Genomic DNA, 49,706 nt, shown 5'->3' with positions numbered 1-49,706 from the left:
CTGGATTGGATGCCGGCGCCTGCTTCGACCAGCACCTCATGTTTGGCGGCCACCAGTTTCTTGACTGTTTCCGGGGTTGCCGCAACGCGTGTTTCTCCGTCCCGCCTTTCGACGGGGATGCCTAGCCTCATTCAGAGCTCCTGTAGTTGTAAATTCTTACCGGAATCTTACACGGAAAATTTGAACATCAACAACTTTGCGCAAACCCTCTCTTTCGCGACGCCGACTCGCATCTTGGGCCCATCCCCTGAAGGCTTTGTCCAGCCACGGTAAAATGGTGGCTGTTGCAGGTTAGGAAAAATGTATGACTGAAGTATGGAAGCCCTCCGTCACTGTTGCTGCGATCATCGAGCGCGAGGGCCGTTTTTTGATGATTGAAGAGCAAGCCGGCGACGGCCTGCGCCTGAACCAGCCGGCCGGCCACCTCGACGCAGGCGAAGCGCTGACGCAGGCGGTGGTGCGCGAGGCGCTGGAAGAATCCGCGCACGATTTTGAACCAACCGCATTGATCGGCATGTATATGTCGCGCAATGTGTCGTCCTCGCGCGCCGGCGCCGACACCACTTACTTGCGTTTTGCGTTCGCCGGAAAACTGGGTGAAAAACATGATCGCCCGCTGGACACCGGCATCGTGCGCACGCTATGGATGACACGCGACGAAATCGCGGCATGCACCGAACGTCATCGCAGCCCGCTGGTCTTGCGCTGCATCGACGATTACCTCGGCGGCCAACGCGCGCCGCTGTCTTTACTGTATACCGACGCCAGCGTCACCGCGGCGGTCGAGGAAGCAAACGGAGCAATTGGAGTAACTGGAGTAACGAATGGCTAAGAAGAAAGTCGTCATCGGCATGTCAGGCGGCGTCGACTCGTCCGTGTCCGCGTGGCTGCTGAAAGAACAAGGCTACGAAGTCATCGGCCTGTTCATGAAGAATTGGGAAGACGATGACGATTCCGAATATTGCTCGACGCGCCAGGACTGGATCGATGCCGCCAGCGTGGCCGACGTGGTGGGCGTGGATATCGAGGCGGTCAATTTTGCCGCCGAATACAAGGACCGCGTGTTCGCCGAGTTCCTGCGCGAATACCAGGCCGGCCGCACCCCCAACCCGGACGTGCTGTGCAATGCCGAAATCAAGTTCAAGGCCTTTCTCGACCACGCCATGCTGCTGGGCGCCGATCTGATCGCCACCGGCCACTATGCGCGCGTACGCGAGAATCCGGTCGGCAAGTTCGAACTGATGAAGGCGGTCGATGCCAGCAAGGACCAGAGTTACTTCCTGCACCGCCTGAACCAGGCGCAGTTGTCGAAGACGCTGTTTCCGCTGGGCGAGATCCACAAGACCGAAGTGCGCAAGATCGCCGAACAGCTGAAGCTGCCGAACGCGACCAAGAAGGACTCGACCGGCATCTGCTTCATCGGCGAGCGGCCTTTCCGGGAATTTCTCAACCGCTACCTGTCCTACAAACCCGGCCCGATGAAAACGCCGGAAGGCGACATCGTCGGCGAACACGTCGGCCTGAGTTTTTACACGCTCGGCCAGCGCAAGGGCATCGGCCTGGGCGGCATCAAGGCGCATCAGAATGCCGACGGCAACAGCGACGCCTGGTACGTGGCGCGCAAGGACGTCGAAAACAATACGCTCTATATCGTGCAGGGCCATGACCACCCGTGGCTGCTGTCGTCCCGGCTCGGCGCCAGCCAGATCAGTTGGGTTGCGGGCGAAGCGCCGGACATGGCAGCACTGAGCGCCAAGACGCGCTATCGCCAGGCGGATGTGCCGTGCACATTCAACGACGACGGCGCGCGTTTCGACCTGCGCTTCAGCGATCCGCAATGGGCTGTCACGCCCGGTCAATCGGCGGTGTTGTATCAGGGCGACGTCTGCCTCGGCGGCGGGATCATCGAATCCGTGTAAAACGGCTCAAATCGCGTGCAAAACGCTCCGTCTGCCTTGCGCAGCGGAGCGTTTTTTCTTTTCCGACAACAAAAAATGTTCCCTCCATTTCCCGCGGGAAAGAAACTCGCAACAAAACATAAAAGAGCTTGCAATCTTGGATTAAATGACGAATAATCTAAATAAGAATTGTTCGCATTTAATAGGAGCTTATGATGAGCCAACTGATCGAGCACGGAACTGAACGTCGCAACAAGCCAGCCACTGCAGCAAATGGCTCCCCCATCACGCGCATCAAGAGCCAGGATTTGTTCCGGCAGATGCGCGAACTGGAGATCGACCATGGCGGGCGTATCTACAAATTGCGTCTGACGCAGTTGAACAAGCTGATTTTGACGGCGTAGATTTGACCGTGTAACCCGACAATAAAATCATCTCAAAATGTGTTGATTTGAACGATGGTACAAAACCAGCCAGCCAACGGTGATGCCACGGCGTTATACGTTAGCCAGCCAAGCTTGCCGATTAAGGAGAGTTTGATGGTTACCGACAAAATGGATTCTGCTTTCGTAGAACCGAATAGCGCGCCGGCACAGCCAGAGCTGCTGGTTTCAGCAGTGCTGCATTTGATGTCTCACTACACTGCCAGCAATCAGGAAACCAAAAGCTGCGTCAAATTGGCGTCAGTGATTGAACGACACCTGAAGGCACTGGCGGATTTGCCGAATCTGGCTCCGGTATTGCGGGCGACCTGCCAGCAACTGTCGGAACAATGGGCAACCGTAGTGGAACGCACGATGCCGCAACCCGAGAAATTTAACCTGTTTGCTCGCATCGTTTCAGGAGCGAGATCCATTTAAGAGCCTACATACCCAGGCGGCAAGGCGTACAATGATCGTATGTGTTTGTAACAACATTTCCGAAGGCAAGATTCATCAGGCAGTGAATGCAGGCATGACCTCCATGTCCGAGCTTCGCAAGGAGCTCGGTGTTGGCGCCGGTTGCGGCAAATGTCATACCTGCGCCAAACATGTCCTGCGCGAATGTCTGAGCAACTCCAATCAAACACGCAATACAGTGCAAGCCATGGTATTCCACGCGAATGCCATCGTTGCATAAAGATCATTTATGAACGCCTTATCGCCTACTATGAGTAGCAGCACGTCCAATCCTGTTGGCGCCGTCTGGCGCCAGGTCAGAAAAATCGGCCCGCTCGGCTTCATCATCCTGCTGCACATCGCATTCTTCTATGCCCTGCAAAGCGGCTTGATCCATCAGGTTGCCAGCGCCATCCCGAAAGAAGTCATCGCCACCTTCGTCACGCCTGAACGCGCGCCCGAACCGGCCCCGCCCAAGGCCCCTCCGGCACCACCGAAAGTCGTTCAGGTAGTAAAGAAATCCGTCACGCCGCCTCCACCGATTCCGGTCACGCAGGCGCCGGCTCCCACTGCCATCTCGGCACCACCGGCGCCGCCGCAACCGGCTGAACCATCGCCGCCTGCCGCAGCTGCGCCAGCCCCGGCATCGCCTCCAGGTCCGCCGCCGCCAAAACAGATTACGTCCGGCATCGAATACATCGAGGCCCCGCACGCCAACTATCCACCGGCGTCCCGACGCATGGGGGAAGAAGGCGTCGTGCAATTCCGTGTGCTGGTCAACACTGCCGGCCGTGCCGAAAAAGTCGATATCATCAAAGGCTCGGGTTCGTCCCGCCTCGACGATGAAGCGCGCCGCGCCGTCATGCGCGCCGTCTTCAAGCCGTATATCGAAGACGGCAAACCTATCGTCGTGTCGGCCACCGGTGCAATCACCTTCAAGCTGGATCGCTGATTGCAACGCCCCGGCGGAACATAGTTAAATAATTCATTCACTACAGTCATCAAAAGGAAGTCATCATGGAAGTTAGTCCGTACGGATTGGAAAGCCTGTGGGCGCAAGGGGATTTCGTCACCAAGGGCGTTGCAGTGTTGCTGGTCGCCATGTCGATCGCGTCCTGGTATGTGATCGTCACCAAAGCGCTGCAGTTGCTGCGCTTCCGCCGCGCCTCCGATGCTGCCGGCCACGCATTCTGGGACACCACCAGCCTGCCGGAAGGCGTCGCCACACTGGGCGCCGATAACCCTTTCGCCGAAGTCGCCAAAGCCGGCGTTACCTCGATGAGCCACCATACCGCCCACAAGGGCCATCTGCACGATCAGTTATCGGTCAGCGACTGGGTCACCCTGTCCCTGCGTCAAGCCATTGATGAAGCTTCCGGCAAACTGCAAACCGGCATGGCCATCCTGGCATCGGTTGGTTCGACCGCACCATTCGTCGGCCTGTTCGGCACCGTCTGGGGCATCTATCACGCGCTGGTTTCCATCGGCACTTCCGGCCAGGCCAGCATCGACAAGGTTGCCGGCCCTGTGGGCGAAGCGCTGATCATGACCGCGCTGGGTCTGGCAGTGGCGATTCCCGCCACCTTCGGCTACAACGCACTGGTTCGCGGCAACAAGACCACCATCGCCAAATTGAACAAGTTCGGCTTCGACCTGCACGCATTGTTTGTGACCGGCGCTCGCGCTGCGACTGAAGATGCCGAAACAGGCAGCTCCAAAAGCGCCAAGCTGACGGCCGTCGGGAGAGCGTAATGGCAATGGGTTCCCTGTCCGATTCGGACGACGATTTCAACCCGGAGATCAACACTACTCCGCTGGTTGACGTGATGCTGGTGCTGCTGATCATCTTTATCATCACCATTCCGGTCATGAACCATGCAGTCAAGATCGACCTGCCGCGCGCAACCAATCAGCCGGACGAAACCAAGCCGCAAAACATCAATCTGTCGATTGACGCGAACGGCAAAGTATTCTGGAATGACGAGCAGATCGACAGCAACCAATTGAACCTGCGCATTGCCGAAGCTGCCAAGAAGCAGCCTCAGCCGGAATTGCATCTGCGCGCCGAGCGTACGACGCAATACGAAAAGGTTGCGCAAGTCATGGCGGCGGCGCAATCGGGCGGCTTGTCCAAGATTGGCTTCGTCACCGATCCGCAAGCAAAGTAGCTCGCCTCTGACCTGGCGAAGCAGTGCCGCTCGCTGCGTTCCCAAAGCCTTCATTCTTCACGGAATGAAGGCTTTGTTGTTTGCACATCAGACCATCCAAGCCCGTGCTCAGCAGACCCTCCTCGGCCATTTCCAACACGGTCGCCAGCCATCTCGATGCTCTGCCCCTCAGAAATAAAGTAAGAATGATTCGCGCTAATTTATAGTGAAGTCTGGAATCGGCTGCGCTATGATCCGTCCGTTCACGCGGCTGGGCCATTACGCAGATCCCATCTGCTTCGCCCAGCCTGTCTTCCCCCACTATTCTCAGAGGTTCCTATGAAAGGCGATCCAGCGGTCCTTAAACTGCTCAATGCTCAATTGACTAACGAATTGACAGCGATCAATCAATATTTTTTGCACGCCCGCATGTACAAGCACTGGGGCTTTGAAAAGATTGCCAAGAAAGAGTACGCAGAATCCATCGGCGAAATGAAGCACGCAGACAAGCTGATCGACCGCATCCTGATGCTCGACGGCCTGCCTAATCTGCAAGCGCTGCACAAGCTGATGATCGGCGAGAACACTGCCGAGATGCTGCAATGCGACCTGAAGCTCGAAAAAGCCGCGCACAAAACCGTCAAGGAAGGCATCGCCACCTGCGAAACCCATGGCGATTATGTCTCGCGTGAACTGTTCCAGATGATTCTGGACGACACGGAAGAGCATATCGACTGGCTGGAAACCCAACTCGACATCATCGAAAAGATCGGCATCCAGAACTACCTGCAGACGCAGATCATCGAAGAGTGAGGGGTCCTTGCGGATTGCTCATGCAACGCCGCAGGCATAAAAAAAGCGCGACTTCTGTCGCGCTTTTTTATTTTGAACCTCGTTGCCGAAGTTCTGCCGCTTGCATTACTGCGGAAACGTATCCTTGAAAGACTGCCGCTCGGACAATTTGTCGAACAAACGGAGCAGTTCAGGATAATTTTCTTTCCATTGCGACTCGGGAAAACGGAAATTCAGCCATCCCAATGCACAGCCGACTGCAACGTCGGCCAGCGAATAATGATTGCCGACGCAATACGTTTTTTCACCCAGTCCCGAGGCCATCGACTTCAGCGATGCTTCAACCTTGCTCCATTGACGTTTGATCCACTCAGGACTTTGCTGTTTCGTCGGGCGTTTTTTTTCCAGACGAACCAGAATCGCGGCGTCCAGCATCCCGTCCGCAAGCGCCTCCCAACATTTAACTTCGGCACGCTCGCGTCCCCCGGTGGGCATCAGCTTGCCGACCGGCGTCAGGATGTCGAGGTATTCGGAGATCACGCGAGAATCGAACATGGCGCCGCCATCATCCATCATCAGACAGGGCACTTTTCCCAGCGGATTGAACTGCTGGATGGTCGTCGTCTCGCTCCATACGTCTTCCAGAACCAGCTCGTAATCGATCTTTTTCTCCGCCATGACAATGCGAACTTTGCGAGCGTAAGGACTTACCAGTGAGGCGATTAGTTTCATAGCAATTTTTGTAATAATCCGGCCCGATTATAGCATCGGGGATTTCCCATCAACGCCTAAACCACTACTTGCGACGACAAGCTGCAACGATCCCGATTCCCGAACGCCTGGAATGGTAAAATCGCGAGTTAAAGCAGAACCACGCCTGTTGCCGCCATATGCCGTGGATCGCGAATCCCTATTTTCAACACTGTTCACCGTTTCTCATCCAACATCCCGTTACCATCATGTCCCTCACCGCACTTTCCGCTCTCTCCCCTCTCGATGGCCGTTACGCCGCCAAAACCGACAAGCTGCGCCCCATCCTCTCCGAGGCCGGCTTCATGCATCATCGGGTGAAAGTGGAAATTGCCTGGTTGCAAGCCTTATCGGCGGCGGGATTTGCCGAGATCAAACCGTTCTCGGCGAACGCCAACGCCTTGCTCGACAAGCTGGCCGCGGATTTTACCGAAGCCGATGCCGCCCGCATCAAGGAAATCGAAGCCGTCACCAACCACGACGTCAAAGCCGTGGAATATTGGCTCAAGGAAAAGGTCAAGGACGTGCCGGAACTGGTCGCAGCGTCCGAATTCATCCACTTCGCCTGCACTTCGGAAGACATCAACAACACCTCCCACGGCATGATGCTCAAGGCCGCGCGCGACATGGTCGTGCTGCCCGCCCTGCAAGGCCTGGTCGCCAAGCTGACCGAACTGGCACATGAACATGCCGCCGTACCGATGATGTCGCGCACCCACGGCCAGCCCGCCAGCCCGACCACGCTGGGCAAGGAAATCGCCAACGTCGTCGCCCGACTGCAGCGCGCCCTCAAGCGCATTGCCGGCGTCGAAATCCTCGGCAAGATGAATGGCGCGGTCGGCAACTACAATGCCCACCTCTCCGCCTACCCGGAAACCGACTGGGCGGCGTTCTCCAAGAACGTCATCGAGCAGCGCCTGGGCCTGGTGTTCAACCCGTACACCATCCAGATCGAACCGCACGACTACATGGCCGAACTGTTCGACGCCGTGGCGCGCGCCAACACCATCCTGCTCGACCTCAACCGCGACGTCTGGGGCTACATCTCGCTGGGTTACTTCAAGCAGCGCACCAAGGCCGGCGAAATCGGCTCCTCGACCATGCCGCACAAGGTCAATCCGATCGACTTCGAAAACTCCGAAGGCAACCTGGGCATGGCCAACGCCGTCCTCAAGCATTTGTCGGAAAAGCTGCCGGTTTCGCGCTGGCAGCGGGATCTGACCGATTCGACCGTTCTGCGCAACATTGGCGTGGCCTTCGGTTATGCAGTGCTGGCCTACGACAGCTGCCTGCGCGGCCTGAACAAGCTGGAAGTCAATCCGGCCCGCCTGGCCGAAGATCTGGACAATACCTGGGAAGTACTGGCGGAGCCGGTGCAAACCGTGATGCGCCGTTACGGCATCGAGAATCCATACGAGCAACTGAAGGAACTGACGCGCGGCAAGGGCATTTCGAAAGACGCCTTGCGCGACTTCATTAATGGCTTGGCCATCCCGCAGGACGCCAAGGATTTGCTGTTGGCCATGACGCCGGCCAACTACATCGGCGAAGCAATCGCATTGGCCAAAAATATTTAAGCGTACGTGGGGATACGGCGGAACTCAAACCTGCCTGATCCCCTCAAATTGCGCGGCAACAGATCGATTGTCAACGTAAATGGATCAGTGAAATCAGTTTTACTGATCTATTGCGAATCTTGAAAAGCCTTTATGCTGCGGCATTGCATCAAAAATGCGAGCCGGCTCATTTAAACGTCGCTTCAAACGATCACAAAGGAACAAGCATGGTTGCTGTGCTGCACATCGATTTCTCTCGGGCTACCCGCGTCGCGATGACGATCGAGAGCCATCAACGCCGGCTGTTCTCCGAGTAAGCGCTCGCCTGCAGTCCAACTCTTCATACCTTCCACCAGCAACCGCCATGGAACGCTATACAAAACCCGCCATTTTGTTGCACTGGCTGATCGCCTTGCTGATCATTGCAGCCTTTTCGCTCGGGCTGACGATGGTCAACATTCCCGGCCTGACGCCAACCAAACTGAAATATTTTTCCTGGCATAAATGGCTGGGCGTCACCGTCCTCGCCCTGGCATGTCTGCGCCTGCTGTGGCGTTTGACGCATGCCGCGCCGGCATATCCGGCACAGATGCCGCGCTGGCAGCAAAGCGCGGCGCATGCACTGCACGGCTTGCTCTATATTCTGATTTTTGCGATTCCGATTTCGGGCTATTTCTATAGCCTTGCGGCAGGAGTCCCCGTAGTGTATCTGGGCCTTTACCCACTGCCGGTTTTCATTGATCCCAATCCGGAACTCAAACCTTTGCTCAAACTGGTGCACTACTGGCTGAACATGGCTTTGCTGGCCGCTTTCTGCTTGCATGTATTGGCTGCGCTGAAGCATCAGTTCATCGATCGCGACGGCGTACTTAAACGTATCCTGCCCTGACTCTCTTTTCAAGGAAACTTCATGACTCTGCGTTCCATATTGACCAGTGTTCTTGCCGGTGGTATCGCCGCCATCAGCCTGGTGTCTTCCGCCATCGCCGCACCGCTCAAGGTCGACACCGGTAAAAGCACCGTCAGTGCCGTCTTCAAGCAATTGAATGTCCCGGTCGAAGCCAAATTCAAGAAGTTCACTGCGCAAATCGATTTCGACAGTGCCAAGCCCGACGCAGCCAAGGCTGGCGTCGACATCGATATCGCCAGCTTCGACCTGGGCGATGCCGAGTACAACAAGGAAGTGCTGAAAAAGGAATGGTTCAACGCCGCGCAGTTTCCCAAAGCCAGTTTCGTTTCCAGCTCGATCAAGGCTGCCGCCGGCGCGCCGGCAGGCACCAAATATGACGTCGCCGGCAAGCTGACCATCAAGGGAAAAACCGCCGACGTACATTTTCCGTTGGCAGTGAAGAAAGACGGCGGCAGCCTGGTCTTTGACGGCGCCGTACCGATCAAGCGCCTGACCTTCAATATCGGCGAAGGCGAATGGAAAGACACCGGCATGGTCGCCGATGAGGTCACCATCAAGTTTCACGTTGTAACAGCACCGTAATTCACAATCAAACCATACCGCTCCAACACCCAACAGATCATACAAAGGACTATCTCATGAAATTGAAATTCGCCCTGATTTCCCTGCTCGTCGCCGGCGCTGCTTCGACCTCCGCCCTGGCAGCCGATACCTACACCGTCGACCCAAGCCACACTTACCCGAGTTTCGAAGCCGACCACATGGGCATCTCGGTCTGGCGCGGCAAGTTCACCAAGACCAGCGGCACCGTGACACTGGACCGTGCCGCCAAGACCGGCACCGTCGACATCACCATCGATACGTCCTCGATCGACTTCGGCCACGCCAAGCTGAACGATCACGTGAAAGGCCCCGATGTCTTCGACGTGCAGAAATTCCCGACAGCAACCTACAAGGGCACTTCCGTCAAATTCGACGGCGACAAGCCGGTGGCTGTCGATGGCGAGCTGACATTGCACGGCGTGACCAAGCCGGTGCAATTGAAGATCAACAAATTCACTTGCATTCAACATCCAATGCTCAAGCGTGAAGTCTGCGGCGCCGATGCCTCCGCAACTTTCAACCGTACCGATTTCGGCGTGAGCTACGCCGTGCCTCCTTTCGCACCGGAAGTGAAGCTGGCAATTCAGGTTGAAGCGATCAAGTCGAACTGATTCTTCCTCTCGCAAAAAGGCCGATGCATATCATATGCATCGGCCTTTTTTGTTCTGCATCATGGTTATGCCGCATGTTCTGCCGCATAATGGCTCGCGTTTGGAACCGGCCTCCAGCCTGAACTTGGCGACTACGCTTCGGGCCGCCGCCTGCAGACTTTTTAAAAACGCGCTAATCTAGCGCAGTCCCGATTAAGGATCAATGCAACATGTCGATAGCAGATCTTCGCAAGGATTACAGTCGCGCCAGTTTGTCTGAGCTTGACGTCGCCGCTGACCCTATTGTTCAATTTTCAACATGGTTTGATGAAGCCATCAAAGCGGAGATCCCCGAACCCAACGCGATGAGCGTTGCCACCGTCGGTGCCGACGGCAAGCCCTCCTCGCGTATCGTCCTGCTCAAGCAAGTCGATGCCGCCGGCTTTACCTGGTTCACCAACTATCACAGTCGCAAAGGGCGCGAGATCGCCCAGCATCCTTATGTCGCGCTTCTTTTCCATTGGGTCGAACTTGAGCGTCAAGTCCGCATCGAAGGAAAGATAGTGCAAGTTACCGCCAGTGAAAGCGACGCGTATTTTTCAAGTCGCCCCTTGCTCAGCCAATTAGGCGCCATCGCCTCCGAGCAAAGCCAGCCTGTCGACAAACGGGAGACCTTGGAAGCGCAGTTCGCCACTGCGGAGGAAAAATACGGCACGCAACCTGTGCGCCCGGAACATTGGGGCGGCTACCGCGTAGTGCCGGAAAAATTGGAATTTTGGCAAGGCCGGCGCTCGCGCCTGCATGACCGCGTCATCTATACGCGCGCTGCAGACGGCACCTGGAGCCGGCAACGCCTGCAACCCTGACCGGGACTCATGTCAGGGCTGCGCACAGCATCACATCACTTGCACGGAGGGAAATATCGTGTTTTGGGAAAAGAAGCTCGCAGCTTGGGTAGAGGAAATCCGTCACGCCACGGCATTGCCGTTGCGCCTTGAACTGTGGAACGGTCGACAGTTCGACTTCAGCGACAGCGCGCCGCAAGTTACCTTGCGCGTTCCTCATGTATCGGCCCTGACTTATCTGTTCCAGCCTTCGCTGTCCAATCTCGGCGAAGCCTACGTCGAAGGCAAGATTGACGTCGACGGTCCGGTGGCCAGCATTATCAGCGTCGCCAACACCTTGGCGGCCAAGACCTTGAAAGCGGAAGGCAAGCTGGCGCGCATCACCCGCTCCATCCGCCACAGCAAGGAAAAGGATGCGGAAGCAATCCGTTATCACTACGACGTCTCCAACGACTTCTACAGGCTATTCCTCGATGAGAACATGGTCTACTCCTGCGCCTATTTTGAAAACGGCGATGAAGACCTTGCCACGGCCCAGCTCAAGAAGATCGATCACATCCTCACCAAGATCCAGGTCCGTCCGGGCGATACGCTGCTCGATATCGGTTGCGGCTGGGGTGCGCTGGTGCTGCGTGCAGCGCAGAAATTCGGCGCCAAGTGCGTCGGCATTACGCTGTCGGAAAACCAGTATGCGCTGGCCAAGGAGCGTGTCGAGAAGGCCGGCCTGAGCGACCGCATCGAAATCCGTTTGCAGGACTACCGCGACGTCACGGGCACTTTCGACCGCATCACCAGCGTCGGCATGTTCGAGCACGTCGGCCTGAAAAATCTGCCGATGTACTTCTCACGCATCAATGCACTGCTCGCCGACGACGGTCTGGCGATGAATCACGGCATCACCACGACAGACATTGAGAACGGCGAATCGCCCTATGGCGGCGGCGAGTTCGTCGACAAGTATGTATTCCCCGCCGGCGAACTTCCGCACATCAGCCTGGTGCTGAAAGCCATGCAACAAGGCGGACTGGAAGCCTTCGACATCGAAAACCTGCGCAAGCACTACGCCAAGACCTGTGCCATCTGGGCAGACAATTTCGAAGCCAGGGCGGAAGAGATTCGCAAGATCACCGATGAGAAGCACTATCGCATCTGGCGCGTGTATCTCGCCGGCAGTTCGCACGGGTTCAATCAGGACTGGATTTCCCTGTATCAGGTCATCTGCGGAAAATCCAATCGCCACGCCGAGGTCCTGCCGCAATCGCGCCGCTACATCTACGACGCAACGGCTTGATCGGCTAACGTCGGGTTCCTAGTCGTCCTTGCTCTTCTCGGCAAAGACTTCGCGGAACTTGGCCAGCTTCGGCGCCACGACAAAGGCGCAGTAGCCTTGGAAGGGATGCTGCTGGAAGTAGTTCTGGTGATAGTCCTCAGCCTTGTAGTAGGTTCCCGCAGGACTGAGCTCAGTCACAATTGGCGCATCCCATACCAGGGCCATCTCGGCGATGATGTGTTTGGCCGTATCGCGCTGTACCGGCGAGTCATAGTAGATCACCGAACGGTATTGCGTACCGACGTCGTTGCCTTGCCGGTTCAGCGTAGTCGGATCGTGGATGGTAAAGAACACTTCCAGAATTTCCCTGAAACTGATCGTCGCAGGATCGAAGGTCAGCTTCACCACTTCGGCATGGCCGGTGTCGCCATTGCAAACCTGTTCATACGTCGGATTATTGACATGACCGCCGGTGTAACCGGACTCGACATGCTGTACGCCTTTCAACTGCTGATACACCGCCTCCAGGCACCAAAAGCATCCGCCGCCGAGAATTGCTGTTTCCGATGAAGTATTCACGATCACTCCCACGTCATTGATTCTAATGTCTGCGATCACAACGCATGATTGCATAGTTATATTTATACCATTGCTGCTGATTAATTTCCTAACTTCGCCTGATGGGAAAGACTACGCAAACTTAACTTAAAAGTACGTTTTTATGTGACTTTTAACTACTTGAAAGCACAATGCGAACCGAATCCGATTGTTCCGCCTAGGTCTGCAAATATTGCCCTTCTTAGGGGCCGGGTTACTACGCCGTATTTTTTGGGCATAATGTCGCATTGACCAGAATCGATTCCACAGGCTTCAGATGCACTCTCGCTCCCCGCGCGCCACGTCGCGCGCATTCGATGCCTCGCATTTCCGCAAAGCACTATCCCAATTTGCGACCGGCGTTACCGTTATCACCACGCGCCTGGCCGACGGGACCTTGCTCGGCCTGACCGCAAGCTCGTTCAATTCGGTATCGTTGAATCCGCCGCTGGTACTGTGGAGCTTGTCCGAACAAGCCAGCAGCATGCCGGTGTTCTCTGGCAATTCGCATTATGTCATCAACATTCTCGGCGCTGATCAAGCTGCCTTGGCGGAACAGTTCTCGCGAAAGTCTGTGGACCGCTTCGAGGGAGTCGACTACACCCTGTCGCGTACGGGGCAGCCCGTATTGACAGGTGTGTCAGCCTGGTTTGAGTGCCATAACCGCAGCCGCTACCCGGAAGGCGATCATGTGATTTTCGTCGGCGAGGTGGAGCATTGCGAAGTAACGCCTCAGGCGGCTCTGGTGTTTCATGACGGTCGTTTCATCAAGACCGAATCATGAGCGGCCGCAATCTGGCGAACAAATAAAAAAGCGCCACAAGGGCGCTTTTTTATTTTCAGAGGCACAAAGAATCAGAATTTGTAACCGACCGAAAGGAAGGTCACAATCGGATTCAAGGTCAGGCTGGTGGCCGACTTGACTTGTGTACCTGTTGGCAGCGTCGTGGTGATGTCGGCGTTCGTCTTCAAAGGAATATAGGCAACCGAAAAACCCATCGACCAGTTCTTGTCGAAGTTGTAGGTAGCGCCGACGTTAAATACAGGAGCCCACGAAGAGCTCAAATCTGCAGTCGATTTGGCCGATGAGCTCAAACCGCCGGTAAAACGCGACGACAGTGCAGCCTGGAATTGATCGCTCAATTTGACATCCGAGTACCAGACATAGGAGACACCCGCGCCGACGAATGGACGGAACTTGCTGTTGCCGTCACCGAAATACCATTTAGCGACGATCGCAGGACTCCATTGCTTGGCGTTGCCGACTTCACCGACGCTTGAGATTGTCCCAGTGCCCGTCAGTTTGAATGTCGGAGGAATGCCAACGTCGGTTGTCAGTGCAAAATTGTCTGTGAAGAAATGGGTGAATGCGATACCCAAGGTATCCGCATTGCTAACCGATGCTCCGCTACCTGCAATAGTGGTAGGAGTCGGACTTACGACACGCAGTTGCTCACTCGAATCCTGTGGCGCCAGATGGAACCAGCCAAGATTGACGATGTTGCTACCGGCAGTTTGCGCCATGGCAGGTGCAGCAAATGCGGCAGCGATGGACAGCGCAGCGATTTTAGGCAAAAGGGAAAATTGTTGCTTCATGTGTCGTCTCCAAATGTAAAGGGCTGCGCCCCGTTTATTGATTATTCCGACTCTGAGTCCGGAGTTGTTTGGCTACGTTGGACGTCGCCTGTTTTTGTTGAATGCACCGTCGAAGTCATGCGACTTCGTCTTTACACTCATAAGACAAAAAGAACGTGCGTGCTATTCTTTTGCGATACTATGCCAGCTTTAATCTGCTTTGTATAGACATGTATTTTTTTGGCAACTGGAAATAATTTTCACTATTGAACCAGCAGCACTATTGCAAAAAAAGCACGTCAGGTTGCAAGCAAGCGAGAGAGGATTCCGGTGGAATCGAAAGCGGCGCGACGCAAGCGATCATTGATGCCTTGCCATGCCGGCGTGGAGGGAGTTGCTTCTACCAGAATGACATCTGCATGCCGATGATCCATGTCGCGTAACGCCGCGTACAAGTCATGCGCATACTGATCCGCTTCTTGCGCCATGGCAATGGAAGCGTGTGTGGAAATGATTTCTACCGTACGATAAATCACGGCGACTTTGTACTGACGCCCGACCAGCTCTTTCACAGTCCCGGCGAGTTGTTCCGCTGAAACCTGTGCAACCGGCGTATGCGGTGCATAGTGCGCATCCAGCGTCCCCGACGCACGCGGCGCGGCGACATCGGGAGCGCTCGGCGCCTTGCCCAATACGGCGGCAATCTGATCAACGCTGATCTGCCCCGGCCGCAGTAATACCGCACCGTGCGTACTCGCACGCGACAAATCGACGATCGTCGATTCGATGCCGACCTCGCTCGGCCCGCCATCCAGTATGTAGTCCACAAGACTATCGTCATCGCTGCCGAACTCGTCGCGGACATGTTCCGCAGTCGTCGGACTGACATGGCCGAACTTGTTGGCCGACGGCCCCGCGATCCCGCCTTTGCCGCCTTTGAATTCACGCAGCAAAGCTTGTGCAACCGGATGCGACGGACAACGCACGCCGATGGAATCCTGACCGCCTGAAGCAGCCGCAGGAACATGCGCGGCACGCTTGAGAATCAGCGTCAGCGGACCCGGCCAGAACGCCTCGATCAACGCACGCGCTTCGGCCGGCACTTCGGCGGCCCAATAAGAAATGTCGGCTTCCGGCGCAACGTGAACGATGACGGGATGATTGGCAGGCCTGCCCTTGGCGGCATAGATATCGGCAATGGCCGCAGCGTTCTCGGCGTCGCCACCGAGGCCGTAGACGGTCTCGGTAGGAAACGCCACCAGCTTGCCCGCTTCGAGCTTGCGCGCAGCAAGCTTTACCGCATCCATGTCAATCCGCACAATCGCCATCATCGCCTCTGCCTTACCGGGCAATGCCGAGAATGCCGCATGCCGCCGCCAACTGCGCCTGCGCCTGCGCCATGGTGGGCGCGACAAAAGTTATGTGCCCCATCTTGCGGGCGCGACGGGCTTGCGCCTTGCCGTAGAGATGCAAATGCGCACCCGGCAGCGCCAGGATCTTGTCCCAGGCCGGTTCGCGCATATTGTCGCTGTCGCCTTCATACCAGACATCGCCGAGGATGTTCAACATGACAGCCGCAGAATGCTGGCGCACGTCGCCCAGCGGCAAACGCGCCATTGCGCGCGCCTGTTGTTCGAACTGGCTGGTGATGCAGGCATCAATGGTGTAGTGGCCGCTGTTGTGCGGACGCGGCGCCATTTCGTTGACGACCAGCGAACCGTCCTCCAGGACGAAAAATTCGATGCACAGCACGCCGACATAGTCGAGCTTCGCGATGATCACCAAGGCAGCGTCTTGCGCCTTCTTTGCAACGACGTCCGAGACATGATCCGACGGCACGGTCGTCGTGAACAGGATGCCGTCGCGATGGACGTTCTCGGCAATCGGATACACCACGGCAGCGCCATCGGCGCCGCGCGCCACCAGCACTGACACTTCATAGGCCAGCGGCAGCATTTTTTCCAGCAGACAGGCCACGCCCTTCATGTCGGCGAATGCCGCCTTGACATCGGCGATGCTGCGCACACGCACCTGGCCCTTGCCATCGTAACCCATGCGCACGGTCTTCAGAATCCCCGGCAGCAAATCAGCGGGAATCGCATCGATATCCGCTTCGGAAGCAATGATCTTGTGTGGTGCAGGCTGCACGCCGGAGCTGGCGCTGCAATCGACGAAGAAACGCTTTTCGGCAATGCGGTCCTGCGCAATCGATACACCGGCGGCCGACGGCGCGACATAGGTTTTTGCAGCCAATGCAGCGAGGCTGTCGGCCGAAACATTCTCGAACTCGGTGGTCACCGCACGGCACAACGAGGCCAGCTCGTCCAAACCCCTGGGATCGCTATAGGACGTGCGGATCAGACGATCGGCGACTTGTCCGGCCGGGCAATCTTCTTCCTGTTCCAGCACGGCGACCTTGAAACCCATCGCCTGCGCGGCGTGAGCAAACATGCGACCGAGCTGGCCGCCACCCATCACGCCCAACCAGGTAGCAGGTGTCGTGGTGGGAATCGCAACATCATTCAACGGGGACTGCTTCTGACTCATAACGGCAACTTCATATCCAGGGCGACTTGCGTTTGTTTGACGCGGAAAGCTTCCAGCTTCGCAGCCAGTGCGTCATCGGTGGTCGCCAGCATGGCGATGGCCGACAAGGCCGCGTTGGCCGCGCCGGCTTCACCGATGGCGTAGGTCGCGACCGGAATACCCTTCGGCATTTGCACGATGGACAGCAGCGAATCTTCGCCGCGCAGATACTTGGACGGCACCGGCACGCCCAGCACCGGCACGATGGTCTTCGCCGCAATCATGCCCGGCAGATGCGCCGCACCGCCGGCGCCGGCGATGATGGCGCGCAGGCCGCGCCCGCGTGCTTTCTCGGCATAGTCGAACATCTGGTCCGGCATGCGGTGCGCCGAAACGACTTGCGCCTCGTGCGGGATACCGAACTCTTTCAGAATCGCCACGGCATGCTGCATCACATCCCAGTCGGACGACGATCCCATGACCACGCCGACGATCGGCGTTTGTGCATTGGCTTGTGCGTTGTTCTGGCTCATGTCAGTCCTTCAGCGAATTGCCGGTCAGGCGTTCCAGCGCTTCACGGTATTTGGCGCCGGTCTTTTCGATCACATCGGTAGGCAGTGCCGGCGCAGGCGGCGTCTTCTTCCAGCCGTCGACGGTTTCCAGATAGTCGCGCACGAACTGCTTGTCGAACGACGGCGGCGAAATGCCGACCTTGTAGCTGTCAGCCGGCCAGAAGCGCGACGAGTCAGCGGTCAGCACTTCGTCCATCAGATGCAGCACGCCGTTGTCGTCCAGGCCGAATTCAAACTTGGTGTCGGCGATGATGATGCCGCGCGTGGCGGCGTAGTCGGCGGCGGTCTTGTACAGCTGGATGCTGATGTCGCGCATCTTGTTGGCCAGTTCGCTGCCGATACGCTTTTCCATGTCGGCGAAGCTGATGTTTTCATCGTGCTCGCCGAGGTCGGCCTTGGCTGCCGGGGTGAAAATAGGTTCGGCCAGTTTGGCGGCCTGTTGCAGACCTTCCGGCAGCGTGATGCCGCAGATCGAACCGGTAGCTTGATAATCTTTCCAGCCGGAGCCGATGATGTAACCGCGCACCACGGCTTCCACCAGAATCGGCTTGAGGCGCTTGGCGACGACGGCGCGACCACGCACCTGTTCGACTTCATTGGCGGCAACCACGGTTTCCGGAGCGATGCCGGTCAGATGATTCGGCACGATGTCGCCCAGCTTCTCGAACCAGAAATCCGACATCTGGTTCAACACTTTGCCCTTGCCTGGAATCGGCTCGTTCATGATGACGTCGAACGCGGACAGGCGGTCGGTGGTCACGATCAGCAATTTGTCGTCGCCGACGGCGTAGTTGTCGCGCACCTTGCCGTTGCCCAGCAGAGGAAGTGAAGTGATGGAAGTTTTGTAGAGGCTGGTCATGTTGATTCCGGTCATTCCGTGGGTTGAAGGTCAGGGATTCGGGGTTACCCTGGAACGGCGAAACCGCCGTTTTTCTGCCCACCTTTAAAGTCAAAAAACCGGGACTGCTGCTGCCAGTCCCGGTCGCTTGGTTCGCTCGCTGATCGCTTGCTGCTTACTGCACGATCTGGGAGAGCTCGCCCTTCTTGTATTTCTCTGCAATCTTTTCCAGCGGAATCGCCTTGATCTTGCCGGCCTGGCCTTCGCAGCCGAACGACAGGTAGCGCGCCTTGCACACCAGCTTGGCGGCTTCGCGGGCAGGCTTGAGGTAATCGCGCGGATCGAACTTGCCTGGGTTTTCCATCAGGTAGCGGCGAATCGCGCCGGTCATCGCCAGACGGATGTCGGTGTCGATGTTGATCTTGCGCACGCCGTGCTTGATGCCTTCCTGGATCTCTTCCACCGGCACGCCGTAGGTTTCCTTCATGTCGCCGCCGAACTCGCGGATTTCAGCCAGCAGTTCTTGCGGAACGGAGGACGAACCGTGCATCACAAGATGGGTGTTCGGAATGCGCGCGTGGATTTCCTTGATGCGGTCGATGGCGAGGATGTCGCCGGTAGGCTTGCGAGAGAACTTGTACGCGCCGTGCGAAGTGCCGATGGCGATGGCCAGCGCGTCGCATTGCGTTTGCTTGACGAAGTCGGCGGCCTGGCCGACGTCGGTCAGCAGCTGTTCGCGCGTCATCTTGCCGTCGGCGCCGTGGCCGTCTTCCTTGTCGCCCATCATGGTTTCGAGCGAACCGAGCACGCCCAGTTCAGCTTCGACCGTGACACCGATGGCGTGCGAAAACTCGACCACCTTGCGCGAGACTTCGACGTTGTATTCGTAGCTGGCGACCGACTTGCCGTCTTCCATCAGCGAACCGTCCATCATCACCGAAGTGAAGCCCGACTTGATCGCGGCCATGCAGACTGCCGGCGACTGGCCGTGGTCCTGGTGCATGACGACCGGGATGTGCGGATAAGCTTCGACCGCCGCTTCGATCAGGTGACGCAGGAACGCTTCGCCGGCGTACTTGCGGGCGCCCGCGGAGGCTTGCATGATGACTGGCGCGCCAACTTCGTCGGCAGCCTGCATGATCGCAGTGACTTGCTCCAGATTGTTGACGTTGAACGCTGGCAGACCGTAGCCGTTTTCGGCGGCGTGGTCCAGCAATTGACGCATGGATACGAGAGGCATGATAGAACTCCTGAACAATAAAAATCAGTACTCGCCGACCTTGAGAATCTTCAGGGCGTTGGTGCCGCCGACTTGTCCAATCGGCTCGCCCCAGGTCACGACGATCAAATCACCCTTTTGCACGACGCCTTGCTCCAACAGCAGGTCCTGCACGCCCTTCAACACCACTTCGGTATCGGTGGACTGCGCCAGTTCGAACGTACGCACATTGCGGAACAGCGCGGCCTTCTGGCGCGTGGCGACATTGGGGGTGATGGCAAAAATGGGAACATCGATGTTGTGGCGGCTCATCCACAACGCGGTGGAACCGGACTCGGTCAGCGCCGCAATCGCCTTCACGCGCAGGTGATGCGCGGTGAACAGCGCGCCATACGCGATCGACTGGTCGACGCGGGTGAATTGCAGATTCAGGAAGTCGGCGTCGAGCTTGCAGTCTTCGGACTTCTCTGCGGCCAGGCAGATGGCCGACATGGCTTCGACCGTTTCCACCGGATACTTGCCGGAAGCCGTTTCGGCCGATGTCATCACGGCATCGGTGCCGTCCAGCACGGCGTTGGCGACATCGGATACTTCCGCGCGCGTCGGCACGGCGTTGACGATCATCGATTCCATCATCTGCGTGGCGGTGATGGTCAGCTTGTTGGAGGCGCGCGCCATCTTGATCATGCGCTTTTGCAGGCCGGGAACGGCGGCGTTGCCGACTTCCACGGCGAGGTCGCCACGCGCCACCATGATGCCGTCGGAAGCGTCGAGGATTTCCTGCAGCAACGGGATCGCTTCGGCGCGCTCGATCTTGGCGATCATCAGCGGCTTGTGGCCGTACGGTTCGGCGGCAACGTTGCCGAGCTGGCGCGCCATTTCCATGTCGGTGGCGTTCTTGGGAAACGACACGGCGACGTAATCGGCCTGGAAGCTCATCGCCGTCTTGATGTCGTCCATGTCCTTGGCCGTCAGCGCCGGTGCCGACAAACCGCCGCCCTGGCGGTTGATGCCCTTGTTGTTGGACAGTTCGCCGCCGATCTTGACGACGGTGTGGATCTCATTGCCGAGCACGCGCTCGACCACCAGCACGATCAGGCCGTCGTTGAGCAGCAGCACGTCGTCGCCTCGAAGGTCGCGCGGCAACGCCTTGTAGTCGAGACCGACGCGCTCCTGGTTGCCCATGGTGCAGTCGGCGTCGAGGATGAACTTGTCGCCGTTTTCGAGATTGATCTTGCCGTTTTCAAACTTGCCGACGCGGATCTTCGGGCCTTGCAGGTCGGCCATGATCGCGACCTTGACGCCACAGGCATCGGCCACTTCGCGCACCAGCGTGGCGCGGTCGATATGGTCCTGCGCCTTGCCGTGAGAGAAGTTCAAGCGCACCACGTTGACGCCCGCCTTGATCATGCGCGTCAGGGTCTCCCTGTCGCTGGAAGCGGGGCCGATGGTGGCGACGATCTTGGTTGCTCTTTGCATGAAAATCTTTCTCTGACCGTGGTTGAAAAGCTCGTTGTCTCGTTATCTTTGGTGCACGCTGCGTCGTTTTAATGACGCTTATTGCGCGCGCTGCATCAGAATTTCTACTGCCGGCAGCGTCTTGCCTTCCAGGAATTCCAGGAAAGCTCCGCCGCCTGTCGAAATATAGCCCACCTTGTCAGTGATATCGTACTTGGCGATCGCCGCCAGCGTATCTCCGCCGCCGGCGATGGAGAAGCCATCGGAGTCCGCAATCGCCTGCGCCAGCGCCTTGGTGCCCTGGCCGAACTGATCGAACTCGAACACGCCCACCGGGCCGTTCCAGACGATGGTGCCGGCTTTGGCCAGTTGCGCCGCCAGAATGGCCGAGGTCTTGGGGCCGATGTCGAAAATCATGTCGTCGTCGGCTACATCCTTGGCGTCCTTGACGGTCGCCGCCGCAGTCGGCGAAAACTCCTTGCCGCACACCACGTCGACCGGAATCGGCACCGACGCGCCGCGCTTGGCCATCATCTCGATGATGGCCTTGGCTTCGTCGACCAGATCGGCCTCGACCAGCGACTTGCCGATCTTCAGGCCGGAAGCCAGCATGAAGGTGTTGGCGATGCCGCCGCCGACGATCAGGTTGTCGACCTTGTCGGCCAGTGCTTTCAGGATAGTCAATTTGCTGGAAACTTTGGAACCGGCGACGATGGCCACCAGCGGACGCGCGGGCTGGTTCAGGGCCTTGCCCAAGGCATCGAGTTCGGCCGCCAGCAGCGGACCGGCGCAAGCGACCGGTGCAAACTTGGCAATACCGTAAGTGGTGGCTTCCGCGCGGTGCGCGGTGCCGAAAGCATCATTGACGTAAATGTCGCACAGCTTGGCGATCTTTTGCGCCAGCTCGTCGCTGTTCTTCTTTTCGCCCTTGTTGAGGCGGCAATTTTCCAGCAGCACGACCTGGCCGGGTGCGACGTCGACGCCGTCGGTCCAGTTCGACACCAGCTTGACTTCCGCGCCCAGCAATTCCGACAGACGCTTGGCGACCGGCGCCAGCGAATCTTCCGGCTTGAATTCGCCTTCGACCGGACGCCCCAGATGCGAAGTCACCATCACCGCCGCACCGGCGTCGCGCGCCTGGCGAATCGCCGGCACCGAAGCGCGAATACGCGTATCTTCGGTGATATTGCCGGCATCGTCCTGCGGCACGTTCAGATCGGCGCGGATGAAAACGCGCTTGCCTTGCAACTGGTTGGCGGAGATGAGGTCGCTGAGTCGGTTGAATTTCATTTTTCGCGGAATCTAAGGTGGGGCAAAAAGGCGTTATTTTACTCTACCCGCCCTGCTCCCAGCATGGTTTTCGGAGAGGAATCGGGTAATCGCGGATTTGCGGCAACGGAAACCGCCACAACACGCGATCAGCGCACGATCAGCACCCGATCAAAGCCCGGATGACAGGCTACAGCGCCAGACGCAGCACTGTGAACAGTGTCATACCGGCAACAATCGTTCCCAGCAAATGCCGGGTCGCCAGGAAGAAGATGCCGCCGCCGATACCCGCCAGCAACTTGGGATTGGTCCAGTTGATATCGACCGCGCCGCCGGAGGTCATCAGGTCCGGCATCACGATCGCCGCCATCGCCGCCGCCGGCGCGTAGCCCAGGGCATGCTGCAGCTTGGGCGGGAGCTTGACGGCATGGCCGAACAGGAAAAAGCCGCTGCGGGTGATCAATGTCGACATCGTCAACAACACTATAGAAACCCAAACGTCGAAGGCGTTCATTCTTTTTCCTTAACGATAAATTTATCGGCCAGCATGGCGGCGGCCATGCCGATCACGACCGCCAGCAGCAAGCCCAGCCGGTACGGCAGATTGATTGCCACCACGGCAACAGCGCCGGACACGACGACACCGGCCAGCGCCGCGCGGTTGATGATCATCGGGATCATGATGGCGATGAGCGCCAGCGTGCCGGCGAAACCGATGTTCCAGCTTTCGGGGATCTGGCTGGCCAGCAGGATGCCGACGATGGCGCCAATCTGCCAGGCGAACCATCCCGGATAGCAGACCGCCTCGAAAAAACCGAGCTTGCCGGCCGGCTGGTGCACGGTATGCGCAGGAAAGCGCTGCGGAAAGAATCCCATCGAGATGTCGCCGTTGAAGTAGCCGTACCAGACCCGGCGATACCACGGCAGATGGGCGAAATGCGGCGCCACGGCGGCGGAGAAGATGACGAAACGCAGGTTGACGATCATCGCCGTCAGGAAGATCACGATCAGCGGCGTGTGCGCCGCCAGCAGCGGCAGGACGGCGAATTGGGCGGATCCGGCGTACACCGTGAGCGTCATGGCCAGCGATTGCCAGATCGTCATGCCCGACTTGACCATCGCCATGCCCGACACCACGCCCCAGGCCAGCACGGCCGGAATGGTCGACGCGCTGGCGCGCCAGCCCTCCTGAAACGCCTCTTTCTCGATATGGCGCGCCTGAGCCTTGGCCTGCACGTGCGCAAACTCTGCAGATCCCCTTACCGGGTCAGATCGACTGTCCCCGGCGTCTGTCTCCTTGTTCATTCTTACCTTGGTCGCTTTTGTTGGAACTTGCCACATAGCATTTTTACGTAGTCCGAACATTTTATAGATGAAACTTTTTACGCGCTTGTTCCGTTAAAATGTGGACTTTGCAGCTTTGACGCACCTTTACTATTCATCGGAGACTTTCACCATGTCCATGGCCGACCGCGACGGAAAAATCTGGAAAGACGGCGCACTGATCGATTGGCGCGACGCCACCATTCACGTACTGACCCACACGCTGCATTACGGCATGGGCGTATTCGAAGGCGTGCGCGCGTACAAAACGCCGCAGGGCACCGCGATTTTCCGCCTGAAAGAACATACCCAGCGCCTGTTCAACTCGGCCAAGATTTTTCAGATGGAAGTTCCGTTCGACCAGGCCACCATCCTCGAAGCGCAACGCCAGGTGGTGCGTGAAAACAAACTCGAATCCTGCTACATCCGTCCGCTGATCTGGATCGGCTCGGAGAAGCTCGGCGTGTCCGCCAAGGGCAACAAGATCCACGTCGCCATCGCCGCCTGGCCATGGGGCGCCTACCTCGGCGAAGACGGCATCACCAAGGGCATCCGCGTCAAGACATCATCCTTCAGCCGCCATCACGTCAACGTGTCGCTGGTGCGCGCCAAGGCGTCGGGCTATTACATCAATTCCATCCTTGCCAACCAGGAAGCGCTGGCCGACGGCTACGACGAAGCATTGCTGCTGGACACCGACGGCTATGTGTCGGAAGGCTCCGGCGAAAACGTCTTCATCGTCAAGAACGGCAAGGTGTACACCCCCGATCTGGCATCCTGCCTCGACGGCATCACGCGCGACGCCGTGTTGACGATGGCGCGCGACCTCGGCATCGAGGTCATCGAGAAACGCATCACGCGCGATGAAATGTATTGCTGCGACGAAGCCTTCTTCACCGGCACCGCCGCCGAAATCACGCCGATCCGCGAGCTCGACAACCGTACCATCGGCAACGGCGCGCGCGGCCCGATCACCGAAAAACTGCAAACCCTGTTCTTCGACGTGGTGTCGGGCAAGGCGCCGCAATATCAACACTGGCTGACGCTGGTCTGATATCGGATACACCTGAACGAATACACTGAACTACCGCATCGCATTTAAAGCACCCAGCAACGGAGAATCACATGAGCCAAGTTCAACAAACCCAGCCCGTACAACTCGACGGCAAAGACCTGCCGGCCCACTGTCCGAATCCGAACATGCCGCACTGGTCGTCGCACCCGCGCGTGTTCCTCGAGCTGGACGCGCACGGCGCCGCCAAGTGCCCGTATTGCGGCACGCAATACCAGTTGAAACCGGGCGCCGTCGTCAAGGCGCACTAAGCACGACGACACGCCATAGCGACACAGACAAAGAGGGCCACCAAGATTTGACTGGCCCTCTTTGCTTTTTCCTCCGGAGAAGACATGCCACGCGCCAAACTGATACAAGGTTCACCCGACGAAGTTGAAGCGGCCTACTACGACGCGCTCGCCAGGGCCGACCTGGAAGCCCTGATGGCATTGTGGGCCGAGGATGAAGAAATCGTCTGCGTCCATCCGGGCGCGGTGCGCCTGATCGGCCACGTGGCGATCCGCAATTCCTGGGAAGAAATCCTGGCGCGCGGCGGCCTGCATATCCAGCCGCGCCAACTGCATGCAGCGCACACGATGACCACGGCGGTACACAACGTCATCGAAGATATCCAGCATCCGGAAAACGCCCGCGCCGACGTGCACGTGATCGCCACCAACATTTACATGAAGACCGCGCAAGGCTGGCGCATCGTCACCCATCACGCTTCGGTGGCTCCCGGCCCTGCGCCGACGGAGCCGCTGACCGAAACGATGCTGCACTAGCTGTTGAATACCTCGCGGCAGGAAATTCGTCCGGCGCTGCCGCAACACGTTCCTGCCGCACTTCCGCACTTCTCTTGATATACGTAAAAAGTCAGATGCACTACTCCGCACCCCGCTGGCTTCCCGGCGGCAACCTGCAAACAATCTACCCCGCCACCTTCATCGCCAAACCGTCGGTGCGTTTCCGGCGCGAGCGCTGGGACACGCCTGACGCCGACTTCATCGACGTCGACTTCGTCGACGGCAAACCGGGCCAACCGCTGGCGGTACTGTTCCACGGACTGGAAGGCTCGTCGGACAGCCACTACAGCCGCGCCTTCATGGCCGCCGTCGCGGCGCGCGGATGGTCGGGCGTGGTGCCGCATTTCCGCGGCTGCTCGGGCGAGATCAACCTGGCGCCGCGCTTTTATCATTCCGGCGACAGCGGCGAACTCGACTGGATTTTGCGCCGCCTGGCTACACACCGCAGCGCCATCGGCGCGGAGAAATTCTATGCCGCCGGGGTATCCCTGGGCGCGAACGCCTTGCTGCGCTGGCTGGGCGAATCACAGCATCAGGCGGAATTCATCGACGCCGCTTGCGCCATCTCGGCGCCGCTCGACCTGGCCGGCGGCGGTGCGGCGCTGGCGCGCGGTTTCAATCGGATCTATTCGCACGTGTTCCTGCGCACCATGCGCACCAAGAGCCTGCTCAAACTCGATCAGTTTCCCGACCTGTTCAGCCGCGACGCGCTGATGCAGGCGCGCGACCTCTATACCTTCGACAATATCGTCACGGCGCCACTGCACGGCTACCGCAACACCGAGGACTACTGGGATCGCGCCAGCGCCAAACACATCCTGCACGACATCACCGTGCCGACGCTGGTATTGAACGCACAGAACGATCCCTTCCTGCCGGCGCAGTATTTACCCAAAAGCGCTGCCGCCTGCGTCAAACTGGAATATCCTGAAGAAGGCGGCCATGTCGGTTTCGCCACCGGCGCGCCGCCGGGCAATCTGGGTTGGCTGCCGCAGCGCATGCTGCATTTCTTCGAAGGCAAATAAGCGTATGGATGACATCGTCCGGCAGGCCATGGCCAAATGGCCCAACGTGCCGCACTGCTTCGGCTGGCTGATGCTGGACGCGCGCGGCAACTGGCGCATGCGCGATGAACGCGCGCAACATCTCGGGCTGCCGGGCGACAAGATCAATCATCAGACGCTGCTGGGCTTCATCAATCGCAATTACATGCACGACACCGACGGCCGCTGGTATTTCCAGAACGGTCCGCAGCGCGTCTATGTCGATCTGGAGATCACCCCCTACGTCGTCCGCACCGATCCGACGGCAGGCTTCCTCCTGCACACAGGCATGGCGCTGTCGACGCCGTCGCAGGCCTGGCTGACGCAAGAGGGACGCTTGCTGCTGGAGGCGGGAAAAGTTATTGCCGTGCTGGATGACAGAGACGCTGCCGGCGTGCTCGCCACGCTCGTACTGAATGGCGCCACGGCCAGCGACGAACAAATCATGGCATGGTTCGAGGGAGAGCACCGTGGCGCACTGAGCTTGCCGCACGCCGGACAGCCCCTGGTCTTGCAATGGACCTCGGCAGAGAATCTGGCAAAACAATTCGATTTCGTCGCGCAACCACGCGCTGCGCCGACAACTTGAACCGCTGACTGGTCGCTGGCTTCGCCTCGGCTATCCACGTCCTTTGGTCTCTTTCATTTCTTCTTTCCACCGCTCTTTGAGCTCGCGCTCACGCGCATCGATCATGGCCTGGTCATAGAAGGTCGCATCCGGCGCCGTGCGCGCAATACCCAATTGCTCAATCGCCGCCGGCAAACTGCCCGACAGGAAATAGGATTCCGCCAGCGCCATATGCTGCAGGGCCTGCTTGCCCTGCCCCGCGTACGCCTTGGCGAGCAGATCCTGCACCGCCACTTCGCTGCGGTAGAGCTGCGCCTGGTCGCGCAAATAAGCGACGGCCTGATCGTAGCGCCGGCTTTCAATCAGCGCGTCGGCATATTGCCGCGCCGCCATGCGCGAAATCGGAAACTGTTTGCGCAAGGCTTCGGCGATCTTGAGTGCCTGTTCGGGTTGTTTCTTGGCGATCTTGATATCGATCTCCAGGTTGCTGAACAAGATGCTCGGCACCATCGGCTGCGACGCGGCGCGTGCTTCTTGCAGCAGGCTTTCCGCCTTGTCGTAGGAACGCTGCAGGTAGGCCGCATACGCCAGCCCATACTTGGACACCATGATCTGCATCTTGGTGTTCTGGCGCAATTGCGACTCGAAATACGTTTGTGCGTCGCGCACGCCTTGCGCCGAATTGTCTTGCAGCAGCCGCACGCGCGCGCGGATCAGCTGGAAGTCGGGATTATCCGCGCGCTGCTTGTAACGTTGGTCGCGAATGCGTGCCTGGATGTCGGCGATACGCTCCGTCGTCAGCGGGTGCGTCAGCAAATAAGGCGGCAAGGTGTCACCGAAATTGCGCGAGGCGCTTTGCAAACGACCGAAAAACGCGACCATGCCGGAGGTATCAAAACCGCCGTCGCGCAGGATCTGCAGACCGACACGGTCGGCTTCGCGCTCGGCGTCGCGGCTGAAATTCAATTGCCGCTGCATCGCCACGCCGGTGCCGCCCATCATCGTCGCCATGGCGGCGTCGCCGCCGACCTTGGACACGCCCGCCAACGCACCGAGCACGATGGAGGCCAGCTGGATCATGGAGTTCTGCTTTTGCTGACCGATCATGCGCGCGATGTGACGCTGCGCCACGTGGCCGATTTCATGCGCCAGTACGGAAGCCAGCTCGGATTCGCTTTGCGCCGCCAGCAACAGGCCGGAATGCACGGCGATGAAACCGCCCGGCAAGGCGAACGCATTGAGCACCGGATCGCGCACGGCGAAAAAGAAGAAGTCGTAACCGGCCTCCCCTCGCACGTCGGGGCGCACCCCGACCAGATTCGAACCGAAGTTGTTCAGGTATTCAAGCAACGGACCGTCATCTAGATAATCGGGGTCATGCCGGATCTCCTTCATGATCTGCTCACCCAATTTGCGCTCCATCAGCGGCGACAAACCTTCGCGATCGGTATCGCCGAGCGTGGGCAAGGTTTGTGCGGTGCCGAGGTTGGGCGCAACGGCCAGAGGCAAGACTGCAAGCGACAAGGCCAGCGCCGCCAGCAAGGGGCGCAAACGTCGACGTCGAGGCGGCGGCGCTAGGGGGAGTTTTTTTCGATCGGGAACGACGGGCTGACGCATAGAGACAATGAAATAGTTACCTGCGATGCCTGCTATGATACTCGCAGTATTCACCGCTCCGACATTCTGCCGCCATGACTTCTTCCAAGACGATATCTTCCGATGCCGACCACAACCAGGGGCTGACCCATTTCGATCAGGGCGGCCAGGCGCATATGGTGGACGTCGGCGGCAAAGCGGAAACGCACCGGGTCGCCATCGCCAGCGGCACCATCCGCATGAAACCGGAAACGCTGGCCGTGATTCAGTCCGGCACGGCAAAAAAAGGCGACGTTCTCGGCATCGCCCGCATTGCCGCCATCATGGCCTCCAAGCGCACCAGCGACCTGATCCCGCTGTGCCATCCGCTGGCACTGACGCACGTCTCGGTCGAGTTTGACATCGACCAGGCGCAGTCCGGCATCCATTGCACCGTCCGCGTGGAAACGCAGGGCAAGACCGGCGTGGAAATGGAAGCGCTGACCGCCGTGCAAGTCGGTCTGCTGACGATTTACGACATGTCGAAGGCGATCGACCGAGGCATGGTCATGACGGATGTGCGCGTGCAGGAAAAACACGGCGGCAAATCGGGATCGTGGTCGCAGGCCTGAATCAAATGCCGCGGGCGTAAAAAAAGCGTGCTGCCCGCACGCTTTTTTATTTGCTGCATCGATGTCAGCCGCGGCAGTTTTCCGGCGCGTAGTTGGCCGGCAGGGTCGCCGCATTTGCAGGTGCGGGATTCGTCGCCGATGCGTTTGCAGGCGCCGCGCGGCATACCCAGTTGATGGCGCCGGGCGTTACCTGGGGCGTCAGTATCAACGTCGTTCCGTTGCCATCGCCGCCGATTTGCCCGAACTTAATCGTGATCACACCGCCACCGCTGCCGTTAGCCGCACTCGAAATGGTGATGCTGTCGACGTGAGACGTGGCTGTCGGGAAAGTGTAGCCGGTCTCCGCAGCGGTGAAATTGGTGCCGCCCTTGGCATTGATCGCTTCCGCCACCGCCATCTTGGCCGGCGCCGCGAGGTTCAGCCCTTCGACCACTTTGGCGCGGATCAGATAATCCCGGTACTGCGGAATCGCCACCATCGCCAGAACGCCGACAATGGCGATGACGATCATCAGTTCAATCAGGGTGAAACCGGTTTGTGTATAGCGTCCAGACCGTGTTGCTTGCATATTGTTTTCCTATTACAAAAAAATCGGGTTTTCGGGAGCGTCGCCTGGCTGTCTGTCCATCGCCGCGGTTTTCTCTCGGGCAACGCCATACTCCCCGCATGGATCATATTCGCCAACGGCAAATTTGTGAACATTTTTATAACCACGCGACCAAGGCGGGATAACGCTGACAGAGCAGCGTTCCTTGCCTGCCGACATCACGCTACCTGCTTGTGCGCCCTGCGCGCCAGCCAGCTGCCGACGATCACGACACCCACAGCACCGATCACGCCCGGCAGGCTCAAGTGCAATTGCAGGCCCGGCACCGTGAATTCATGATGCGGTAGATAAGTCTGCACCCAATCCTTGATCGCCACGTCCGAAATGATCATGCCCCCCGCGAGATAACCCAGCAAGGCCGCGCCCAATGTGATGATGAGCGGCACCTTTTCCATCAGCTTGAGCACCAGCGTGCTGCCCCACACGATAATGGGAATGCTGACCAGAATGCCGAAAATCACCAGCAGCAACTGATGCTCGCCGGCCTGTTCTGCGGCGCTGGCAATGGCGATCACATTGTCGAGGCTCATCACCAGATCGGCGACGATGATGGTCTTGATCGCCGCGAGCAGTTTATCGCTGCCGCTGATGTCGCCATGTTCGTCATTGTCGCTGAGCAGCTTGGTGCCGATCCAGAACAACAGAATGCCGCCGACCAGCTTGATGAACGGCATCTGCAGCAAAGTCACCGCAAAGGCGATCAGCACGATGCGAATGGCGATGGCGCCGAAGGTGCCCCACAGGATGCCGCGCAAACGCAGGTTGTCGGGCAGATTGCGGCATGCCAGGGCGATCACGATGGCGTTGTCGCCACCGAGCAAAATATCGATCAGGATGATCTGGCCGACTGCGAGCCAGTTCAACTCCAGTAAAAAATCCATTTACCGCCCCCCAATAATGTATGGACACGAAAACAAGATGGGGAGCCGGAGCTCCCCATCTTGTTATGTCACCGGTCAGGCCGGGAAGTTCTGCCGATACTGCAACGATTGCAACAGCTGCGACAAATCCATCCAACCTGCCGTTTGCTTGCTATTGCGGCAAATGAATTACAGAACCGACTTCAGCAGACGCGCCATTTCGGAAGGATTGCGTGTTGCCTTGATGCCGCACTCTTCCATGATTGCCAGCTTGGCTTCGGCAGTGTCGGCGCCACCGGAGATCAGCGCACCGGCGTGGCCCATGCGCTTGCCTGGAGGTGCAGTCACGCCGGCGATAAAGCCGATGACCGGCTTCTTCATGTTGTCCTTGACCCAGTACGAAGCGTTGGCTTCGTCAGGACCGCCGATTTCACCGATCATGATGACGGCGTCGGTGTCAGGATCATCATTGAAGGCCTTCATGATGTCGATGTGCTTCAGACCGTTGATCGGGTCGCCGCCGATACCGACTGCGGACGATTGCCCCAGGCCCAGCGCCGTCAACTGACCGACGGCTTCATAAGTCAGTGTGCCCGAACGCGACACCACGCCGATGCGGCCCTTTTTGTGAATGTGGCCCGGCATGATGCCGATCTTGATTTCGTCCGGAGTGATCAGACCCGGGCAGTTGGGGCCCAGCAGCAATGTCTTGCTGCCGGCCTTTGCCATGCGGTTTTTCAGTTCCATCATGTCGCGCACAGGAATGCCTTCAGTGATACAGATGGCCAGATCCAGATCGGCTTCAACAGCTTCCCAGATTGCAGCGGCTGCGCCTGCCGGCGGAACGTAGATCACGGAAACAGTCGCGCCGGTTGCCTTCTTGGCTTCGGACACATTCGCGAAAATTGGAATGCCTTCGAAATCTTCGCCGGCCTTTTTCGGGTTCACGCCTGCAACGAATGCGTTCTTGCCGTTCGCGTAGTCGCGGCACATGCGAGTGTGGAATTGACCGGTTTTGCCGGTGATGCCTTGGGTGATGACTTTGGTGTCTTTATTGATCAGAATCGACATAGCTATTCCTTGTCCTATTATTTACCGTTGGCTGCAGCAACAACTTTTTGCGCAGCTTCTTCCATGCTGTCTGCCGAGATGATCGGCAGGCCGGAGTCGGCCAACAGCTTCTTGCCGATTTCTTCGTTGGTGCCCTTCATGCGCACGACCAGCGGCACTTTCAGGGAAACGGCCTTGGACGCAGCGATCACGCCTTCGGCGATCACGTCACAGCGCATGATGCCGCCGAAGATGTTGACCAGGATGGCCTTCAGTTCCGGGTTCTTCAGCATGATCTTGAATGCTTCGGTAACCTTTTCTGTCGTTGCGCCGCCGCCGACGTCCAGGAAGTTGGCAGGCTCGCCGCCGAACAGCTTGATGGTGTCCATGGTTGCCATGGCCAGACCGGCGCCGTTGACCAGGCAGCCGATGTTGCCGTCGAGGGAGATGTAGGCCAGATCGAACTTCGAAGCTTCGATTTCAGCCGGATCTTCTTCGTCCAGATCGCGGTAAGCGACGATCTCAGGATGACGGAACAGCGCGTTGGAGTCGAAGTTGAACTTCGCGTCCAGAGCGATGACCTTGCCGTCGCCGGTCAGGATCAGCGGATTGATTTCAGCCAGGGACGCATCGGTTTCCCAGTATGCCTTGTACAGACCTTGCAATTGCTTGCGCGCGTCGGCGACGGAAGCGGCTGGCACGCCGATCTTGGTCGCGATGCTGTCTGCATCGGCGTCGGTCAGGCCGGTAGCCGGATCGATAGCGATCTGATGGATCAGTTCAGGATGGCTTTCTGCAACTTCTTCGATATCCATGCCGCCTTCGCTGGATGCCATCAGGACCACGCGTTGGCTCACACGATCGGTGACCATGGAAACGTACAGTTCTTTCTTGATGTCCGCGCCTTCTTCGATCAGCAGGCGACGCACCTTTTGGCCTTCTGGGCCGGTTTGGTGGGTGATCAGTTGCATGCCGAGGATCTGGCCGGCGTATTCCTTGACTTGCTCCAGGGACTTGGCGACCTTCACGCCGCCGCCCTTGCCGCGGCCGCCCGCGTGGATTTGCGCCTTGACGACCCACACCGGACCGCCGAGCGTTTCAGCTGCCTTGACAGCGTCTTCGACGGACTGGCACGGAATGCCGCGTGGAACGGTCACGCCGAATTGGCGGAGGATTTCTTTGCCCTGATACTCATGGATTTTCATGGGAGCTTCCCTTTAAGACACTATTAAATAAAACTTACTGGATTGAAATCCGGCTGGCGGCAACACCGCGCGGCGCGAATGAAGGCAAGAACCCGCGATTGCGCAGCCCGCCCGAAAGGGGACACGCTGAAGCCGAAAGGCCTCGCGGATTGCTTAGTAGAAGGTGCAGACAGTGCGTTGGGCATAGAGAATGCCATTTGATCAACATTAATCGTTGTCGCATTGCGTGTCGTCATCGCAAAGATTGCCATGACAGCCGCTAATGCGGCGCAGCAAAAACCCGGAGATTTTAGCACAGCTCGACCCGGCTAGACAGCAGGATCGGACACTACCGAGTATTTTGCAGAGATTGGCACAGGATGAAAGTGCGCAGAAGTAGTCTGAAAGGCTCAGGGCTGGCATTGTCCGATGAGGCGCCGCGGATACTCAGTCGAAATCGTCGCTTTCCTCGCTCCAGGCGGTTTTGACCGCAGCCTGGATCGCGCGATGGGAAAAACCGCGCTGCTGCAGAAACCGCATGCATTTGGCGCGCGCGACGGCGTCTTCCGGCGGCTCGGCGTACTTGCGGCGCAACACCTCGCGTGCGCGCTCGGCTTCGCCTTGGGTCAGTTCCAATTTGACTTCACCCAGCGCCTCGCCGTTGATGCCGTGGCTTTGCAGTTCCGACAAAATACGATTATTGCCATAGCGAGCGGAACGCCGATGCACCAGGGATTCGGAAAAACGTTCTTGCGAGAGGAATTTAGATTCTTGCAGCCAGTCGAGCAGGGCTTCGATATCGTCGTCATCTTGCGCGTAAGGGCTTAGCTTACGCGCAAGTTCCAGACGACTATGCTCACGTGAAGAGAGATATTTGAGCGCTCGGGCCTTCAGGCTGAGTTGCGGCCTGGGCATCGGTCACACCGTCGCGATCGTTGCGACCGACAAGACTCGAACGAAGTACAACGACATCAGGATTCTTCGGCAGTCACGTTCTTTGCAGAACCTTTGCCAGCCGGCGCCGGCGTTGCAGCCGTGGCAGCCGTGGCAGCACCTGCGCCACCTGCACCCAGCTCAGGAACGCCCAGCGAAGCGCGCACCTTGTTTTCGATTTCACGCGCCAGTTCAGGACGTTCTTTCAGGTAATTACGTGCATTGTCCTTACCTTGGCCAATGCGCTCGCCGTTATAGCTGTACCAGGCGCCCGACTTTTCAACGATCTTGGCGTCGGAGCCCAGGTCGAGGATTTCACCTTCGCGCGATGTGCCTTCTCCATACAGAATGTCGAAGTGCGCTTCGCGGAACGGCGGCGCCACCTTGTTCTTGACGACCTTGACCTTGGTTTCGCTGCCGATGACTTCGTCGCCGGATTTGATGGAACCGGTACGACGAATGTCCAGGCGGACAGAGGCGTAGAACTTCAGCGCATTACCGCCGGTGGTCGTTTCGGGGTTGCCGAACATGACGCCGATCTTCATGCGGATCTGGTTAATGAAAATGACGGTGGTGTTGGTGCGATTGATGCTGCCGGTCAGCTTGCGCAGTGCCTGCGACATCAGACGCGCTTGCAGGCCCGGCAGGGAATCGCCCATGTCGCCTTCGATTTCGGCGCGTGGCGTCAAGGCTGCGACCGAGTCGATAACGATCAGATCGACACCGCCGGAACGCACCAGCGCATCCGTGATTTCCAGCGCTTGTTCGCCGGTGTCGGGTTGCGAGATCAGCAGATCGGACAGATTGACGCCCAGTCGTTGAGCGTAGGTCACGTCCAATGCGTGTTCCGCGTCGATAAAGGCGCAGGTGCCGCCGATTTTTTGCATTTCGGCAATGGCCTGCAGCGTCAGCGTGGTTTTACCCGACGACTCAGGGCCGTAGATTTCAATCACGCGGCCGCGTGGCAGGCCGCCGACGCCCAATGCGATGTCCAGACCGAGGGAACCGGTCGACACAACCTGGATTTCTTCGACAACGGCGCCATCTTCCATGCGCATGACCGAGCCTTTGCCGAACTGTTTCTCGATCTGCGCCAGAGCGGCGGCGAGCGCCTTGCTCTTTTCGCTGTTACTGGCATTCGTGGCTTTTTTATCGTCCATAGGAGTTTCTTTCAGCAAGGGGAATCGTCTAATCAGTGAATCGGTAGAACAGTGAATCGCTTAAACAGCACTGTATAAAAAAACAGTTGTTCGCGCAAGCTATTTTTCTGCTGTTGCAAATTTACGCTACAACGACCGTCCCTTCCCCGGCGGCTATATTGCGGATTACCACGAACAAACCGACCTTGGGATTTCAGGTCTGTTAGTATCCGGACCGATTATAGCGACCCCACGGCCAGTCTCGTCGCCACCTTTTGTTGCGATGCGGCAAATAAATCAAGGCAAAACGACGTCCCCCATAAGGAAAACGCCTTCAGCCTCTATAATTTGAACAAATTTCTTTAAATACTCGTTTTTTGGCGAGTATTTACCGTATTTGATATACATTTCTAGCTAGTAATATTACGTTTTTGCGCATCTCCCTCTATGACCTTGGTTCCATTCAGCCGTATCAGCAGCCTGCGTTCGCTCATCATTGATGACATGCCCTCCATGCGCCAAAACATCCGCATGCACCTGGGACAGCTTGGCATCACGAAAGTCGACCAGGCCGGCACCCCCGATGAAGCAATCCGCTTCGTGGAGGCGGCTGCCTATGACCTGATCGTCTGCGACTACAACCTGAACAGGGAAACCAACGGTCAGCAGTTGCTGGAATTCTTCCGCACGCAACACATGCTGCCGCCGACCACCATGTTCATCATGGTGACGGCGGAAAGCGGCTATAACCTGGTGGCCAGCGCCGCCGAATTTCAGCCCGACGCTTACATGCTCAAACCGCTGACGGCCTCCAAACTGGCCGAACGCATCGATCGCCTGCTGGAAAAGCAGAACGCCCTGCTGCCGATCAATGAAAAGCTCAAACGCAAGGACCAGGCCGGCGCCATTGTCGAATGCGACAACGTGCTGAAGATCGCACCCAAATGGATCGTCGACATCCTCAAGACCAAGGGCAGCCTGCTGATCGAATTGCGCCGCATCGAAGAAGCGCGCGCAGTCTATGCGCAAGCGCTGGAAATGCGCGACGACCTGGTATGGGCCAAGGTCGGCATGGCGCGCTGCAATATCGTTGCCGGACAGCTCGATGACGCCAAGGTATTGGTGCAGGATGTGCTGGCGCAAAACGCCCAATATATCGAGGCCTACGACCTGCTGGCGCAAATCGAAGAGGCGCAGGGCAATCAGAGCGAAGCGCTGGACGCCTTGTCGCGCTCGTCGGAAATCATTCCCTCTGCGCGCCGCAGCCGTCTGGTCGGCGACGCCGCCTATCGCGTTGGCGATCTGGAGCAGGCCAAGGAAGCTTTCGGCAAGGTGCTCAAGCACACCAAGGGATCGCTGACGGCGCAACCCAGCGATCTGCTGACGCTGGCGCAGGTGCATGTCGATACCGGTGACTTCGACGCCGCGCTGACGCTGCTGTCGAGTGCGCCGAAACGCTACGCCGAATCGAAGATGTTCGCCTCCGCCCAATCGGCGGTGGCTGCGCAGGCCCACGTCCAGCGCGGCGACATGATTTCCGCGGAAAAGTCATTTGAGAGCGCCATGGAAGCCGCCGGCGGCGTACCGTCGGAGATGGCCACGCTGGCGTTGGCCCGAGCCGCCTTCTCGATCGGCCGCGAGGATGAAGGCGCCAATCTGATCTCCCTGGCCGTCAAGTCGGATCACGAAAACAAAACCCTGCTGACGCTTGCCCGTAAAGTATTGATCGACTGCGGCCGCGAAAACATGGCCGACGAACTGGTCGACGGCGCCGTCAAACAGTGCATGGCCATCATCGCCGAAGCCAACGCGCTCATGCGCAGCGCCAAGCCGGACGAGTCGCTGGTCAAGCTGGAGGAAGCGCTGCACAGCATGCCGGAAAACACCGGCGTCCTGATGGCGGCGGCACAGTTGCACCTGCTGTGGATGAGCCAGCGCGGCATCAATCAGGAATACGTCAAGCGCGTCAATCGCTATCTCAACACTCTCGATCGTCTGATACCGGGCAACGACCGCGTCAGCAAGATGCATAAATTCTTACGCGAAGCGGTAGCAAAAGCCGCTCAGAAAAGCTGACCATGGATCCCAAACTGGCTGCGATTATTGTTCATGACATCAAAAACTCACTCGGCGTTCTCGAAGGTCAGCTGCGTGCGCTCGCTGACGGCTCCGCCGATGAGCGTGCCGGCCAGGCGCACACGACCTGCCTGACATTGCAGGAAAAGCTGATCGGTTTCCTGACCTTGTACAAAGCCTCCTCCCAAGGATTGACCGCGCAAGTCGAAGCGTTGTCGCCACACGACTTCCTGCAAGGATTGCTGCGTCATCTGACCATCAATCAGACCGGCCTGGATGTCTTCGTCAATGAAGAAGGCATGCCCCTGATTGCCTTCTTCGACGAAAACCTGGTTGGCCTGGCGCTCGAAGCCGCACTCCAGAACGCCACCCGTTTTGCGCGTTCGCGCATCGAACTCGGTTGCCGTAAAGACGGCAGCGGCGTGGTCTTCACCGTACGCGACGACGGTCCCGGCATCGGCACGCACGAAGCCAAACCCTCCACCGGCCTGGGCATGGACTTGTGCAAAGCCATCGCCGGCGCCCATCACAAGGGCGACAAAAAAGGCGAAGCCCTGCTCGCCAATCATCCCGACGGCGGCGCCCTGTTCGAACTGCGCCTGCCCTGAACCCACTACGCCGACAAGGCGCCACCGCCATCCCCTCGCCGCCGAAACACATGCGCTGAGCAAATAAGCAAGCGCGAAAAAAATCGTTCTTTTCCCAAGGCTTCGTCCGTAGAGTCGATGTCAAAGCGGCAGCAATTGCCTGCCCCGACTCGACCAGAAAAGGGAAAAGAACAACATGGAACGCCGTCACTTTCTTCGCCTGACAACAGCCGGCATCGCCTCGCTCGCCGCGCCGTTGAGCGTACCTTCGATTGCGCGCGCGGCAGAGCCCCCAAAACAGATTCGCCTGGACTACGCCTATTACTCGCCGCCGAGTCTCGTGCTCAAGAAATTCGGCTGGCTGGAAGAAGATCTGAAGACCAGCGGCACGTCCGTCAAATGGGTACTGAGCCAAGGCAGCAATCGCGCACTGGAATATCTCAACAGCGATAGCGTGGACTTCGGCAGCACCGCCGGTCTCGCGGCGTTGCTGGCGCGCGCCAATGGCAATCCGGCCAAGGCGGTCTATGTCTATTCACGTCCGGAATGGACCGCGCTGGCAGTGCAGAAAGATTCCACCATCAAGTCTGTCAAGGAACTCAAAGGCAAGAAAATCGCCGCCACCAAAGGCACCGATCCTTATCTGTTCCTGCTGCGTGCGCTGCACGAAAACGGCTTGTCCAAAAGCGACGTCGAGATCGTCCATCTGCAACACCCGGATGGCCGCGTCGCGCTCGAACAAAAGCGCGTCGACGCCTGGGCCGGACTCGACCCACATCTCGCGGCGAGCGAGCTTGAAGCGGGCTCGAAACTGATTTATCGCAACGTCAACTTCAACACTTACGGCTTTCTCAACGTGACGGAAAGCTTCGCCGCAAAATATCCCGACGAGGTAAAACGCGTCATCCGCGCCTATGAGCGCGCGCGCATCTGGATCATCAAGAATCCGGACGAGACCGCAAAGCTGATCGCCGAAGAAGCCAAACTCTCGCTACCGGTGGCGCAGTTGCAACTTAAACGCAACGACTTTTCCAATCCGCAAATCGGCAAGGAGCATATCGAGGCCCTGCGCGCTGCCGCCCCGATCCTGCTCGACGAAGAACTGGTCAAGAGTGGCACCGACCTCTCCAAAACGATTACCGCGCTGATTGATCCGACGTTTTCGCAAAGCGTGATCCGCCAGGCCTGATCGTCATGAAAGAATCGCACTCGCTGCTGTCGCTGGATACGCGTCACGCCGATCTGATCGACCGGGTAGAACAATCCGCCGGGACAAGACCGAGACCGGCGGCTGACAAGCAAGTCCATGCGCAAGCGGCGGCGCCGGAGACAGCGCGCACGCAAGCATTGCGTTGGCCGACAGGGGCCTTGTTGCCGGTCGCGTTTCTGAGTTTGCTGGAAATCGGCGCGGCGACCGGCGTCATTCCCTCGCGGTTGCTGCCACCGCCAAGCGAAATCGCGCAGACGCTCTATACGCTCGCGACGCGCGATCTTTTCTTGCATATCGGCGTCAGTACGGCGCGGGTTGCAGCAGGGTTCGCGACAGGATCGCTGCTGGCGATCGCTTTCGGCCTGCTGGTCGGCATGCATCGCCGCGCAGAAGCCTTGCTGGAACCTTCCTTCCAGGCCTTGCGCGCCATTCCCAGTCTGGCCTGGATTCCCTTGCTGCTGCTCTGGCTCGGTATCGATGAAACACCGAAAGTCGTATTGATCGCGATCGGCGCGTTCTTTCCTGTCTATCTCAATCTGGTCGCCGGCATCCACAACGTCGATCGCAAATTGATCGAGGTCGGCAAAATCCATGGTTTGTCTTCCCGCCAGATGATCCGGCGCATTCTGCTGCCGGCGGCACTGCCCAATCTGTTCACCGGCTTGCGTACCGGCCTGAGCCTTGCGTGGATGTTTCTGGTCGCGGCGGAACTGATGGCCGCCACCAAAGGCGTCGGCTACCTGCTCTCGGATGGGCGGGAAAGCAGCCGCCCGGACATCGTCGTGGCCGCCATTCTCATTCTCGCGACGCTGGGAAAACTCTCCGACAGCGCACTCAAATATGTCGAAGCGCGCAAGCTGGCATGGCGCGATGTACTAGAACTCATTTCATAAATAGGCGTGAGATGCGTTCTTCCCAGAAAGGGTGCTGGCAAGGCGTGCGACGCGTCGTGTGCCGAGGCACACGCAAGGAGCGCAACGCGGCCAGCGCCCTTTCTGGGAAGAACCCAAAGGGAGCGGCCTGTTTGGGCGAATTGCTGCGTTACGAATCGAGGTCAAGACACCCAGTCTTGACCTCGATTCGCGCCTTGCACTTCATCCCAAACAGGGCAAGCTCGCACTCACGCCTATTTATGAAATGAGTTCTAGCCTCGCACGATCGATAATCACCTTCCCTATTCTCTTATTGCCACCCCTTTCCATGAAAAATAATCTGCAACGTCGCCGTGTACTCCAGGCCATCGCCGCCCTTGCCGCCACCAGCGGCGCCAGTCTTGCATTGCCCGGTTTCGCGCAAAACAAGCAGGTCCCATTGCGCATCGGCTACCAGAAATCCTCGACGCTGCTCACCATCATCAAGAGCAGGGGAACGCTGGAAAAGCTGCTGGCCCCGTATGACGTCAAAATCAGCTGGCACGAGTTTTCCAGCGGCCTGCCGTTGCTGGAAGCGCTCAATGTGGGTGGCGTGGATCTCAGCGCCGACGTGGCCGATACCGTGCCGGTGTTCGCCCAGGCCGCCGGTGCAAGACTGACCTACCTGGCGCAGGAAGCGCCCTCGCCTTCGGCGCAGGCCGTCATCGTGCGCACCGATTCGCCGATCAAAACCGTCGCCGATCTCAAGCGCAAGAAAATCGCCGTCACCAAAGCCGCGGGCGTGCACTACCTGCTGATCGCCACGCTGGAAAAAGCCGGCCTGAAATTCAGCGATATCGACGTCGCTTATCTCACGCCGGCCGACGGCCGCGCCGCCTTCGAGCGCGGCAGCGTGGATGCCTGGGTGACCTGGGACCCCTTCCTCGCCGGCGCGCAAAATCAGACCTCGATCCGCATCCTCTCGGACGGCCGCAATATCGCCGACTATCAGCGCTATTATCTTGCCTCGACACCGTTTGCAGAAGCGCATCCGGAAGTGCTGGCTGCGGTATTCGATGAATTGAAAAAGACAGGATTGTGGGTGCGCCGGAATCCGAAGGAAGCAGCGGCATTCCTGGCGCCGATCTGGGGCCTGGATGCGCCGACCATTGAACTGGCCAACAGCCGCCGCAGCTACGACGTGCGCGCCGTCGTGGCAAGCGCGCTAGGTGAGCAGCAACGGATTGCCGACGCCTTCTTTGCCGCCGGTTTGCTGCCCAGGAAGATCAACGCGACCGATGTCGCGATCTGGAAACCGGCCTGATAGCGGCCTGATCCGAAGAAGACATGGACTGGCTCGACGCAACGACAGCGGCACTGGCGATCATCGCCGTACCGCTGGCCTTGCGTTATCCCTTGCACGGGAAAGACGACGCCGCATCGTGCGATTCATGCGATTCCTGCGATTGCGCCGCGACGCATCAGACTCCAACGATTCCTCAGGAAGAAGAGCCGACGCAAGAACGGCACCCCCGATCCACGCTGATGCCCTGATACGCAAAAACCTTTACACCAGGCCGGCGCGTACGCTGATGTCGGCCCTCAACACCTTCGACACCGGACAGCCCTTCTTCGCTGCATCGACGGCCTGCTCGAACTTGGCTTGATCCGGATTTTGCAATTTAACCTTCACGTCCAGCACGATGGCCGTGATGGAAAAACCGTCCTCAACCTTTTCCAGCGTCAGCGTGGCGTTGGTGTCGATACGCTCGACACCCAGCCCCGCCTTGCCCAGCCGGCTCGACAAATCCATCGAGAAGCAGCCGGCATGCGCCGCTGCGATCAACTCTTCCGGATTGGTGCCGACGCCGTTTTCAAACCGCGTGGAAAACGAATACTGCGTCGCGTCCAGCGTCTTGCTCTCGGTGGTCAATGTTCCCTTGCCGTCTTTCAGACTGCCGTTCCAGACGGCGGAAGCTTGTCGTTGCATGGCACTTCTCCTTTTGCACAAAACGCCATCATGCGGCCATGGCGGATCACGCGGCATCGGACAAGCGCGCAACCGGGCGTAGGAGATCAGGAAAAGGGCGAGACATAAAAAAAGCCGCTCCGGAGAGCGGCTTTTCAGCACGATCCGGCAAGGCCGGACCGGCGATCAACACATTACGACAATTGCTGAATACCGGCCAGGACCCAGCCGCCGTTGCCGGAAACAGGTTTGGACAGATTCCAGATTTCGTTGAACTGCGTTGGCGACGAGGCCGGATCTTCCTTGATGAAACCAAAGAATTTCACGCTGGCCAGGTAGTCGCTGCCGACCGTTTCCACGCCCAGCATGTCGGCATCCAGCGACACCACGTCGGTGTGGTTGGCCGATGCACCGCGCTCCTGCAATTGCAGCTTCAGCTCGCCAAACATTTCCGGCGTGGTGAATTCGCGGATGTCGTTGGCGTCGCCCTTGTCCCAGGCGGCCTGCAGGCGGATGAAGTAAGTCTTGGCATTGCGCACAAAACCGACCGTATCGAAGTCAGCAGGAATACCGTAAGACGATTGCTCCGCCACCGCAGCGCCGCCGCCGAACGAAGTGCCTTGCAGCGCCTTCGGCGGTTGTGCCGGCTCCAGCAGCGAACCGATGGCTGGTGTCGAATTTCCACCCTGGTCGGCACCAGGCGCCGAGGCCGAGGCAAATGCCGGACGCTCGTTGCCGTTGCCTTCCGATTTGCGTCGGAACATGCGGTAGATGAACATCGCAGCGAACGCCAGCAAGGCCACCATCAGAATGGTGCTGATCATGCCGGCCATGGCGCCGCCAAGACCGAAGTGCGACAACAATGCGCCCAGGCCGAGACCCAGCAGGGCGCCGCCGAGAATGCCCTTCCATGGGCTAGGCTTGGGTGCTGCGGCAGCCGGCGCTGCTGCCGGCGCTGCAGGCTTGGCAGGCGCGGCCTGGTTCTGCTGCATCGGGCTTTGCGCCTGACGGCTGGCGCCCGACGACTGCTTGCCGAACGAGCTGCCGCCGCCGAGACGCTTGGCCTCGACGCTGCCGACGCCAATTGATAGGGTCATCGCAGCCACTATCAGCGCGACAAATACTTTTTTCATGCTATCTCCTGAGATGGAATGTGATGCGAAGGCGGTCGCATCGGCCGTAAAGCAATAAAAACCGGTGGTGGAACCATCCCGGTTTCAGCACGTCGGATCAGGCGCAGCAGATGCAACGAACACGACGCAGGTAAGGAAAAGAAGGCGCGTGCCGTCAGCTATCGCCGTACGATGGGCGAAAACCGGGGATTGCCGCGAACGGCAAGAAGGGAATCAGACCCGCGGAGGACGACCGGCGGGAGGGAGGAAAGGCGGTTGGCGGGCGTCGTCGCTACGCAGCGCCGGCGCCAGGGTGGCCGAATCGACGATGAAAGCCAGTGTCGGATTGAGCACGGTTTCGTCGCCGACGCCGGCGTGGTTGGAAAAATCTTCACTGTCCGCGTACGAGGTATCGTCGTCGCGGTCGGCTTGATCTGCCGGCAGGGCCTGGTCGTCGGCAGCCATCAGGCCTGCACCGGCGACTTCCGCCAACCGGCGCTGCATTTCCAGCTGCGCTTCCAGCATCTGTTGCTGTTGTACCTGCAACTCCAACGCCGCCGAGTCGATGCCGGTCTTGTACGTCAGCATCCCTGCAAATACTTGCATGGGCAGCAGACAGATCAACAAGAGGGCAAACAGACGCTTCATTGAGATTTTCAGATGATTAACTCGAAAATTATACCAAGAGTCAGGTCAGATGCGGGCGTTACGCTGATTTATCAAGGGCTTGAGAAGAAAATCACCCAGCCATGTCTTGCCGCAAAGCGAGCACGATTATGCGTTGCAATGGGCCTCGATTTAGTAGAATATGCAGAAAAATCTTGCATTATTCCTACAAAACACGAGACAACGCCGCATACTCCTGCGGATCCAACCATGCGTATTCTCCTTGCAGAAGATGACAGTGTCCTGGCCGATGGTTTGACGCGCTCGCTGCGTCACTCGGGTTATGCGGCGGATTGCGTCAAGAATGGCGTGGAAGCGGATTCCGCCTTGTCCACGCAAGATTTCGATTTGCTGATCCTCGACCTGGGCCTGCCCAAGATGTCCGGGCTGGAAGTGTTGCGCCGTCTGCGCGCGCGCAATTCGCGCCTGCCGGTGCTGATCCTGACGGCCGCCGATTCGGTCGAACAGCGGGTGCAGGGCCTCGATCTGGGCGCGGACGATTACATGGCCAAGCCGTTTGCCCTGTCCGAACTGGAAGCGCGCGTGCGCGCCCTGACCCGGCGCGGCGCCGGCGGCGGTCCGACGGTGATCAAGCATGGCTCGCTCAGTTACGACCAGGTCGGCCGCATCGCCTACATCGGCGAGCAAATGCTCGATCTTTCCGCACGCGAACTGGGCCTGCTCGAAGTATTATTGCAGCGTACCGGGCGGCTGGTTTCCAAGGAACAGCTGGTGGATCATCTATGCGAATGGGGCGAGGAAGTCAGCAATAATGCGATCGAAGTCTATGTCCACCGTCTGCGCAAGAAAATCGAAGTCGGCGGCATCCGCATTGCGACGGTGCGCGGACTCGGCTATTGCCTCGAAAAACTGCCCGACTCCATCGCCGGCGCCGGCGTGGCAGGCAACGCCTGACGCCGTCTCCCGTTTTTTTCCATTGATCGATCTTCGCGCCGACACGCCTGCCGGTGAATTCCATGTCTGACGCGCGCGACGCCGCCGGTGTTTCATCGCCCCCGCCTGCCAAAGGCAAGCGCCGTGCCGCCATCGCCACCCAACCGGAAGAACGCATCCAGCGCTCGCTGTTCGGCGAAATCCTCGACTGGATGCTGGCGCCGCTGCTGCTGCTGTGGCCGATGAGCATCGCCATCACCTACCTGATCGCGCAATCGATCGCCAACCAGCCGTTCGACCGCGCGCTGGAAGACAGCGTCACCGTGCTGGCGCAGCAGGTTTCCGAAGTCAACGGCAAGACCGTGGCGCGCCTGCCGGTGTCGGCGCGCGACCTGCTGCGCGCCGACGACATCGACAATATCTACTTTCAGATCACCGGCCCGCGCGGCGAGTTCGTCGAAGGCGATCGCGACATGCCGCAGCCGACCACCGACGACGACAAGCTGACCATCGGCACGGTCCTGTTCCGCAACGACATCCTGCACGGCAACGACGTGCGCATCGCCTATACGCAGGTCGATCTGCGGCGCACCTCGGAACAGCGCGCCGCCTCGTCCAGGGAGCCGCGCCTGGCCACGGTGCAGGTCGGCGAGACGCTGGAAAAACGCGCGCAGCTGGCCAACGAAATCATCAAGGGCGTGATCCTGCCTCAGTTCGTCATCCTGCCGGTGGCGCTGGCGCTGGTCTGGTTTGCCTTGTCGCGCGGATTGTCGCCGCTGTCCGAGTTGCAGCAACGCATCCGCGCGCGCCGTCCGGACGATCTCAGCCCCATCGATTCCGGCCAGGTGCCGGAAGAAATCTCGCCGCTGGTGCGCTCGCTCAACGACATGCTGGCACGGTTGTCGCAAACCATCGCGCTGCAAAAACGCTTCATCGCCGACGCCGCGCATCAGATGAAAACACCGCTGGCCGGCATGCGCATGCAATCCGAACTGGCCCTGCGCCAGACCGACCAGAGCGACGTCCATCGCTCTCTGGAGCAACTGGCCAAGAGTTCGGAGTCGGCCACGCGGCTGGTCAATCAGTTGCTGTCGCTGGCGCGCGCCGAGAACCAGACGCCGGAAACCTCGCCGTTCCAGCCGATCGAACTCTCGGAACTGGCGCGCAACGTCGTGCAGGACTGGGTGCCGATGTCGTTCTCGCAGCGCATCGACCTCGGTTTCGAACAGCCCGGCCATCCGATCATGATCTCGGGCAACGCCATCATGTTGCGTGAATTGCTCAGCAACCTGCTCGACAATGCCCTGCATTACACGCCGCCGCTGGGCAGCGTGACGGTACGCGCACGCGACGACGAGGAAACCGGCCTGGCCTTCCTGGAAGTGGAAGACACCGGCCCCGGCATCGCGCCGAACGAACGCAATCATGTGTTCGAACGTTTTTACCGCATCCTCGGCACGCCCGCGGCCGGCAGCGGACTGGGCCTGGCGATCGTGCGCGAAATTGCGCAACAGCACGATGCGACGGTGGACATCCTCAACAATCCGCGCTGCCAGGATCCCAAAGCACCGGGCTGCCTGTTCCGCGTGACGCTGCGCATGACGCCGCGCCAGGCTTTTATCGACGACATCGGCTGACATGACAGAGAACTCGCCTTCCCCACCTGCTTCATCGATCGCAACGCCCATCACGCCGGCGGCCTATTGGGACAAGACGCGCCGGCTGACGCTGGCCCTGCTGGGGCTGTGGTTCGTGGTGACCTTCGGTGCGGTCTTCTTTGCGCGCCAGCTCGACCGCATCAATCTGTTCGGCTGGCCGCTTTCGTTCTATATGGCCGCGCAGGGCATCCTGCTGGTCTATCTGGCCATCGTCGTGCTGTATACCATCCGCATGCGCCGCGCCGAGCGCCGGCTGCATCTTCACAGCGAGCAGATGCATGGAGACTAACAAGCAATTTTTCCGGCGCCTGTGCGCCTACTACGCCTGGTACACGGTCGGCTTCATCCTGTTCCTGCTGGTGCTCGCCGTGCTCGAACACGAAGGCATGCCGCGCGCCTGGATCGGCTATCTGTTCATGTTCGTCACCATTGCCCTGTACGCCGGCATCGGCGTCGTCTGCCGCACCTCCGACGTGCCGGAATACTACGTCGCCGGCAGGCGCGTGCCGGCACTGTTCAACGGCATGGCGACCGCGGCCGACTGGATTTCCGCGGCGACCTTCATCAGCCTGGCCGGCGGACTGTATCTGCAAGGCTTCGACGGGCTGGCCTACATCATGGGCTGGACCGGCGGCTATTGCCTGGTGGCGCTGCTGATCGCCCCCTACCTGCGCAAGTTCGGCCAGTACACGATTGCCGATTTTCTGGCGGAGCGCTACGCCGGCCGTTACAGCGGTAACCTGGTGCGCATCCTGGCGGTCATCGCCACGATCATCATTTCCTTCACCTACGTGGTGGCGCAGATCTATGGCGTCGGGCTGATCACGTCGCGCTTCACCGGCATCGATTTTTCGATCGGCATTTTCCTCGGGCTGGCGAGCATCCTGGTGTGCTCCTTCCTCGGCGGCATGCGCGCCATCACGTGGACGCAAGTGGCGCAATACATCATCATCCTGTTCGCTTATCTGATCCCCGTGGTCTGGCTATCGGCCAAGCACACCAGCATACCGGTACCGCAGGTGGCCTACGGTTCCGTATTGCCCAAACTGAACGCCGCCGAAAAACGCATCGCCGACGATCCGAAGGAAAAGGAAGTCAGCGCCATCTTCCAGGCACGCGCGGATGACTACGACAAGAAACTCAAGAACCTGCCGCGTTCCTGGGAAGAAGGACGCATCGACGCCCAGCATCACATCGAAGAGGTCAAACGCGACAGCCACGCCTCGCTGGCCGACATCAAGAGCGCCAGCCGGGCGCTGACGGCCTATCCCAAATCGGTGGACGAAGCCGAGCGCAAATGGAACGACGCCAAAGCCTACAACCTGGCGCGCGCGCAGCCGCCGGTGTCGCAGACCGAGCCCTTCCCCGGCAAGGACGAAGAAGCCTCCAAGATCAAGCGCAACAATTTCCTCGCGCTGGTGTTTTGCCTGATGCTCGGCACGGCCGCGCTACCGCACATCCTGATGCGCTACTACACCACGCCGACGGTGCACGAAGCGCGCAAGTCGGTGTTCTGGACGCTGTTCTTCATCATGCTGATCTACATCACGGTGCCGGCGCTGGCGATCCTGGTGAAGTACGACATCTACACCTCGCTGGTCGGCAGCAATTATGCGCACCTGCCGGACTGGGTGTACTACTGGGCCAATATCGACAAGGTCAATCCGCTGGTCAGCATCAACGACCTCAATCACGACAACATCGTGCAGCTCGGCGAGATCGCGCTCGACGGCGACATCATCGTGCTGGCCACGCCGGAAATCGCCGGCCTGCCCTATTTCATTTCAGGGCTGGTGGCCGCCGGCGGGCTGGCGGCGGCGCTGTCGACGGCGGATGGCTTGCTGCTGACGATTTCGAACGCCTTGTCGCATGACGTGTATTACAAAGTCATCGATCCGGCGGCGTCGTCGCAAAAGCGCGTGACCATTTCCAAGCTGTTGCTGCTGGTGGTTGCCCTGCTGGCCGCCTACGCTGCATCGCTCAAACCCGGCGATATTCTGTCGATGGTCGGCGTGGCGTTTTCACTGGCGGCATCGACCTTGTTTCCAGCGCTGGTGCTGGGAATCTTCTGGAAGCGCGCCAACCAGGCCGGCGCGGTCGCCGGCATCGTCGCCGGCTTCGTCATGTGCGTGTACTACATGCTGCACACGCACCCGGCTTTCGGCGGCCATGCGGCCAATCAGTGGTTCCATATCGCGCCGATTTCCGCCGGCATCTTCGGCGTACCGGTCGGCATTGCGGCGCTGGTGATCGTCAGCCTGCTGACGCCGCCGCCTGATGAACGGACGCTGGCGTTGATTGATCACATCAGGACCCCCTGAAGTGCCGGGTTTTATTTGGCTGCGATGCATTCAACCTCAACACGTGCGCCCAGCGCCAGACCATTTGCACCGAAAGCACTGCGTGCCGGATAAGGCTTGCTGAAATACGCCTTATAGACGGTATTGAACGCGGCCCATTCGGAAATATCCGCCAGGAACACCGTACATTTCACGATGTCGCTCATCTTGTATCCGTTGGCTTCAACGGAAGCCTTGATGTTTTCCATGGTCTGGCGCGCCTCGGCGACAATGCCGCCCGGGACGATTTTTCCATTGCCGCCGACATCGCCGAGCTCACCCGAAAAATAAACCAGATTGCCCACCCGAACGGCATCGGAAAAAGGCAAGTCGCTGAAGCGGCCTGAATTCAAAAACTCGACGTTAGCGCGATGCCTGGAGGAAGCGCCGACGGAGGTCTCGGCAGCGATAGTCATAGCGGAAACGGCGAACAGAGATACAAAGAGGCTGACCGGCAATGGGGATTTTTTCATTTTTTCCTTTAAAAAGACAGGTAAATGCCAACACCCGATGGAGACACGGCGCAGACAAGCGATCTTCAGAAGGATCAAGATTTCGCAAAGCGGATTGCGAGACGCAAACCTGCGTTCACAGGGACGGCTTGTCGAGCATGGTGTTGCTGTCACAGCGCACGATTGCGCTCTTGGCGTTATGTGCAATTGAAATGCGCGCAAACAACGCGCACGCTCCGAATTGCACTGTTGAAGCAATTCAGTGACGTTTTGATATTATCAAATTGGTAATTTCTTGAATGCAGAAGTTATGCGAAAAATTCGTCAGTAATCACATCAACTTCCAATCCCTCGCTTTACCCCCAATGGCCCCTGGCCCGAAGCGCCAATCAGTGCCGCTGTCCAGGTATTTGTCGAGCTGTCGACGCGACCGATACCGGACAAACATCCCCCCATCTTATTCACTGTTCAGCGCTCTTTCCGCACACGTAAAAGAAGCCGCATTCGCGGCTTCTTTTACGTGTGCTTGATACCTCACTGCCCACAACTGTCATTTCATCACTCGATTCAGCCTCAACCTAATTATTGAAACTCGATCGTATAAGGCACGCTGGTGGTCACGGCACCGGCGGTGGCCGTGCCGGAAGCAGCGCCGGCCGGAACTTCTCTCTGATTACCCCTCGATCGCGCGCATCGCGCACACGCGACTTCTTCTTTCTTCACCTTTCTTCCTCTTTCGCCTCTGCCATCAAATTAATTGCTTTTGATGCATCGCAATCAATCGATTCAGCGTTCGCAATGGTTCTGGTTTTTGAGAGTTTTCCT

At 58.7% G+C, this 49,706-nt stretch carries 55 protein-coding genes and 1 pseudogene; 32 read left to right on the top strand and 24 right to left on the bottom strand.

The genetic code is table 11. From position 1 onward, the window contains the following. Positions 1 to 131, bottom strand: a pseudogene (locus PMI16_RS25255) (NAD(P)(+) transhydrogenase (Re/Si-specific) subunit alpha); the annotation flags it as partial. A gap of 173 nt (positions 132 to 304) precedes the next feature. Here PMI16_RS25255 and PMI16_RS08975 point away from each other — a divergent pair. The 9 genes from PMI16_RS08975 (at position 305) to bfr (ending at position 5,736) form a co-directional block, all read left to right on the top strand. Next, positions 305 to 832, top strand: coding sequence for an NUDIX hydrolase (locus tag PMI16_RS08975; protein WP_007878683.1), 528 nt, complete (start codon positions 305 to 307; stop codon positions 830 to 832). Beyond that, positions 825 to 1,919: a tRNA 2-thiouridine(34) synthase MnmA gene (gene mnmA, locus PMI16_RS08970; RefSeq protein ID WP_007878682.1), complete on the top strand. Its 1,095-nt coding sequence runs from the start codon at positions 825 to 827 to the stop codon at positions 1,917 to 1,919. Before PMI16_RS08975 ends, mnmA begins: the two co-directional genes overlap by 8 nt. A gap of 194 nt (positions 1,920 to 2,113) precedes the next feature. Continuing rightward, the gene (gene hemP, locus PMI16_RS08965; protein WP_007878681.1) at positions 2,114 to 2,302 is read left to right on the top strand and encodes a hemin uptake protein HemP; all 189 of its coding nucleotides are present in this window, start codon (positions 2,114 to 2,116) and stop codon (positions 2,300 to 2,302) included. A 135-nt stretch (positions 2,303 to 2,437) separates the two neighbouring features. Then, on the top strand, positions 2,438 to 2,758 hold the full coding sequence (locus PMI16_RS08960) for a hypothetical protein (protein WP_007878680.1): 321 nt from the start codon (positions 2,438 to 2,440) through the stop codon (positions 2,756 to 2,758). Positions 2,759 to 2,789: 31 nt separating this feature from the next. Beyond that, on the top strand, positions 2,790 to 3,017 hold the full coding sequence (locus PMI16_RS08955; RefSeq protein WP_007878672.1) for a (2Fe-2S)-binding protein: 228 nt from the start codon (positions 2,790 to 2,792) through the stop codon (positions 3,015 to 3,017). 9 nt (positions 3,018 to 3,026) lie between these two features. Next, entirely contained in the window at positions 3,027 to 3,728 is a 702-nt protein-coding gene (locus PMI16_RS08950) for an energy transducer TonB (protein ID WP_034379676.1), read from the top strand. Positions 3,729 to 3,793: 65 nt separating this feature from the next. After that, positions 3,794 to 4,528, top strand: a complete 735-nt coding sequence (locus PMI16_RS08945; protein WP_007878665.1) for a MotA/TolQ/ExbB proton channel family protein — start codon at positions 3,794 to 3,796, stop codon at positions 4,526 to 4,528. Further along, entirely contained in the window at positions 4,528 to 4,944 is a 417-nt protein-coding gene (locus PMI16_RS08940) for an ExbD/TolR family protein (RefSeq protein ID WP_007878660.1), read from the top strand. Before PMI16_RS08945 ends, PMI16_RS08940 begins: the two co-directional genes overlap by 1 nt. Positions 4,945 to 5,262: 318 nt before the next feature. Next, positions 5,263 to 5,736 carry a bacterioferritin gene (gene bfr / locus PMI16_RS08935; protein ID WP_007878654.1) on the top strand — a complete coding sequence of 158 codons (474 nt, stop codon included), beginning with the start codon at positions 5,263 to 5,265 and terminating at the stop codon, positions 5,734 to 5,736. 105 nt (positions 5,737 to 5,841) lie between these two features. Here the strand turns inward: bfr and PMI16_RS08930 are convergent, their stop codons facing one another. Next, the gene (locus PMI16_RS08930; RefSeq protein WP_034379673.1) at positions 5,842 to 6,447 is read right to left on the bottom strand and encodes a glutathione S-transferase N-terminal domain-containing protein; all 606 of its coding nucleotides are present in this window, start codon (positions 6,445 to 6,447) and stop codon (positions 5,842 to 5,844) included. A 227-nt stretch (positions 6,448 to 6,674) separates the two neighbouring features. Here PMI16_RS08930 and purB point away from each other — a divergent pair, with 227 nt between their 5' ends. The 6 genes from purB (at position 6,675) to PMI16_RS08900 (ending at position 12,260) form a co-directional block, all read left to right on the top strand. Then, positions 6,675 to 8,042 (top strand): adenylosuccinate lyase, encoded by a 1,368-nt coding sequence (purB, locus tag PMI16_RS08925; RefSeq protein ID WP_007878652.1) that lies wholly within the window; start codon positions 6,675 to 6,677, stop codon positions 8,040 to 8,042. A gap of 343 nt (positions 8,043 to 8,385) precedes the next feature. Continuing rightward, positions 8,386 to 8,910 carry a cytochrome b gene (locus PMI16_RS08920; RefSeq protein ID WP_007878650.1) on the top strand — a complete coding sequence of 175 codons (525 nt, stop codon included), beginning with the start codon at positions 8,386 to 8,388 and terminating at the stop codon, positions 8,908 to 8,910. A 21-nt stretch (positions 8,911 to 8,931) separates the two neighbouring features. Continuing rightward, positions 8,932 to 9,513, top strand: coding sequence for a YceI family protein (locus tag PMI16_RS08915; protein ID WP_007878648.1), 582 nt, complete (start codon positions 8,932 to 8,934; stop codon positions 9,511 to 9,513). A gap of 56 nt (positions 9,514 to 9,569) precedes the next feature. Beyond that, positions 9,570 to 10,145, top strand: a complete 576-nt coding sequence (locus PMI16_RS08910; RefSeq protein ID WP_007878645.1) for a YceI family protein — start codon at positions 9,570 to 9,572, stop codon at positions 10,143 to 10,145. Between the two features lie 209 nt (positions 10,146 to 10,354). After that, complete coding sequence (pdxH, locus tag PMI16_RS08905) at positions 10,355 to 10,990, top strand: pyridoxamine 5'-phosphate oxidase (protein WP_007878644.1); 636 nt, start codon at positions 10,355 to 10,357, stop codon at positions 10,988 to 10,990. Between the two features lie 58 nt (positions 10,991 to 11,048). Then, positions 11,049 to 12,260: an SAM-dependent methyltransferase gene (locus PMI16_RS08900; protein ID WP_007878643.1), complete on the top strand. Its 1,212-nt coding sequence runs from the start codon at positions 11,049 to 11,051 to the stop codon at positions 12,258 to 12,260. Between the two features lie 18 nt (positions 12,261 to 12,278). Here the strand turns inward: PMI16_RS08900 and msrA are convergent, their stop codons facing one another. Continuing rightward, positions 12,279 to 12,872 carry a peptide-methionine (S)-S-oxide reductase MsrA gene (gene msrA, locus PMI16_RS08895; protein WP_007878642.1) on the bottom strand — a complete coding sequence of 198 codons (594 nt, stop codon included), beginning with the start codon at positions 12,870 to 12,872 and terminating at the stop codon, positions 12,279 to 12,281. Positions 12,873 to 13,113: 241 nt separating this feature from the next. Between msrA and PMI16_RS08890 the strand changes: the two genes are divergently transcribed. After that, the gene (locus PMI16_RS08890; RefSeq protein ID WP_007878641.1) at positions 13,114 to 13,620 is read left to right on the top strand and encodes a flavin reductase family protein; all 507 of its coding nucleotides are present in this window, start codon (positions 13,114 to 13,116) and stop codon (positions 13,618 to 13,620) included. Between the two features lie 71 nt (positions 13,621 to 13,691). Here PMI16_RS08890 and PMI16_RS08885 read toward each other — a convergent pair whose 3' ends face one another. The 10 genes from PMI16_RS08885 to PMI16_RS08840 form a co-directional block, all read right to left on the bottom strand. Beyond that, on the bottom strand, positions 13,692 to 14,432 hold the full coding sequence (locus tag PMI16_RS08885) for an OmpW/AlkL family protein (RefSeq protein ID WP_007878640.1): 741 nt from the start codon (positions 14,430 to 14,432) through the stop codon (positions 13,692 to 13,694). A 278-nt stretch (positions 14,433 to 14,710) separates the two neighbouring features. Continuing rightward, entirely contained in the window at positions 14,711 to 15,739 is a 1,029-nt protein-coding gene (locus tag PMI16_RS08880) for an L-threonylcarbamoyladenylate synthase (protein WP_007878639.1), read from the bottom strand. A 13-nt stretch (positions 15,740 to 15,752) separates the two neighbouring features. Beyond that, complete coding sequence (locus tag PMI16_RS08875; protein WP_007878637.1) at positions 15,753 to 16,958, bottom strand: 5-(carboxyamino)imidazole ribonucleotide synthase; 1,206 nt, start codon at positions 16,956 to 16,958, stop codon at positions 15,753 to 15,755. Then, on the bottom strand, positions 16,955 to 17,470 hold the full coding sequence (gene purE / locus PMI16_RS08870; RefSeq protein ID WP_007878635.1) for a 5-(carboxyamino)imidazole ribonucleotide mutase: 516 nt from the start codon (positions 17,468 to 17,470) through the stop codon (positions 16,955 to 16,957). Before purE ends, PMI16_RS08875 begins: the two co-directional genes overlap by 4 nt. A 1-nt stretch (position 17,471) precedes the next feature. Beyond that, complete coding sequence (locus PMI16_RS08865) at positions 17,472 to 18,368, bottom strand: phosphoribosylaminoimidazolesuccinocarboxamide synthase (RefSeq protein WP_007878632.1); 897 nt, start codon at positions 18,366 to 18,368, stop codon at positions 17,472 to 17,474. Between the two features lie 154 nt (positions 18,369 to 18,522). Next, a complete protein-coding gene (gene fba, locus PMI16_RS08860) occupies positions 18,523 to 19,587 on the bottom strand; it encodes a class II fructose-bisphosphate aldolase (RefSeq protein ID WP_007878631.1) in 1,065 nt (354 codons plus the stop codon). A gap of 24 nt (positions 19,588 to 19,611) precedes the next feature. Next, positions 19,612 to 21,045: a pyruvate kinase gene (pyk, locus tag PMI16_RS08855; RefSeq protein ID WP_007878630.1), complete on the bottom strand. Its 1,434-nt coding sequence runs from the start codon at positions 21,043 to 21,045 to the stop codon at positions 19,612 to 19,614. Between the two features lie 78 nt (positions 21,046 to 21,123). Next, on the bottom strand, positions 21,124 to 22,314 hold the full coding sequence (locus PMI16_RS08850; RefSeq protein WP_007878629.1) for a phosphoglycerate kinase: 1,191 nt from the start codon (positions 22,312 to 22,314) through the stop codon (positions 21,124 to 21,126). Between the two features lie 169 nt (positions 22,315 to 22,483). Then, entirely contained in the window at positions 22,484 to 22,807 is a 324-nt protein-coding gene (locus PMI16_RS08845; RefSeq protein ID WP_007878628.1) for an AzlD domain-containing protein, read from the bottom strand. Next, on the bottom strand, positions 22,804 to 23,598 hold the full coding sequence (locus PMI16_RS08840; RefSeq protein WP_007878627.1) for an AzlC family ABC transporter permease: 795 nt from the start codon (positions 23,596 to 23,598) through the stop codon (positions 22,804 to 22,806). Before PMI16_RS08840 ends, PMI16_RS08845 begins: the two co-directional genes overlap by 4 nt. A 151-nt stretch (positions 23,599 to 23,749) precedes the next feature. Between PMI16_RS08840 and PMI16_RS08835 the strand changes: the two genes are divergently transcribed. From PMI16_RS08835 to PMI16_RS08815, 5 genes are all read left to right on the top strand, one after another. Beyond that, positions 23,750 to 24,670, top strand: a complete 921-nt coding sequence (locus PMI16_RS08835) for a branched-chain amino acid transaminase (RefSeq protein WP_007878626.1) — start codon at positions 23,750 to 23,752, stop codon at positions 24,668 to 24,670. 71 nt (positions 24,671 to 24,741) lie between these two features. Next, on the top strand, positions 24,742 to 24,939 hold the full coding sequence (locus PMI16_RS08830) for a zinc-finger domain-containing protein (protein ID WP_007878625.1): 198 nt from the start codon (positions 24,742 to 24,744) through the stop codon (positions 24,937 to 24,939). Between the two features lie 84 nt (positions 24,940 to 25,023). After that, entirely contained in the window at positions 25,024 to 25,455 is a 432-nt protein-coding gene (locus PMI16_RS08825) for a YybH family protein (protein WP_007878623.1), read from the top strand. A 95-nt stretch (positions 25,456 to 25,550) separates the two neighbouring features. Next, positions 25,551 to 26,501, top strand: coding sequence for a YheT family hydrolase (locus PMI16_RS08820; protein WP_007878620.1), 951 nt, complete (start codon positions 25,551 to 25,553; stop codon positions 26,499 to 26,501). A gap of 4 nt (positions 26,502 to 26,505) precedes the next feature. After that, complete coding sequence (locus PMI16_RS08815; RefSeq protein WP_007878618.1) at positions 26,506 to 27,108, top strand: DUF2946 family protein; 603 nt, start codon at positions 26,506 to 26,508, stop codon at positions 27,106 to 27,108. Positions 27,109 to 27,138: 30 nt separating this feature from the next. On the opposite strand, the gene PMI16_RS08810 is transcribed toward PMI16_RS08815, so the two are convergent. Further along, entirely contained in the window at positions 27,139 to 28,704 is a 1,566-nt protein-coding gene (locus PMI16_RS08810) for a M48 family metalloprotease (RefSeq protein WP_007878617.1), read from the bottom strand. A 74-nt stretch (positions 28,705 to 28,778) separates the two neighbouring features. Here PMI16_RS08810 and moaC point away from each other — a divergent pair, with 74 nt between their 5' ends. Next, positions 28,779 to 29,294, top strand: a complete 516-nt coding sequence (moaC, locus tag PMI16_RS08805) for a cyclic pyranopterin monophosphate synthase MoaC (protein WP_007878615.1) — start codon at positions 28,779 to 28,781, stop codon at positions 29,292 to 29,294. 64 nt (positions 29,295 to 29,358) lie between these two features. Here the strand turns inward: moaC and PMI16_RS08800 are convergent, their stop codons facing one another. From PMI16_RS08800 to recA, 6 genes are all read right to left on the bottom strand, one after another. Then, positions 29,359 to 29,862 carry a pilin gene (locus tag PMI16_RS08800; RefSeq protein WP_007878613.1) on the bottom strand — a complete coding sequence of 168 codons (504 nt, stop codon included), beginning with the start codon at positions 29,860 to 29,862 and terminating at the stop codon, positions 29,359 to 29,361. A gap of 197 nt (positions 29,863 to 30,059) precedes the next feature. Further along, on the bottom strand, positions 30,060 to 30,782 hold the full coding sequence (locus tag PMI16_RS08795) for a TerC family protein (RefSeq protein ID WP_007878611.1): 723 nt from the start codon (positions 30,780 to 30,782) through the stop codon (positions 30,060 to 30,062). 168 nt (positions 30,783 to 30,950) lie between these two features. Beyond that, on the bottom strand, positions 30,951 to 31,832 hold the full coding sequence (sucD, locus tag PMI16_RS08790; RefSeq protein WP_007878606.1) for a succinate--CoA ligase subunit alpha: 882 nt from the start codon (positions 31,830 to 31,832) through the stop codon (positions 30,951 to 30,953). 17 nt (positions 31,833 to 31,849) lie between these two features. Next, positions 31,850 to 33,016 carry an ADP-forming succinate--CoA ligase subunit beta gene (gene sucC, locus PMI16_RS08785; protein WP_007878603.1) on the bottom strand — a complete coding sequence of 389 codons (1,167 nt, stop codon included), beginning with the start codon at positions 33,014 to 33,016 and terminating at the stop codon, positions 31,850 to 31,852. A gap of 426 nt (positions 33,017 to 33,442) precedes the next feature. Further along, a complete protein-coding gene (gene recX, locus PMI16_RS08780) occupies positions 33,443 to 33,910 on the bottom strand; it encodes a recombination regulator RecX (protein ID WP_007878600.1) in 468 nt (155 codons plus the stop codon). Positions 33,911 to 33,966: 56 nt separating this feature from the next. Further along, positions 33,967 to 35,088, bottom strand: a complete 1,122-nt coding sequence (gene recA / locus PMI16_RS08775; RefSeq protein WP_007878599.1) for a recombinase RecA — start codon at positions 35,086 to 35,088, stop codon at positions 33,967 to 33,969. 426 nt (positions 35,089 to 35,514) lie between these two features. Between recA and PMI16_RS08770 the strand changes: the two genes are divergently transcribed. From PMI16_RS08770 to PMI16_RS25805, 6 genes are all read left to right on the top strand, one after another. Further along, on the top strand, positions 35,515 to 37,143 hold the full coding sequence (locus tag PMI16_RS08770; RefSeq protein WP_007878598.1) for a tetratricopeptide repeat protein: 1,629 nt from the start codon (positions 35,515 to 35,517) through the stop codon (positions 37,141 to 37,143). Positions 37,144 to 37,145: 2 nt separating this feature from the next. Further along, complete coding sequence (locus PMI16_RS08765) at positions 37,146 to 37,751, top strand: sensor histidine kinase (RefSeq protein WP_007878597.1); 606 nt, start codon at positions 37,146 to 37,148, stop codon at positions 37,749 to 37,751. A 175-nt stretch (positions 37,752 to 37,926) separates the two neighbouring features. Further along, positions 37,927 to 38,919: an aliphatic sulfonate ABC transporter substrate-binding protein gene (locus tag PMI16_RS08760; protein WP_007878595.1), complete on the top strand. Its 993-nt coding sequence runs from the start codon at positions 37,927 to 37,929 to the stop codon at positions 38,917 to 38,919. Positions 38,920 to 38,924: 5 nt separating this feature from the next. Then, a complete protein-coding gene (locus PMI16_RS08755) occupies positions 38,925 to 39,833 on the top strand; it encodes an ABC transporter permease (protein ID WP_007878593.1) in 909 nt (302 codons plus the stop codon). Between the two features lie 307 nt (positions 39,834 to 40,140). Next, positions 40,141 to 41,115, top strand: a complete 975-nt coding sequence (locus PMI16_RS08750) for an aliphatic sulfonate ABC transporter substrate-binding protein (protein ID WP_007878591.1) — start codon at positions 40,141 to 40,143, stop codon at positions 41,113 to 41,115. Between the two features lie 23 nt (positions 41,116 to 41,138). Then, entirely contained in the window at positions 41,139 to 41,345 is a 207-nt protein-coding gene (locus tag PMI16_RS25805) for a hypothetical protein (protein ID WP_157212574.1), read from the top strand. Positions 41,346 to 41,358: 13 nt separating this feature from the next. On the opposite strand, the gene PMI16_RS08745 is transcribed toward PMI16_RS25805, so the two are convergent. The 3 genes from PMI16_RS08745 to PMI16_RS08735 form a co-directional block, all read right to left on the bottom strand. Then, a complete protein-coding gene (locus tag PMI16_RS08745) occupies positions 41,359 to 41,781 on the bottom strand; it encodes an OsmC family protein (RefSeq protein ID WP_007878590.1) in 423 nt (140 codons plus the stop codon). 173 nt (positions 41,782 to 41,954) lie between these two features. After that, positions 41,955 to 42,893, bottom strand: a complete 939-nt coding sequence (locus PMI16_RS08740; RefSeq protein ID WP_007878589.1) for a Tim44 domain-containing protein — start codon at positions 42,891 to 42,893, stop codon at positions 41,955 to 41,957. A 213-nt stretch (positions 42,894 to 43,106) separates the two neighbouring features. Then, positions 43,107 to 43,520, bottom strand: a complete 414-nt coding sequence (locus PMI16_RS08735) for a hypothetical protein (protein ID WP_007878585.1) — start codon at positions 43,518 to 43,520, stop codon at positions 43,107 to 43,109. A 228-nt stretch (positions 43,521 to 43,748) separates the two neighbouring features. Here PMI16_RS08735 and PMI16_RS08730 point away from each other — a divergent pair, with 228 nt between their 5' ends. From PMI16_RS08730 to PMI16_RS08715, 4 genes are all read left to right on the top strand, one after another. Beyond that, the gene (locus PMI16_RS08730) at positions 43,749 to 44,453 is read left to right on the top strand and encodes a response regulator (protein ID WP_007878584.1); all 705 of its coding nucleotides are present in this window, start codon (positions 43,749 to 43,751) and stop codon (positions 44,451 to 44,453) included. Positions 44,454 to 44,515: 62 nt separating this feature from the next. Continuing rightward, positions 44,516 to 46,069 (top strand): sensor histidine kinase, encoded by a 1,554-nt coding sequence (locus tag PMI16_RS08725; RefSeq protein WP_007878583.1) that lies wholly within the window; start codon positions 44,516 to 44,518, stop codon positions 46,067 to 46,069. A gap of 1 nt (position 46,070) precedes the next feature. Next, positions 46,071 to 46,379, top strand: coding sequence for a DUF4212 domain-containing protein (locus PMI16_RS08720; RefSeq protein ID WP_007878582.1), 309 nt, complete (start codon positions 46,071 to 46,073; stop codon positions 46,377 to 46,379). Beyond that, on the top strand, positions 46,369 to 48,411 hold the full coding sequence (locus PMI16_RS08715) for a sodium:solute symporter family protein (protein ID WP_007878580.1): 2,043 nt from the start codon (positions 46,369 to 46,371) through the stop codon (positions 48,409 to 48,411). Before PMI16_RS08720 ends, PMI16_RS08715 begins: the two co-directional genes overlap by 11 nt. 11 nt (positions 48,412 to 48,422) lie before the next feature. Here the strand turns inward: PMI16_RS08715 and PMI16_RS08710 are convergent, their stop codons facing one another. Further along, positions 48,423 to 48,902, bottom strand: a complete 480-nt coding sequence (locus PMI16_RS08710; RefSeq protein WP_007878578.1) for a RidA family protein — start codon at positions 48,900 to 48,902, stop codon at positions 48,423 to 48,425. Between the last annotated feature and the right edge of the window lie 804 nt (positions 48,903 to 49,706).

The organism is Herbaspirillum sp. CF444 (genome assembly GCF_000282135.1).
Taxonomy (GTDB): Bacteria; Pseudomonadota; Gammaproteobacteria; order Burkholderiales; family Burkholderiaceae_D; genus Herbaspirillum.
This window is presented reverse-complemented; position numbering and strand designations above follow the sequence as displayed.

Bases quoted from the DNA above. Each gene is read 5' to 3' on its own strand.
- PMI16_RS08800 (WP_007878613.1), bottom strand. From the start codon at position 29,862: ATGCAAGCAACACGGTCTGGACGCTATACACAAACCGGTTTCACCCTG.
- PMI16_RS08750 (WP_007878591.1), top strand. From the start codon at position 40,141: ATGAAAAATAATCTGCAACGTCGCCGTGTACTCCAGGCCATCGCCGCC.
- pyk (WP_007878630.1), bottom strand. From the start codon at position 21,045: ATGCAAAGAGCAACCAAGATCGTCGCCACCATCGGCCCCGCTTCCAGC.
- PMI16_RS08890 (WP_007878641.1), top strand. From the start codon at position 13,114: ATGCACTCTCGCTCCCCGCGCGCCACGTCGCGCGCATTCGATGCCTCG.
- PMI16_RS08815 (WP_007878618.1), top strand. From the start codon at position 26,506: ATGGATGACATCGTCCGGCAGGCCATGGCCAAATGGCCCAACGTGCCG.
- PMI16_RS08735 (WP_007878585.1), bottom strand. From the start codon at position 43,520: ATGAAGCGTCTGTTTGCCCTCTTGTTGATCTGTCTGCTGCCCATGCAA.
- PMI16_RS08710 (WP_007878578.1), bottom strand. From the start codon at position 48,902: ATGAAAAAATCCCCATTGCCGGTCAGCCTCTTTGTATCTCTGTTCGCC.
- PMI16_RS08955 (WP_007878672.1), top strand. From the start codon at position 2,790: ATGATCGTATGTGTTTGTAACAACATTTCCGAAGGCAAGATTCATCAG.
- pdxH (WP_007878644.1), top strand. From the start codon at position 10,355: ATGTCGATAGCAGATCTTCGCAAGGATTACAGTCGCGCCAGTTTGTCT.
- PMI16_RS08945 (WP_007878665.1), top strand. From the start codon at position 3,794: ATGGAAGTTAGTCCGTACGGATTGGAAAGCCTGTGGGCGCAAGGGGAT.
- PMI16_RS08795 (WP_007878611.1), bottom strand. From the start codon at position 30,782: ATGGATTTTTTACTGGAGTTGAACTGGCTCGCAGTCGGCCAGATCATC.
- PMI16_RS08835 (WP_007878626.1), top strand. From the start codon at position 23,750: ATGTCCATGGCCGACCGCGACGGAAAAATCTGGAAAGACGGCGCACTG.
- PMI16_RS08845 (WP_007878628.1), bottom strand. From the start codon at position 22,807: ATGAACGCCTTCGACGTTTGGGTTTCTATAGTGTTGTTGACGATGTCG.
- PMI16_RS08760 (WP_007878595.1), top strand. From the start codon at position 37,927: ATGGAACGCCGTCACTTTCTTCGCCTGACAACAGCCGGCATCGCCTCG.
- msrA (WP_007878642.1), bottom strand. From the start codon at position 12,872: ATGCAATCATGCGTTGTGATCGCAGACATTAGAATCAATGACGTGGGA.
- PMI16_RS08850 (WP_007878629.1), bottom strand. From the start codon at position 22,314: ATGAAATTCAACCGACTCAGCGACCTCATCTCCGCCAACCAGTTGCAA.
- fba (WP_007878631.1), bottom strand. From the start codon at position 19,587: ATGCCTCTCGTATCCATGCGTCAATTGCTGGACCACGCCGCCGAAAAC.
- PMI16_RS08975 (WP_007878683.1), top strand. From the start codon at position 305: ATGACTGAAGTATGGAAGCCCTCCGTCACTGTTGCTGCGATCATCGAG.
- PMI16_RS08730 (WP_007878584.1), top strand. From the start codon at position 43,749: ATGCGTATTCTCCTTGCAGAAGATGACAGTGTCCTGGCCGATGGTTTG.
- purB (WP_007878652.1), top strand. From the start codon at position 6,675: ATGTCCCTCACCGCACTTTCCGCTCTCTCCCCTCTCGATGGCCGTTAC.
- PMI16_RS08910 (WP_007878645.1), top strand. From the start codon at position 9,570: ATGAAATTGAAATTCGCCCTGATTTCCCTGCTCGTCGCCGGCGCTGCT.
- PMI16_RS08745 (WP_007878590.1), bottom strand. From the start codon at position 41,781: ATGCAACGACAAGCTTCCGCCGTCTGGAACGGCAGTCTGAAAGACGGC.
- PMI16_RS08875 (WP_007878637.1), bottom strand. From the start codon at position 16,958: ATGAGTCAGAAGCAGTCCCCGTTGAATGATGTTGCGATTCCCACCACG.
- bfr (WP_007878654.1), top strand. From the start codon at position 5,263: ATGAAAGGCGATCCAGCGGTCCTTAAACTGCTCAATGCTCAATTGACT.
- mnmA (WP_007878682.1), top strand. From the start codon at position 825: ATGGCTAAGAAGAAAGTCGTCATCGGCATGTCAGGCGGCGTCGACTCG.
- PMI16_RS08765 (WP_007878597.1), top strand. From the start codon at position 37,146: ATGGATCCCAAACTGGCTGCGATTATTGTTCATGACATCAAAAACTCA.
- PMI16_RS08930 (WP_034379673.1), bottom strand. From the start codon at position 6,447: ATGAAACTAATCGCCTCACTGGTAAGTCCTTACGCTCGCAAAGTTCGC.
- PMI16_RS08770 (WP_007878598.1), top strand. From the start codon at position 35,515: ATGACCTTGGTTCCATTCAGCCGTATCAGCAGCCTGCGTTCGCTCATC.
- PMI16_RS08825 (WP_007878623.1), top strand. From the start codon at position 25,024: ATGCCACGCGCCAAACTGATACAAGGTTCACCCGACGAAGTTGAAGCG.
- PMI16_RS08725 (WP_007878583.1), top strand. From the start codon at position 44,516: ATGTCTGACGCGCGCGACGCCGCCGGTGTTTCATCGCCCCCGCCTGCC.
- PMI16_RS08865 (WP_007878632.1), bottom strand. From the start codon at position 18,368: ATGACCAGCCTCTACAAAACTTCCATCACTTCACTTCCTCTGCTGGGC.
- purE (WP_007878635.1), bottom strand. From the start codon at position 17,470: ATGAGCCAGAACAACGCACAAGCCAATGCACAAACGCCGATCGTCGGC.
- PMI16_RS08810 (WP_007878617.1), bottom strand. From the start codon at position 28,704: ATGCGTCAGCCCGTCGTTCCCGATCGAAAAAAACTCCCCCTAGCGCCG.
- recA (WP_007878599.1), bottom strand. From the start codon at position 35,088: ATGGACGATAAAAAAGCCACGAATGCCAGTAACAGCGAAAAGAGCAAG.
- PMI16_RS08960 (WP_007878680.1), top strand. From the start codon at position 2,438: ATGGTTACCGACAAAATGGATTCTGCTTTCGTAGAACCGAATAGCGCG.
- PMI16_RS08940 (WP_007878660.1), top strand. From the start codon at position 4,528: ATGGCAATGGGTTCCCTGTCCGATTCGGACGACGATTTCAACCCGGAG.
- PMI16_RS08740 (WP_007878589.1), bottom strand. From the start codon at position 42,893: ATGAAAAAAGTATTTGTCGCGCTGATAGTGGCTGCGATGACCCTATCA.
- PMI16_RS08720 (WP_007878582.1), top strand. From the start codon at position 46,071: ATGACAGAGAACTCGCCTTCCCCACCTGCTTCATCGATCGCAACGCCC.
- moaC (WP_007878615.1), top strand. From the start codon at position 28,779: ATGACTTCTTCCAAGACGATATCTTCCGATGCCGACCACAACCAGGGG.
- PMI16_RS08715 (WP_007878580.1), top strand. From the start codon at position 46,369: ATGGAGACTAACAAGCAATTTTTCCGGCGCCTGTGCGCCTACTACGCC.
- recX (WP_007878600.1), bottom strand. From the start codon at position 33,910: ATGCCCAGGCCGCAACTCAGCCTGAAGGCCCGAGCGCTCAAATATCTC.
- PMI16_RS08755 (WP_007878593.1), top strand. From the start codon at position 38,925: ATGAAAGAATCGCACTCGCTGCTGTCGCTGGATACGCGTCACGCCGAT.
- PMI16_RS08950 (WP_034379676.1), top strand. From the start codon at position 3,027: ATGAACGCCTTATCGCCTACTATGAGTAGCAGCACGTCCAATCCTGTT.
- PMI16_RS08920 (WP_007878650.1), top strand. From the start codon at position 8,386: ATGGAACGCTATACAAAACCCGCCATTTTGTTGCACTGGCTGATCGCC.
- sucD (WP_007878606.1), bottom strand. From the start codon at position 31,832: ATGTCGATTCTGATCAATAAAGACACCAAAGTCATCACCCAAGGCATC.
- PMI16_RS08820 (WP_007878620.1), top strand. From the start codon at position 25,551: ATGCACTACTCCGCACCCCGCTGGCTTCCCGGCGGCAACCTGCAAACA.
- PMI16_RS08830 (WP_007878625.1), top strand. From the start codon at position 24,742: ATGAGCCAAGTTCAACAAACCCAGCCCGTACAACTCGACGGCAAAGAC.
- sucC (WP_007878603.1), bottom strand. From the start codon at position 33,016: ATGAAAATCCATGAGTATCAGGGCAAAGAAATCCTCCGCCAATTCGGC.
- PMI16_RS25805 (WP_157212574.1), top strand. From the start codon at position 41,139: ATGGACTGGCTCGACGCAACGACAGCGGCACTGGCGATCATCGCCGTA.
- hemP (WP_007878681.1), top strand. From the start codon at position 2,114: ATGAGCCAACTGATCGAGCACGGAACTGAACGTCGCAACAAGCCAGCC.
- PMI16_RS08880 (WP_007878639.1), bottom strand. From the start codon at position 15,739: ATGGCGATTGTGCGGATTGACATGGATGCGGTAAAGCTTGCTGCGCGC.
- PMI16_RS08840 (WP_007878627.1), bottom strand. From the start codon at position 23,598: ATGAACAAGGAGACAGACGCCGGGGACAGTCGATCTGACCCGGTAAGG.
- PMI16_RS08915 (WP_007878648.1), top strand. From the start codon at position 8,932: ATGACTCTGCGTTCCATATTGACCAGTGTTCTTGCCGGTGGTATCGCC.
- PMI16_RS08885 (WP_007878640.1), bottom strand. From the start codon at position 14,432: ATGAAGCAACAATTTTCCCTTTTGCCTAAAATCGCTGCGCTGTCCATC.